Raw genomic sequence first — 57,671 nt, 5'->3', positions numbered from 1 at the left:
CGCTGCAAAATAGCCCGATCAGTCCGACTATGTCATAAGACCATCAATTTTAGAAACCTGTACCCGAAATTCCCCGCGGCCGAAATATAGGCCGAATATTTAGTCCAGGACCAGGCCCCTGCCGCTGCCGCGCTGGAGCAGGACGGGATGGATTTCTCCGAACCCGCGGACTTCCTCGGCCTGCTGCGGCTCGAGGATAAACCGCTCATCGTGTTCCAGCGCCGCGGCCGTCATGGAATCGACCAGGACAGTCCCGGGATCGGCCAGCGCCGTCAGGCGGGCCGCGAGGTTAACGGTCGGACCGTAAATGTCGCCCAGACGCGAGAGTATGCGGCCCCACACCATGGCGACCCTGGCCTGCGGAAGAATCTCGTCCTCGGTGAAGGCATGCGAGAGTGCGAGTGAGATTTCGGCACCGGCCGCCGGTGTCTCGGCAATATAAAGGACTTCATCACCCACCGTTTTCACCAGCCGGCCGCCGCCGACCGAAATAATCTCGGCGCATTTGTTCTCAAATCGCTGCACCAGCTGCGCGAGTGTCTTTTCGTTCATGCGCCGGGAAAGGCTCGTATAGGACACCAGGTCCGCAAAGCCGACGGCCCGCGCGAGGGGCAGCGGGGCATCGTCCTCGTCGCCTTCACGGCCCTCTTCGCTGGCCTGCAGTCCGGCTTCGGCCCGCACCGCAAGGCGCTGGACACCGGCATTCAGCTGCCGTCGCCAGGAGTACGTCAGCATCTCCTCCAGTGCATCCACCAGGGACGGCAGCTGTTTGACCAGCATCTTGCGGGCCACGGCATCCGGCACACCCTTCTGGTGGACCAGGTCCTCCACCAGGGCTTCGATCTGCCAGACCACCATGCGGTCAGTCATTTGGCCGATGGCGCGGGTGACGGAAATGGCCGCCTCTTCGGTGAGCTTCCCCGTACGGACCAGATCCACCACGGTGGACAGCGCTGCCTGGTCACGCTCTGTGAAGGCAACATCCTCGTCGCCCAGGTTGGGAAACCCCAACGCGCGCCAAAGTTTGCGTGCGGACAGCAGCGACAGCCCGGCGCCGGCCGCCACTTCACGGCGGCGCAGCTTGCGTTCACCGCCAAGGAGCCTGGCTTCCAGCGCCTTGGCTGCGAGCCGTTCGGCGGAAAGCGTTCCGGTGGGCGTAGGTTCCACCGACTCGGCGGACCGGCCAGCGTGGGCAGGATCATAGGGCGCGGGGTCATGGGGTATCGGCTGGTGCACTGCCGGCCGCGCACTGGGAGGATCACCTGGCAGGGATGTTCCGAGCACCGGCGCTTCAACCGAGGCGGCATCGAGCGAAGCGGGGCCAACTGATCCGCGGTCCACCAGTGCCGGGACCGACTCCAACGAAATCGGTTCCAGGGTGGCCGTTTCCAGGACCGCGGCTTCGAGTGTGGCGGATTCCACTACGGCATCCGGCGGCGAGGGCAGCTCAGACGGCTCGGCGTTGTTCACGGACCCGGTATTCTCAACGCTCATCTCTTCCACCTTCTCTCGTATCCCACTGCTCCCTGGTGTCCCACGGCTCCCTTATGTTCCACGGCCTGTACGGCGGCGCGTCCCCGTCATTCTCCCGGGCCCGGTCGGCCTCATACATCACACCCACCGGCAGTTCGTCGATCGCATCGAGGACGAAATTTCGAAACTTCGCGGCCTCCGGAACGTCCGGGATCACCGTATCCTCACCATGCCCGGTATCCAACGATATATTCCCTGAACGCAATATGCGTTGCCACAGCGACTGGCTGACCCCGACGTGGCGCACGGACGCGAGCGAGATCTGCACGTCCCTCCTGCGCAACATGCCGTAACGGGCAACTATCCGCCTGCTGGTCAATTCGTACCGGGTAGCGTGCCATCTCAGCAGACGCGGCAGGCAATACCCCAACAGTATCCACGCAACTCCGGCGACGCACACTGCGACAAGCCAAAATGTCCATTCCCCGGTAATGAGCGGGACCAGCCTTGCCGGTTCCCCTTTGACGATCCAAGCACTCGCGAAGGCCCCCAAGGCAGGCACGAGGATAAACAGCAACCCTGGAAAAGCCAGTTTCCGGGGCTGGGGCCGGGTGACAGTGATGACCTGTTCCCCCGGCAGGAGGTCTTTACGCATATCCGCTTTCCGCGGTTCCGTTCTGCGATCCGCCCGGCGCTCCCGGCGGCGTCCATGGCCGGAGGTGAACCACGTCACCGGCAGTCACCACATGCTCGTGCTTGCCTGCGTCCACCACCAGCAGGGAGCCATACTCGTCCAGGCGGGACGCATGGCCGATGATCTCGTGGTCACCCGGCAACTGCGCGCGCACCTGCTTGCCGAGAGTGGACATCACCGCTTCTACCCGCTTGTGCAGCGACGGTCCGCCGACCATCCCGGCAGCGGGGTCGCCGTCGGCGTTGCAGAAGTTGCGGTACAGGGCGGCAAAGCGCGAAAGGTAGCTCTTCAGCAGCGCGGTGCGGTCGACGGTCCGGGCACTCTCAAGCAGTACGGACGTGGCCGTGGGAACGGGGAGCTCCTTAGCGGTCAGCGTGACGTTGAGGCCGGTGCCGAGGATAACGGGCGGAACAGTCCCGTCGCCCATGGGTCCCAGCTGCGCCAGGATGCCGGCGATCTTCCGGCCCCGGACCATGACGTCGTTTGGCCACTTGATCTCGGCAGGAATGCCTGCAGTTTCCAGGAGTGCCTCCCGCAGCGCGAGGGCTGCGAGCAGCGAAAACCAGGAGTAGCTGTGGGTGGGCAGCGGCCGCCCGTCGGCGTTGACCGGCCGGAGGACGATCGAGACGGACACGGAGCTCAGCGGCGGCGCCTCCCAATGGCGGTCGAGCCGGCCGCGGGCCGCGGTCTGGTGCTCAGCGGTCAGCACAGAGAGGTCCGGCCAGGCGTGCGGGTCCACGGTCACTCCCTGCAGGAGGTCCGCGTTCGTGGACCCCGTTGAGTCCACCACAATGAGCTGCGCTATCCCGTTGGCCGCCAGGAAATCCTCGCTGCTCAACTCATTCCTGTTCAGCCCGACCCTGGTCACGGCCTCCGGCAGGGCTGCGGAAGCCACCTCGGGGTTGCTCTCGGAGGAAGGCACATTGCTCGGGTCTTGGCCGTCTGCAGGCTGGGGGGCGTCCATAGTTGAATCCTACCGAGTTGCCGCACCCACGGCGGCGGAGGCTGCGTTCTCAGAGGAAAATGTCAGGGACCAGCCGGCCCTCCGGCGCCCCGAGGCTATACCGGGAAAAATCGGTCACGCCGGCTGCGGCGAGCACCTGCTCATCCGTATAGAAGTTGCCGCTCCGCGAGGCCCCCTGCCCCACTGCGTTACTGCCCGTCAGTACGGCGTGCGCCGCGTCCGCCATGATCTCCGGCCCCCGTGCGGCCTTGACGATGTTTTCGCCTCCGGGCATGTTGCGGATGGCGGCCGTGTCGATCAGGGTGCAGGGCCAGAGCGAGTTGACATCAATGCCGTCGCCCCTGAGCTCCTCGGCCAGTCCGAGCGTGGTGAGGCTCATTCCGTATTTGGCCATGGTGTAGGCGAGGTGCATTCCGGCCCATTTGGGGTCCAGGTTCAGCGGCGGCGAAAGGGTCAGGATATTTGCGGACGCTGAGCGCCGAAGTGCCGGCAGCGAGAGCTTGGAAAGCAGGAACGTGCCGCGGACGTTGATGTCCTGCATGAGGTCATAGCGTTTCATGTCCACGGCGTCGGTCTTGGAAAGGTCGATGGCCGAGGCATTGTTGATCACGATGTCGATGCCGCCGAACCGTTCGACGGCGGCGGTAACCGCCCCGGCGACGTCGTCGTCATTGCGCACGTCGCCTACGAGCGGGAGCGCCTGGCCGCCGGCGGCCTCCAGCTGTTCGGCTGCGCTGTAGACCGTTCCTTCGAGTTTCGCGTGCGGCTGGCCGGTCTTGGCCATCAGCACTATGTTGGCGCCGTCGCGGGCGGCGCGGAGGGCGATGGCCAGCCCGATGCCGCGGCTGCCGCCGGACATCAGGATAGTGCGGCCCTGAAGGGAACCGGCGGCCTGGTACGGCCCTGCGGCGGTGCCCGAAGCATCGTTGCTTGAAGTCATAGGGACACTCTAACCGAACTATGTTACTGATGGGTAACATAGCGGTCAGCGTTACTCCGCGGCGGAAAATTGTAGGGTTTCTACAGCGGTCCGGGCCAATAGCGTCACTAGACTAGCCAACAGGGTCTTGTTTTTGTGCGGAAGCTACTTAAGCATCGACGCGCCACAGGACCAGCGACTATCAGCTAAAGAGCCGGAGACACTTGATGAGCCACGATCTGACAACGACAGCGGGCAAGATTGCAGACTTCCGCGACCGCCAGGCTCGTGCCGAGCAGCCTTCCGGCCCCGAAGCAATCGAGAAGCAGCACGCACGCGGCAAGAACACGGCCCGCGAACGCATCGACCTGCTGTTGGACGAGGGCTCCTTCGTCGAGTTCGACGCCCTGGCAGTGCACCGGTCCACGGCCTTCGGCATGGAAAAGAAGAAGCCCCTCGGGGACGGGCTCGTCTCCGGCTACGGCACGGTGGACGGCCGTCCCGTGGCGGTCTACAGCCAGGACTTCTCGGTCTACGGCGGCTCGCTGAGCCAGGTCAACGGCGAGAAGATCGTCAAGGTGCAGGAGTTCGCACTCCGCAACGGCTGCCCCGTGGTGGGCATCCTCGACGGCGGCGGGGCGCGTATCCAGGAAGGCGTCGCCTCCCTGGCAATGTTCGCGGACATCTTCCGCAACAACGTCCACGCATCCGGCGTCGTCCCGCAGATTTCCCTCATCATGGGCCCCTCCGCCGGCGGCGCGGCCTACTCCCCCGCGCTGACCGACTACGTGGTCATGGTGGACAAGACCTCGCACATGTTCATCACCGGCCCTGATGTGATCAAGACGGTCACCGGCGAGGACGTGGACATGGAGACCCTGGGCGGCGCCCGGCAGCACAACGCCACCACCGGAACCTCCACGTACCTGGCCGCGGACGAGACGGACGCCATCGAGTTCGTCCGCGAACTCCTGGACTTCCTGCCCTCCAACAACCTGGCGGAAGCCCCGGTCCTGGAACATCAGCAGGAACTGGATGTCGACGACGACGACCTCGCCCTGGACGCGCTGATCCCCGATTCCGCCAACCAGCCCTACGACATGCGCAAGGTCGTTGAGCAGATCGTGGACGACGGCCACTTCCTGGAGATGCAGGCCCTCTATGCGCCCAACGTGATGATCGGCTACGGCCGCATCGAAGGCCACACCGTGGGAATAGTGGCCAACCAGCCCATGCAGTTCGCCGGTACCCTCGACATCTCGGCCTCGGAAAAGGCGGCGCGCTTCGTGCGGCACTGCGACGCCTTCAACATCCCCATCATCACGCTGGTGGACGTGCCCGGCTTCCTCCCCGGCAAGGACCAGGAATTCCAAGGCATCATCCGCCGCGGCGCAAAGCTCCTCTATGCCTACGCCGAGGCCACTGTTCCCAAGCTCACCGTGATCACCCGCAAGGCCTACGGCGGGGCTTACATCGTGATGGGGTCCAAGAAGCTCGGCGCCGACCTGAACCTGGCCTGGCCCACGGCACAGATCGGAGTTATGGGCGCCCAGGGCGCCGTCAACATCCTGTACCGCCGTGAACTCGCCTCCGTGGCCGAAAACGGCGGTGACGTCGAGGCAAAGCGCGCGGAGGTCATCCGGCAGTACGAGGAAGAGCTGCTCAACCCGTACCAGGCGGCCCAGCTTGGCTACGTGGACGCCGTCATCGCCCCGTCCGAAACGCGGGTGCAGATCATCAAGGGCCTGCGGGCGCTGCGGGACAAGCGCGCCAGCCTGCCCGCCAAGAAGCATGGGAACATCCCGCTGTGACGCCGGAAGTTGAGCCGGCCGGGGACGCCGCGGGTAAGTCGGCCGGGGACGAAACAGTGCCCGGCGACACGGCCGCCCAGGAGCCGCTGTTCTCCGTGGTCAAGGGCGAGCCCACGGACGTGGAGCTGGCGGCCCTGGCCGCCGTCGTGCTGTCCCTGGGCACCTCCGCGGGCGAGGGTAAATCGAAGCCAAGCGTCCGCCAGTGGGTCCGCCGGCAGCAGTTGCGGCTGGCTCCCACGCCGGGCCCGGGCGCCTGGAAGCGCAGCCGGGGCTAAAAGCCGGCGCCGAAAGGCCGCCGCGGCGGCGGCCGCTGACACTCCGAAAAGTTCAGTGAGTCTTTCATAACCGGGATTGCGCCGTTAGTCTCGTGGGGTGACTACCGAACCCGCAGCCTCCGCGCGCCCCCAAACAGCCATCGACGCCGTCGCCGACGCCTATACGGACACCCTCATCCGGCTCGACCCGAGCCTCGCCACGACCCTCGGGGTGCCGGGCAGCGAGACGGAATTCCAGGACTTCTCACCGGCCGGAATCGAAGAGTTCATCACGGCGGCCAAGGACGCTCTCAGTGCCCTTGACGGGCTGGAGCCGGCAGACGACGTCGACGCCGTCACGCTGGACGCCATGCGCGAACGGCTCGGCCTGCAGCTGGAGATCCACGAATCCGGCTGGGACACGGCCGACCTGAACAACATTTCATCGCCGGCACAGGACATCCGTGCCATCTTTGACCTGATGCCCACCGAGTCCGCGGAACACTGGGAGCACATCGCCGGCCGCGCCCACAGCGTTCCCGGAGCGATCGACGGCTACATCGAATCGCTGCGGTCCGCCAAGGAGCAGGGCAAGGTCTCGGCTGCGCGGCAGGTGTCAATCGTCATCGAACAAGGCACCAAGTACGCTGCCGAGGACGGCTTCTTCGCCAATATGGCCGCCGGTGCAAAGACCACGGAAGGACCGCTCTCCGCGGAACTTCAGGCAAGGCTCGACGACGGAGCTGCCGCGGCCCGCGCCGCCTATACGAAGCTGGCGGACTTCCTTTCGACCGAACTGTTGCCCGTCGCCCCGGCCAAGGATGCCGTGGGCAGGGACCGTTATGCGCTGGCATCGCGGGAGTTCCTGGGTGCGACCGTAGACCTCGATGAGACCTACGCCTGGGGGGTCCAGGAACTTGAACGGCTCATCGCCGAACAGGAACGCGTGGCCGCCGAAATCCGCCCCGGCGCCTCGGTGGAGGAAGCCAAGGAGATCCTGAACAGCGACCCCGCGCGCCAACTCCAGGGCACCGACGCGCTCAAGGCCTGGATGCAGCGCCTCTCAGACAGGGCCGTGGCGGACCTCGCCGGAGTGCACTTCGAGATTCCGGACATCATGAAGACGCTGGAGTGCCTGATCGCCCCCACCGACGAGGGCGGCATCTACTACACCGGACCTTCCGACGACTTCACCCGGCCCGGCCGGATGTGGTGGTCGGTCCCCGCCGGCGAGGACACCTTCACCACGTGGGCCGAGACCACCACGGTGTTCCACGAAGGCGTCCCCGGACACCACCTCCAGATCGCCACCGCCATCTACCGCCGCGAGCTGCTGAACAAGTGGCGCCGCAACGTCTGCTGGACGTCGGGGCACGGCGAAGGCTGGGCACTCTACGCCGAGAAACTGATGCAGGAACTCGGCTACCTGAAGGACCCGGGAGACCACATGGGCATGCTGGACATGCAGCGCATGCGGGCAGCACGGGTCGTCTTTGACATCGGCGTCCACCTGGAGCTGGAGGTTCCGCAACGCTGGGGCAGCGGAACCTGGACGCCGGACAAGGGCTACGACTTCCTGAAGGAGAACCTGGCGATCAGCGAGGGCCAGCTCAACTTCGAGTTCGCCCGCTACCTGGGCTGGCCGGGCCAGGCGCCGTCCTACAAAGTGGGCCAGCGGCTGTGGGAGCAGATCCGCGCCGACCTCGAAGCGCGCCCCGGCTTCGACCTCAAGGAATTCCACACCAAAGCCCTGAACATCGGCTCCGTAGGACTCGACACCCTCAAGCGCGCGTTGCTGACGTAAGCCGTCATGGTTGGCGCAGCCCGGGGTCCGGCCCGTTCTGCGAGACGTTTGCCACACGCTTCCCGGGAATAACTTCATAAAACTGCCCAATGACGCCATTCTTCGGGGATTTTCGAGGCGCACAGCGAATTTATTCCCGTAACATTTCTCAACGTGCGTTCGTGATGGTATGAAACATCCGCCTAGCGTGTTCGGGTGACCACTCAAACCAGCACCCCCTCCCCCGCCGGAAACACCGGCTTCCGGCTGCCCAAATGGGCCGGTTCGTTCGGCTTCCAGATCATCGCAGCACTGATCGTGGGCCTGGGCCTTGGCCTCCTGGCTAAATACACCGGCAGCACCAAGGCGAGCCCCAACGCACTCGGCGCCACCCTGCAGACCATCGGCTCGAGCTACGTCTCGCTGCTGCAGACCGCCGTGGTACCCCTTATTTTCACCGCAGTCGTCAGTTCCATCTCGAACCTGCGGCAGGTATCCAATGCCGCGAAGCTGGCCTGGAACACTCTGCTCTGGTTCGCCATCACGTCGTTGATCGCCGTGCTCATCGGCATCGGCCTGGGAGTGCTGCTGCAGCCCGGCGCCAGCACCGGCATCACCGAGGAAGCCAAGTACACGGGCAAATCCGGTGACTGGTGGGCCTTCCTCGTTGGCCTCTTCCCCAAGAACTTCCTGGGCCTGGGTGCCAGCACCACAGTCACAGAGGGAGTGGCCACCACGGCCGTCAGCTTCAACGTCCTGCAGATTCTGGTGATCGCAATCGCCGTCGGCGTGGCCGCTTTGAAGGTCGGCAAGGCCGCCGAGCCCTTCCTTAACCTCAACGCCTCAGCCCTCGCTGTCATCCAGAAGGTCCTTTGGTGGATCATCCGGATTGCGCCGCTGGGCACGGTGGGCCTCATCGGCAACGCCGTGGCTGTCTACGGCTGGGACACCATCGGTTCCCTGGGCAAGTTCACGTTCGCCATCTACGTCGGCCTGGCCCTGGTCCTGTTCGTGGTCTACCCGGTCCTGGTGCGCACCCACGGGCTGTCGGTCAAGCAGTATTTCTCCGGTGTGTGGCCCGCCGTGCAGCTGGCGTTCGTCTCCCGCTCCTCCGTGGGCACCCTGCCGCTGACCCAGCGCGTGACCGAGCGCAGCCTGGGTGTTCCCCGCGCCTACGCATCCTTCGCCGTGCCGCTGGGCGCCACCACCAAGATGGACGGCTGCGCTGCAATCTACCCGGCCATCTCCGCCATCTTCGTTGCTCAGTTCTTCGGCATCCAGCTGGACTTCAGCCAGTACCTGCTGATCGCCCTCGTCTCGGTGCTGGGCTCCGCCGCGACCGCCGGAACCACCGGCGCCGTCGTGATGCTGACCCTGACCCTCTCCACGCTGGGACTGCCGCTGGCCGGCGTCGGCCTCCTGCTGGCGATCGACCCGATCCTGGACATGGGCCGCACCGCGGTCAACGTGGCCGGACAGGCGCTGGTCCCCACGATTGTCGCAAAGCGCCAGGGCATCCTGGACGAGGCGCTGTACAACGCTCCCCGCAACGGTGACCCGTTCGTGGACGACGACGCCGAGCCCGCCGCAGATCCCTCGGCCGCCGACGCCGGAGCTTCTACGGGTTCGGACGGACGCGAGCTGGCCGGCACCAAGGCTTAGAAACCACCCGCCAGAAAGCGCGAACGTACAGTTGAGGCCCCAAACCCACACGGGTTTGGGGCCTCAACTGTACGTTCGCGCTCGTATGGTGGGACGGGCCTAGTGGCCGCCGCCGATCACGCCTTTCTCGACGGCTTTGGTAACAGCGTCGGCTTCGGCCTGGGTGAGTTTGCCGTCGGCTACGGCCTCGTCCAGCCGGGGACTTCAGGGCAGCTGCACGCTCGGACTGAGCTTCGTTGCGCAACTCCTCAAGCGCAGCAGTGACCTTGGCTTCGTCTACGCCGAGGGACTCCGCCAGGGATTTTGCCAGCGCCGCTTCCATGGCCGCACGGTCAGGCTTCGTCCCTTTCGCAGGGCGTCCGGAGGGCTTATTTGCTTCACGGAATGACTTCAGCGCGTCGGTAACCTTCGCTTCGTCGACACCGAGTTTGGCGGCAAGCTCCGACGCCCGCACGCCCCCTTCGTGCCCGATCCGGCCTCCCTTGTGACCGCGGTCGTGGCCATGGCCGGAATCCGGCGATGCGCTGGCGGACGGCGGAGGTGTCGGCGTCGTGGCGGCCGACGCTATCCCGCTGACGCCGATGCCGGTTCCAAGGACCAGGGCAGCGGCGCCCAGGCCGAGGCCTATCTTCTTTCTGCTTGCCATGGGACGTCTCCTCAAATCCGCCGCAAGTGTACGGCTGTTCCGAAGGTGGATACAGTTCGCCCACCTTCTCCAAGGCTGGGGGATCCGCTTACGGATTAGCTGTCACGAATCTGTCAGGAAGCTGTGAATCGCTCCATAAAAAACTTGCACAGAGTGTAAACATGCACGTAGTGTAAGTGCGTGCCCAAGACCCAGACCGCCAGCGACACCGCTGCAACCCCGGCGCCCTCGCGACGTGAACTCAACAAGGCCGCGACGCGCCAGGCCATCACCGACGCCGCCCGGCAGCTCCTGCGCAGCAAAGGACCCGGTAACTTCACCGTTGAGGACATTGCCGACGCCGCCGCAATCTCCCGCCGGACTTTTTTCAACTACTTCAGCAGCACGGAGGCCGCCTTGGCCTCCATGACCCACGGCTTCCTGGACAACGCCCTGGCGCAGTTCCGGCTGAGGCCCTCCGACGAGCCCATCCTTGAATCGGCGCGGGCTGCCCTGGTGCAGCTGGCCGATCCCATGACGGTGGCGCCCATGGCTGAGCTGTACAGCCTCGCGCAGTCGAATCCGCAACTGAACCGCTCAGAACTGGAAGCCTGGGACCACTGCACCGAGCAGATCATCGAAGCCGCCCGCGAGCGCTTCGCCGGGGCGCCGGGCACGGAACCCGATGAGCTCTACCTTCGCGCGCTGGCCGGTTCAGTAATCTCCTGCGGCAAGGCCGCCATGGACGTCTGGTTCGCCCGGTGCGGCGCAGACCTCTCCGCCGAGTCGCTGTCGACACTCCGCCAGCTCCTGATCGATGCCATGGGCCTGCTTGGCTCAGGTTTCCTGCCCACCGCCACCCCCTCCACAGATCGGCACTGACATGGCCCTCTTCCTGTACCGCCTCGGCAGGTTCTCGTACCGCCGCCGTTGGCTGGTCATTTCGCTCTGGCTGGCCGTGCTTGTCGCCGTTGGCGGATCTGCCGCGGCCTTCCACGGCACCATGTCCAACAACTTCCAGATCCCCGGCACCGAAACCCAGCGGATGGCGGACAAGCTCAAGAAGGAGCTTCCCAACGCCTCCGGCGGGTCGGCCAGCATTGTCTTCGAGGCACGGGACACCCAGTTTAGCCAGGCCGGCAAGGATGCGGTCTCCGCCGCACTGACCAAGCTCAAGACCCTTCCCGACGTCCAGGGAACAGTGGATCCGTTTGCGACGCAGGCGCAGCTCGACCAGGCGGTTGCCGACCTCGCGGCCGGTGAGCAGCAGGCCGCAGCGGGCCAGGCCCGGCTGGATCAGGCTGCCGCCGAGCTCGCTTCGGGCAAGGCCCGGCTTGAAGCCGCAGAACAGCAGATGACGGCCGCCGGCTTGCCTGCCGCGGCGATTGAAGCGCAGCTTGGCCAGCAAAAGGCAGCCCTCGCGGAGGGCCAGGCAAAGCTCGACGCCGGCACCAAGGAGCTGGAGGCGGGCGCCGCCAAGCTTTCGGCCGGCAAGCGCCAGCTGGAGGCGTCCCGGGGAATGCGGTTCGTGTCGGAGGACGGCAAGGCCGCCATCGCCCAGGTGCAATTCAAAACCTCCATCAACGGGCTGACCCCCGAGGCACGGCAGCAGGTCCAGGACATCGCGGCGGAAACGTCCGCCGCCGGCGTCACGGCCCTGGCCAGCAAGGACATTACCGAAGACATCTCCGAGCTCTTCGGCATCTCGGAAATCCTCGGCATCGCCATCGCCGCCCTGGTGCTCATCGTGATGCTGGGTACCCTGATCGCCGCGGGGCTTCCGCTGCTGATGGCTTTGGTGGGCGTGGCTGTTGGCGTGGGCGCCACGTTTGCCCTCAGCGGGGCCGTGGACATGAGCTCCATCTCCCCCATGCTGGCGCTTATGCTCGGCCTCGCCGTAGGCATCGACTACTCGCTGTTCATCGTCAACCGGCACCGCAACCAGCTGCTGACCGGCATGGATGCTGAGGAATCCGTGGCCCTGGCCACCGGAACATCGGGGAACGCCGTGATGTTTGCGGGCCTGACGGTCATCATCGCACTGGCCGCCCTGGTGGTTCCGGGGTTGCCGTTCCTGGCCGTCATGGGCCTGTCCGCCGCCGCAACAGTCGCCGTCGCCGTCGTCGTGGCGCTGACCCTCACCCCGGCGGTGCTCTCGCTGGTTGGCCGGAAACTGATCTCCAAGCGGGCGTGGGCCAAAGCCGAGCGGCACAACGCCGCGCCCGGCCATGAGACAGAGGACCGGGCAAGGGAAGAACACCGCAGCAGCCATGGCTGGGGCGGCCTGGTCACCCGACACCCGGTGATGGCGCTGCTGGCTGGCGTGGCGCTGCTGGGCGTCCTGGCGCTGCCCGCCGGCCAGCTCCGCCTGGCGCTTCCGGACGGCGGTTCTGAGCCGGTGGAGTCCCAGGCCTTCAAGGCCTACGATGTTACCGGCCGCAGCTTCGGCGCAGGCATGACCGGCCCGATCGTGGTGGTGGGCGACTTCCCCGCCGGTCTCACCGAAGAGGAAGCCCAGGCAAAACAGTTCGACGTCGCTGACATCCTCCGCGGGGTGGATAACGTCACCGCGGCCGTCCCGGTCGCCCTCAGCGAAGACCGCCGCACCGCTGTGTTCCAGGTCATTCCGAAGGACGGTCCGGCAAGCGCCAGCACGGTTCAGGTGGTCTCGGAATTGCGGGCCAGGAACGCCGAAATCCGGGACGCCACGGGGGTTAGCATCGGCCTCACCGGCCAGACCGCCGGCAACGTGGACGTCTCCACCAAGCTCGGCGATGCCCTGCCTCCTTACCTGGCAATCGTGGTGGGACTGTCCCTGATTCTGCTGCTGCTGGTTTTCCGTTCCATTGTGGTGCCGCTGCTCGCCACCGGAGGCTTCCTGCTGTCCCTCGCCGCGGCTTTCGGCGCCGTAGTGGCTGTCTACCAGTGGGGCTGGCTGGGGGCGGTGTTCGGCGTCGAAAATCCGGGTGCCGTGCTGAGCTTCCTGCCCATCATCCTGATCGGGGTGCTGTTCGGACTGGCCATGGACTACCAGGTGTTCATTACTTCAGGCATGCGCGAATCGTTCATGCACGGGGAATCAGCCAAGAACGCCGTCCGGAGCGGGTTCAGCCATGCCTCCGCGGTGGTGACCGCGGCTGCCATCATCATGGTCAGCGTGTTCGCCGGCTTCATCTTCTCGCACCTGAATATGGTCCGGCCCCTTGGCTTCGCCATGGCGTTCGGTGTGCTGGTGGACGCCTTCGTGGTGCGCATGACGATCGTCCCGGCCGTGATGTACCTGCTGGGCGGTAAGGCCTGGTGGCTGCCGCGCTGGCTGGACCGCGTCCTGCCCGATGTGGATGTGGAAGGCGCGAAGCTCCGCAAGGCTGCACCCGGCGTCGGATCCCCCGCCGAGGCAGACCCCGAAGATGTCGGCGCACGCTGACAGAACTCTTCGAGTCCGTTGTGAGCCGCCCGCTGATGACTCGATCGGCGGGCGGCTCTGTTTCACCGGCCGTGCTCTCATGGTCCTTGGCTCACTTACGCCGCGACTGATTCGTTCCGCAATGACCGAAGGGTACGCCTTTGAACCTTGGCGTGGTGGCGGAGCTCTTTCCGGTGGCGCTGCTCCTTCTGATGTCGGAATTCTTCCGGGCGGCCGGAGTCCGCGGTCGGGCTACCACGTTGAGTCCCCGGCAGCGGCGGTGCGGTGGATCGGTAGCTGTGGCCCGTGGGAGTAGTCAGTTGGATGGCATGCCTGGTTCCACCGGCGGCGTTTGGTCCGTTTGCCGGGTGCGCCTTCCAGCCCGGCGTTTCCTTGGTGTGGTTGCAGGCCTCGCAGAGCCCGGCGCCGTTTGCCTCTGTTGTAGCGCCGCCACCGTGCCAGGGGACGATATGGTCCAGATGGCGTATGGGGGCGTCGCAGTAGGGGGTGCGGCACGTGTCGTCGCGTGCCTCGATGATGCGGCGGAGTCCCGCAGGGAAAAGCCGGGCCCGGGAATCCATCGCCACCAGCTCACCCGTGGAGGGGGCCGTGTATAGACGGCGGATCCACGTGTTGAAGGCGTGGGCCCCAGCCGCTCCTGATGGCAACGAGCTGGGCACGGATCCAGCCTCCGTGGACGCGCCGGGCAGCGAAGTTGCTGGCGCCGAACGACCCCGGCCAATGATGCTTCTGGCCCAGCCGCCGGGAACCACCCCATAGCCGGGGAGGCGTGCGGGTTCGCCGTCGCCTTGGAAGAGGGTGCGGTCGGTCATGACGAGCTGAATTTCGATGCCGCTGATCCCGCCCGGCGTCCCGGTGACGCGTTCAACCAGATCATCGGCCATGATCTGTCCGCGGGAGCGGCTGTCCCCGGCCGAGCGCAGCGTGTCGGCCTGCCGGGTAAGGGCAGCGTGAATCGCTACTCCGGCCGAGACAGGCAACAGAGCGGTCAGGTAGCACATGGTGTTCGGAGCCGGACGGAGGCTGACATGCCTCGCCGTGGCAGCGTGGGCGGCTCGTTGGGTAACGGAGCGCGGGTCGCGGCGGTAGGCAGCGGAACGGGCGGCGGCCACTAGGCTCCGGTCGCCGATGCCGGATAGGGTTCCCTCGTCGGGCGCGAGTTCCTCATCGACTGAGCATCGGTCGGCCGCGGACAGGCATGCCGTCTCGCGGACCAACAGCGTGGCCCGCCACTCATTCAGCTGCCCAGCCTCCAAGGCAGCAAGTGTGTGCGGCATCTCCATCACCAAGGCCTTGGCCAGGCCCAGCAACCGGCTCCCCTTGGCCGGGGATTCGCGACCGGCTGTCCGTCGCCTTTGACCGACTGCAGCGCCGGCAGCAGTCCGACGCCGGGACGACCGCGGACCAGCTCGGGGCGGGCAGTGCCGCGCAGATTGCCCTCGCCCGTGGGCCTGACGGGCAGCCAAAGCAGACTTCCTGTCTTCCAATGCCCGGATCTCATCAATCAGCCGGGCTCCGCCGTCCGCAGAGGTACCGCCCGCAGAAATGACCTGGGTTCCACCACTTGGAGCCACAGCTGCATCATCCGTTCCTGGCTCCTGGCCGCAGCAGCAACCACAACAGCATTCCGCTGCTGCCGGAAGTGCTTCGGACCCCCAATTCCCATCCACAACTCAAGTGTCCCTCTGGGCTATGACATTAATTGCCCTGGCATTAACTGACCTGATATTAACGGCCAGGAGATTGATCATGGCCCGCCGAAGCCGGTCAGCCGCTTCGGATGCCATCGGGGAGGTCCCGATCCCGGACGTGGCTATGGGCGCATCGCTGGAGCCCCCTTCGGTCCCTGTTTCCCGTCCATGAACCCACTATCCCGCCGACCTCCGACAATAAGACTTGAGCGACAAAGCCCGGGCAACCGGGCCCAGCGACAATGCGACTCAGGGGGAACTAGGCTGGAGCCGTGACCCGCCTCATTCTTGCCTCCCAGTCCCCCGCCCGCACCAAACTGCTGAGCCATGCCGGCATTCGGCACGAGATCCTGGTCTCCGACGTGGACGAAGACGCCGTCCAGGCACGCTACGGCGTGACGGATCCGCACGACACGGCCCTGCTGCTGGCACGCGCCAAGGCGGAGGCCGTCGCCTCGCTGCCCGAGGCGGAAGGGGCCCTGGTGCTCGGCTGCGACTCCGTCTTCGAGTTCGACGGCGAGGCGCACGGCAAGCCGTACACGGCCGAAGTCGCCAGGGAACGGATGCTGCGCATGAGCGGCAGGATGGGCGTGCTGCACACCGGCCACTGGCTGGTGGACTGCCGCGACACGGATCCCGACGGCGACGGCGAAGACGCCGACCCGTCGGAGGACAGCGACGGGTCGGGCGCAGGCTCCGGTGCGACGCTGGGTTCCGTGACCTCCGCGGAGGTTCATTTTATGGAGATGAGCGTCGAGGAGATCGAGGCCTATATCGCCACGGGCGAGCCGCTCCAGTGCGCCGGCTCGTTCACCATAGACGGCTACGGCGGGGCCTTCATCCGAAAGGTCGACGGCGATCCCCACACCGTCGTCGGGCTCTCCATTTCCACCCTTCGCGGGCTGCTGAGCCAGGCGCAGGTGGGCATCACCGAGCTGTGGACCGGCGGCGCCATCGACCCTGCTGAAGTCCGCGCCGAGTGAGTCAATTCGCAACTCTTTGTAGCTTCCCTACAAACGTCGGGAGCTCTACACGCGGAATCCGCAAGTAAAATCGGCGGAACCCTCAAAATCGCGCTAGGCTCCCTGAAGGAAAGAAGGAGACGCCTTGTCAGCAAATACGGAGCAGTCCGCAAGTCCAGAGCAGTCAGCCGCCCCAAGCCACGCAGGTGCCGCCCTGACGAGCTCCAAGCGGCTGAGCAAAGTCCTGATCGCCAATCGCGGTGAAATCGCCGTGCGCATCATCCGCGCCGCCCGCGACGAAGGCATCACCTCGGTGGCTGTCTACGCCGATCCGGACCGCGATGCCCTGCACGTGCGCCTTGCGGACGAGGCCTACGCACTGGGCGGCAACACCGCCGCGGAGTCCTACCTGGTCATGGAAAAACTGATCGAGGTGGCCCACCAGTGCGGCGCGGACGCCATCCACCCCGGCTACGGTTTCCTGGCCGAAAACGCCCAGTTCGCGGCCATGGTTATCGGAGCCGGCATCACCTGGATCGGCCCCTCCCCCGAGGCGATCTCCGCCCTCGGCGACAAGGTCCAGGCCCGCCACATCGCCGAGAAAGTGGGAGCACCGCAGGTCCCCGGCACGGCCGACCCGGTGGAGTCCGCCGAAGAGATCCTCGATTTCGTGGACAAGTTCGGCCTGCCCGTGGCCATCAAGGCTGCCTTCGGCGGCGGCGGCCGCGGCATCAAGGTGGCCCGCACCCGGGAAGAAATCCCCGAGCTCTTCGAATCCGCCGTCCGTGAGGCCGTAGCTGCCTTTGGCCGCGGCGAATGCTTCATCGAGCGCTTCCTGGATGCGCCCCGCCACGTCGAGACCCAGTGCCTGGCGGACGCCTACGGCAACGTCGTGGTGGTTTCCACCCGCGACTGCTCCCTGCAGCGGCGCAACCAGAAGCTCGTGGAGGAGGCACCGGCACCGTTCCTCACCGAGGAGCAGAACCGCCGCCTCTACGAGTCCTCCAAGGCCATCCTCAAGGAGGCGGGCTACCTCGGCGCCGGAACGTGCGAGTTCCTGGTGGGCCAGGACGGCACCATCTCGTTCCTCGAAGTGAACACCCGCCTCCAGGTGGAGCACTGCGTCTCCGAGGAAGTCACCGGAATCGACCTTGTCCGCGAGCAGTTCCGGCTGGCCCGCGGCGAGAAGCTGGGCTACGACGACCCCGAGGTGCGCGGACACTCCATCGAGTTCCGTATCACCGGCGAAGACCCGGGCCGCAACTTCATGCCCGCCCCCGGCACCATCACCGCCCTGAAGAACCCCACCGGACCCGGCATCAGGATCGACTCCGGCGTGGAGCAGGGCGATGTCATCAGCGGCAACTTCGACTCGATGCTCTCCAAGCTGATCGTCACCGGCGCCACCCGTGAGCAGGCACTCCAGCGCTCCCGCCGCGCCCTGGAGGAGATGGTGGTGGAGGGCATCCCCACCGTCATCCCCTTCGACCTTGCCGTCGTTACCAACCCCGACTTCGCCCCGGCCGAGGGGCCGTTCAAGGTCCACACCCGCTGGATCGAGACGGCATTCGTCAACAACATTCCCGCGTGGACCCCCACCGGCACCGACGCTGAGGCGTCCGACGCCGGCGACCGCCAGCGCGTCGTCGTCGAAGTTGGCGGCAAACGCCTTGAAGTGGTACTGCCCGCGTCGCTCGGCTCGTTCGGCACCGGAGGCGGTTCCGCCAAGCCGGCCAAGGCCAAGAAGCGCTCCCGTTCCGGCGGCCCGGCTGCCGCCGCCGGCGGCAACGCGCTCAGCTCCCCCATGCAGGGCACCATCGTGAAGGTGGCCGTCGCTGAAGGCGACGTGGTTGCCGAAGGTGATCTCGTCGTCGTGCTTGAAGCGATGAAGATGGAGCAGCCGCTCACGGCGCACCGGGCGGGCACCATTACGGGCCTGGCCGCCGTCGCCGGTGCGACGGTATCCGCCGGCGCAGTGATCGCCACGATCGAGGACTGATCCCCGCGGCGGATCGCGCGACTCCGCTGCAGGGCATTGCCCGCCGCACAGCATTACCTACCGCCCCCGGCGCGCCCATGGCGCCCGGGGGCGGCTCCATGCAGACTTAGCGTGTGAAGCCATTTCTACTGCTTGCCTCCCGCGCCGAGGACAAGGCCGCCGAGGAAGAATATGAGGCCTACCTGCGCTACGGCGGACTCGAACCCGCCCAGCTCCGGCGCATCCGGATGGAAGCCGGGCCCCTGCCCGAGCTGGACCTCTCCGCGTACTCCGGAGTGATCGTGGGCGGCAGCCCCTTCACGTCCAGCGACCCGGCAGACCACAAAAGCCCGGCCCAGCACCGGGTAGAGCGTGAACTTGCCCTGCTGTTGGACCGCATTGTGCCCGCCGATTTTCCGTTCCTCGGAGCCTGCTATGGGGTCGGCACGCTGGGCCTGCACCAGGGTGCGGTGATCGACCGGACCTACGGCGAGGGCCTGGGCGGCACTACCATCAAGCTGACGGCGGAAGGGCTGCAGGATCCCCTGCTGCGCGGATTGCCGGAAAGCTTCACTGCCTTCACCGGCCACAAGGAAGGCTGCACCGTCCTCCCCTCGCACGCGGTGCTGCTGGCCAGCTCCGCGGACTGTCCGGTGCATATGTTCCGGATCAAAACCAACCTGTACGCCACCCAGTTCCACCCCGAGCTCGACGCGGAGGGACTGATCACGAGGATCGACATCTACCGCCATGCCGGCTATTTCCCGCCGGAGTCGGCCGAATTCCTGATGGAGAGCGCCCGGCAGTTCTCCGCGACGGAACCGATGAAGATCCTGCGCAACTTCGTCGAGCAGTACGCGCGATAGCAGGGATACAACAAATGCCCGGCAGCTCCGTGAAGGAGTGCCGGGCATTTGTTGTGAAAAGCGAAGAGGGTCAGGCTACGTTGTTCTCGTAGTCCAGGTCCCTGGTTTCCTTGCTCAGGAAGAGCGCCACCAGGGTCAGGACCGCCATGGCGGTCAGGTAGATGCCGACCAGCACGGGGCTGCCGTCAGCCTGTTCCCAAAGCGCGACGGCGATGAACGGCGCCACAGCCGCACCCAGGATGCTGGACACGTTGTAGCTGACGGCGGAGCCGGTGTACCGGACATTGGTGGGGAACAGTTCCGGCAGCAACGCGCCCATCGGCCCGAACGTGAGGCCCATCAGGGAGAAGCCGATGATGAGCAGTGACATGGTGCCAATGAAGCCGCCGCCAAACAGCGGGACAAAGAGCAGCCCGAAGACGAAGATTCCGCCGGTCACAGCAAGCAGCATCTTGCGGCGCCCGTACTTCTCGGCCAGCGGACCGGAGACCAGGGTAAAGATGCCGAAGAACACGACGCCGGCGATCAGCATCCAGAGGAAGTCGTTGCGGGTGTAGCCCAGGCCGGGCACGAACGCCGCCGCGGCAGCCTCGGTCATCGGCTTGCCGGCCTTCTCGGCAGCTGCCTTGGCTGCGTCCAAGGTGGCGGGACGGGTGCCATAGGTCAGCGTGAACGTGGTCATCAGGTAGAAGAGCACGTAGGTGGCGAGCATGATGAACGTGCCCAGGATGAGCGGCCGCCAGCTGGTCTTGAAGACCCGGGCAAGCGGCAGCTTGGCAACCTCGTTGGATTCGAGCACCTTGGTAAAGGCCGGCGTTTCAATGAGCTTCAGCCGAACGTAGAGGCCGATGATGACCATGACGGCGCTGAGCAGGAACGGTACGCGCCAGCCCCAGGCTTCGAAGTCGGCCGGGGAAAGGACATAGCTGGCCACCAGGAAGATCACGTTGGCAATGATGAAGCCGATGGGCGCGCCGAGCTGCGGGAACGTCCCATAGATCGCCCGCTTGTTGGCCGGGGCGTTCTCCGTGGCCAGGAGGGCTGCGCCGCTCCATTCGCCGCCGAGCGCCAGGCCCTGGGCGAAGCGCATGACCACAAGGAGGGCAGGAGCCCAGAAGCCCCAGCCCGGGACCAGCGCCGTAGGAAGGCAGCCGATCAGGAAGGTGGCGATGCCCATTGTCAGCAGCGAGGCCACCAGGGTTCCCTTGCGGCCGAACTTGTCGCCGAAGTGGCCGAAAACGATGGATCCCAGCGGACGGGCGATAAACGCAACGCCAAACACTGCGAAGGAGCTCAGCAGCTGGGTGGTTTCATTCTGGCCGGGGAAGAACAGCCTGGGGAACACCAGTACGGCGGCCGTGGCGTAGACGTAGAAGTCGTAGAACTCCACGGTGGTGCCGATCAGGCTGGCGACAATCACGCGCCCGCGCGAGTTAACCTGCTTGGCTGACCCCGGCTGCGGTGAGGTGGCAGTGGATGACATGTAGTAGCACTTTCGTGAGAACCGGGCGTTCACCCCCAATTGGCTGCCCGGCTAAGGGATACATAGGTCTCAATAATAGTTCCGGTGGTCCATCGACTGGACTAAGCGTCCATCATGCGGACTTTTGAAATTGTCTCACTAACTGCGCCTCACGCCGTCACAAAGGTCACGATAGGCAAACTTCACAGCACGTTAACAAACGGCGACGCTTCACGAAACGCGCCGTCTCTACCTTGGAAGGACAACAAACCCCCAAAGGAGGTACACCGTGACTGTTGACCGCAACGCAGATGCCGGAGCCGGCAATTCCCCCGAGACTGGCTCCGAGCCGTGGCACGGAAGTGTTGCCACTTCATCCAGCGCACAGCCCGGAACTACCCGCACCGCTGACGCCCCCGCCCTTGAAGTCCGCCCCGGCCGCTGGATCGCCAACTGGGATGCAGAGAACAAGGAGCAGTGGGAATCCCAGGGCCGTACCATCGCCCGGCGCAACCTGAACTGGTCCATTTTCGCCGAATTCCTCGGCTTTGTCGTCTGGCAGCTGTGGTCCATTGTGGTGGTCCAGCTTCCCGCGGCAGGCTTCACGTTTTCCACCTCGGAAATCTTCTGGCTGATCTCCATGCCCAGCCTGGTGGGTGCCACGCTCCGCATCCCCTACACTTTCATGATCCCGAAGTTCGGCGGCCGCAACTGGACCATCGTTTCGGCACTGCTGCTCCTGATCCCCTCCATCGGACTGGCAATGTGCGTCTCCAACCCGGAGACACCGTTCGGCATCATGCTGCTGGTGGCAGCACTTGCCGGATTCGGCGGCGGAAACTTTGCCAGCTCCATGGCCAACATCACGTTCTTCTACCCCGCCCGCGAAAAGGGCTGGGCCCTGGGCCTGAACGCCGCCGGTGGCAACATGGGTGCCGCCGTGGCCCAGCTCGCAGTCCCCGTCGCCATCACGCTCCTGGCCGCAGGCACGGTCAACCTGCCCGTCGCCGGCCTCATGTGGGTCCCGCTGATCCTGCTCGCCGCCTTCGGTGCTTACAAGTACATGGACAACCTCACCAGCGCCAAGGGTGACGTGGCAGGCTCGATCGCAGCACTCAAGGAACCGCACCTGTGGATCATGGCGCTGCTGTACATCGGCACCTTCGGGTCATTCATCGGCTTCGCCGGCGTATTTCCCAAGCTCATCAAGGACTACTTCCCCGCCTTCTCCTCCATCGGAGTGGGCACGGCGGCCCTGTCCCTGGCCTTCCTTGGCCCGCTGGTCGGCTCGCTGGCCCGTCCCTACGGCGGACGCATGGCGGACCGGATGGGCGGCGCCCGCATGACCGTTTCCGCTTTCGCCTCCATGGCAATCATTACGCTCACCATGATCTGGACCCTGCCGCTGAAGAACTTCTGGCTCTTCCTGGTCCTGTTCCTGATGCTCTTCACCGCCAGCGGCTTCGGAAACGGTGCCACGTACAGGATGATCCCGGTCATCTTCGCCACCAACAGCCGGGCAGCCCGCAAGGGGGCCAGCTCAGTGCAAACCCAGAGGCTCGCGTCCTCGGCCCTCGGCCTGATCTCGGCCATCGGCGCCTACGGCGGATTCGTTATCCCGCAGGTTCTGAACGCCTCCAACACGGCCAGCGGTTCCTACACCCCCGCTTTCTACGGCTTCGTCGGGGCATACGTCCTGATGCTGGTGGTCTGCTGGGCCTGCTACATCCGCAACGCCAACCGAAATGCGATGGGACACGTCTAACATGACCAAAAGCGCCGATACGCACTGCCCCTACTGCGCCTTGCAGTGCGCCATGACGCTGAAGTCTCCAGCGGCTCTGACCCCGGCTGTCCAGCCGGGGTCAGACCCCGTGCCGGCTCCACCCGCTCCGAACCTGCCCGCCGCAGCTGTTGCTGCCGACGGCACGGCAGCTGCGCCCGTCCTGGAAGTTTCCGGGCGTGACTTCCCCACCAACCGCGGCGGCCTGTGCCGTAAGGGCTGGACGTCGGCCTCGCTGCTGAGCCACCCCGGACGCGTCACCGAGCCCATGCTGAAGGGCTCCGACGGCGTCCACCGTCCCGTCAGCTGGGATGACGCCCTGAAGCTCATCACTGCCGCGGTCAAGGACACCCGTGCCCGTTACGGCGCGGATGCCGTCGGCGTCTTCGGCGGCGGCGGCCTGACCAACGAGAAGGCCTACCAGCTGGGCAAGTTCGCCCGCCTGGCACTGGGCACCTCCCGGATCGACTACAACGGCCGGTTCTGCATGTCCTCCGCAGCCGCCGCCGGCATGCGGGCCTTCGGCGTTGACCGCGGCCTCCCGTTCCCGCTGGAAGACCTCGACGGCGCCAGCACCATCCTGATGCTCGGCTCCAACGTCGCCGAGACCATGCCGCCCTTCGTGCAGCACCTCCAGGGAGCGCGCGACGCCGGCGGGCTGATTGTGGTGGATCCCCGCCGTTCCGCCACGGCTGCGTTCACGTCCGACGGCGGCGGCCTCCACCTGCAGCCCCTGCCGGGCACCGACCTCACCCTCCTCCTGGGCCTGTCGCACGTGGTCATCCACGAAGGCCTGGCGGACACCGAATTCATCCAGGCGCGCACCAGCGGCTTCGAAGCCCTGACCCGCAGCGTCAACGCTTTCTGGCCCGAACGCGTCCAGTCCCTCACCGGTGTGCCCGCCGACCTGATCCGCGAGACCGCCCGCCGGCTTGCCCAGGGCGCCACCAAGGGCGGCAGCTACATCCTGACCGGGCGCGGTGTGGAGCAGCACGTGGACGGAACGGACACTGCCACCGCCGCCATCAACCTGAGTCTCCTGCTCGGCCTGCCGGGTTCCGCCCGCAGCGGCTACGGTACGCTCACCGGCCAGGGCAACGGCCAGGGCGGCCGCGAGCATGGCCAGAAGGCCGATCAGCTCCCCGGCTACCGCAAGATCACCGATCCCGCCGCCCGCGCGCACATGGCAAAGGTGTGGGGCGTGCCGGAATCCCTGATTCCCGGCCCCGGCCTCCCCGCGGTCCAGCTCCTGAAGTCCCTGGGACAGCCCGACGGCGTCCGCTGCCTCTTTGTGCACGCCTCCAACATCGCGGTGGCCTCCCCCGATGCCAACGCCGTCATTGCGGGACTCCGCAGGCTGGACTTCCTGGTTGTCTGCGATTTCTTCGTGTCCGAGACGGCCGCCGAAGCCGACCTCATCCTGCCCGTGCTCCAGTGGGCTGAAGAGGAAGGCACGCTGACCAACCTCGAGGGACGTGTCCTGCGCCGCCGCCGCGCACTGCAGCCGCCTGCAGGCGCCCGCAGCGAACTCTGGATCATGGCGCGGCTCGCCGAGGCGCTCGAAGCACCGTCCACCTACAGCGAGGATCCCGAGACGGTCTTCGAGGAACTGCGCCTGGCGTCCGCCGGCGGCCTCGCCGACTACTCCGGTATCGACTACGCCATGCTGGACCGCGGCGAAGCGGCCTACTGGCCGTACCCCGCGGGCAGTACCGGCACGCCGCGGCTCTTCCTCGAGGGCTTCGCCCACGCCGACGGCAAGGCGGTGATGACGCCGGTGGCGCCGCGCCGCCGTCGTGCTCCTGCTGCGCCCCCCGGCCGGGACATAGCAGGCAGGGATAGCGCAGCCCAGGACGCGAAGGCGATGACTCTCATCACCGGCCGCCTCCTGGAGCACTACCAGTCCGGGTCCCAGACCCGCCGCGTGTCCGAGCTGCTGGCTTCCCAGCCGGAGGCGAAGATGCAGATCCATCCCGCGGCCGCGGCGTCCATGGGCATCGCCGACGGTTCGTTCGTCTCAGTGGCCAACGAGCGCGGCGAGGTGGTCTGCCGGGCCGAACTCAGCACGGCGATCCGGCCCGAGACAGTCTTCCTGCCATTCCATTTCCCGGAACTCGAGAGCGCCAACCGCCTGACGGAGGCTGCCACCGACCCCATTTCCGGAATGCCCGAGTTCAAATTCAACAAGGTGTGGGTCCGGGTGGCCGCAAACGGACTACAGCACAGCGTTCTTCAGACATCGGAGGCCTCATGAGTGAGCAGATTGTAATTGTTGGCTTTGGCCCGGTCGCCGCGCGGCTGATCGATGAGCTGCTGCCCGCAGTGCGCAGCGGACTCGCCCGCCTGACAGTGATTGGCGAGGAAGCCGACGCCGCGTACAACCGCGTGCTGGTGGCCGACCTCGGCGTGGGGCGCACCACTGCCGGGGCGCTGGCGCTGTCCGACGCCGCCGCGCTGATCGCCGACGGAGTGGACGTCCGCCTCGGCGTCCGCGTCCGCCGCGTGGACCGCGCCCGCCAGCAGGTGGTCCTCACCGACGGCACCACACCGCATTATGACCGGCTGGTCTTCGCCACCGGTTCCCGTCCCGTGATCCCCAACCTGACCGGCCTCAACCCGGACCCGGCCCACCCCGTGCTGCCCGCCGGTGTGACCGCTTTGCGTGACCTGCGCGATGCCGAAGTTCTTCGCCAGGCCGTCGCCGGCGGCAAGCGCGTGGTGGTGCTGGGCGGCGGCGTCCTTGGACTCGAGACGGCCCTGGCCGCTGCCGAGGAAGGCGCTACCGTGACGGTGGTCCACAACGGGCCGCATCCGCTGGGCCGGAACATCGACCGGGGCGGCGGCGCGGTGCTCGCCGCCAGCATGCGCAACTGCGGTGTCCGTATGGCCGGCAACGCCCGCTCCACGGGAGTCGAACACAACGCTCCCGACGGCGCTTTCTCCGCCTTGCTGCTCGATGACGGATCGGCGATCGACGGCGACCTGCTGGTGCTGTCCTGCGGCGTCCGTCCGCGTGTGGAGCTTGCTGAGGGCTGCGGGCTTTCGACAGCCACAGGCATCCTGGTGGACCACAAGTTGCGGGCCCACCACGAGCCGCACATCTTCGCGATCGGCGACTGCGCCGAAGTCCGCTGCCCCGACCCGTCCTGCAGCGACTGCCGCGCCGCACGCGGCCCCTCCGGCCTGGTGGGCCCCGGGTGGCGCCAGGCGGAGTGGCTGGCGGAATACCTGACGCTCCTGGCGGAGGGAACCGGCGAAGGGTCCGCTGACGGCGGTGCGGTGGACGCGGCCGAGTCCCTGCCTGAGCTGCCTACCGAGAAGCCGGGCGTCATTGTCCTCAAGGCCCGCGGCATGAACATGGCCGTGGCCGGCGACAACGCCGCTGAACCGTGGGATGAAGAAGTGCTCACCGCCGGAGCGGTCAACGGCCGGCCGCGGCTCCAGATTGCCCAGTGGGCTGATCCGGAGCACGGCCGCTACGTCAAAATGACCACGCGGGGCGGCGTGCTGGAAGGCCTCGTGGCCGTGGGCATGCCGCGTACGGCTGCGGAGCTCGTCTCCTTGTTCGAACGCGGCGACGAACTGCCTGCCGACAGGTCACTGCTGCTGCGCCTGGACGGACCGGACCAACTGGCTGCCTCGGGCAACACCGACCCCGCGCGCACTGTGTGCCGCTGCGCCGGCGTCACCGGCACCAAGATCCAGGACGCCGTTGTTGACGGCTGCTCCACGGTGGCCGAGGTTTCCGGAGCCACCCGCGCCGGCACCGGCTGCGGCGGCTGCCACTCCGACATCAAGGACATCATCGAAAAACACTTCCAGGCGGCAGCAGCCGCCTGACGTGATGTAACGGCCCGCCGCTCAGCCGGCCGCCGGCCTGGCCATCGGCGGGTGGATGTGCCGTTCCGTTGCCGTGAAAAGCGCGGCAGGCGCCCCTGCGGCGGCTTTGGACTTCCGTCCGGTGTCATGCACGTGGGGCAGCATCTTGCGGGTGAAATTTCCTGCCGGCAGGCGCGTGTTCCAGGTGGCCTCATAGACGGTGCGAAGCTGGGTCATGGTGAACTCCTCCGGGACGAGCCGGGCGGCCACGGTGGTGTACTCCATCTTCCCCGAAAGCCGTTCCACTCCATCGCGGAGGATGGAGGCATGGTCAAATGCCATTGGGCTTTCCAATACCGCGTGGACGGGGTGCCACCCGGCAGCCTCGGCATCGGACCCTGCCGACAACGCCGGCAGGTCCTGGCCGTCCGTCGCCAGGAGGACCAGGTGTGCCACCGACACTACCCTCATGCGCGGGTCGCGGTCCGGATCGCTGTAGGTAGCCAGCTGCTCGACGTGCACAGGTAACCGGCCCAGGTCCAGGCCTGTTTCCTCTTCCAGCTCACGGAAGGCTGCCCGCTCCGCCGACTCCCGGGGACCAACGAAGCCGCCGGGCAGGGCGAGGCCGCCCATGAAGGGGTGGACACCACGGCGGACCAGGGCCGAGTGCAGCACTCCCCCCGCCACCGCGAGAACCACCAGGTCCACCGTGAGGGCAACGGACGGGTAATCCTCCGGCGTGTAGGCGTTGAGGAACTGCTGCTCGCCGTTCGGGGTACTCAAACCGGTGCTCCTTCCAGGACGGTGCGGGTGGCCCACGGCGGCGAGGCGAAGCCGTGCCGCCGGGCCAGGATCGCATCAATGACTTCAACCGCGGTGCGCATCCGCCGATCCGGATCGCCCGTGAGCAGGATCCACGAGTGTCCGTCCTCTGTGAGGGTCTCCTTGAACCATTCGGTCATTTCGGCCCGGCGGTGTTCGCCCTCCCGCCACCCGTCGTCCTCAAAATCAACGCCCTCATGATCGGTGACCAGGTAAAGGTCGCGACGGGGCAGGCGGGCGGCGGCATCGAACGAGCCATAGCTGCGTTCGCCCAGATAGAACCGTTCCCAGAGCGTGGTGGCCAGGGCGTCGGTATCGGCAATGACCAACGGACAGGAGTCGGCCGCGGCGTTCTCCATCCCGTTCTGCCGGGCACCGATGAGCCCGAAATCGGCTGCGGTCCAGACCATCTCCTCCAGTTTGGCATCCGGTTGGTCGGCGCGCAGGGCATCGAACTTCTCGTAGGTATACTGCCTGCCGAATTCGGGTACCTCGGCGATGTGCGGGAAACGCGGCCGGTAGTAGTCCGTGAGCGCCCGCGCCAGCGTTGTTGTGCCGGTTGATTCGGCCCCGACGACGATGATGCGGGTGCACATCTGAAGCCGGGCAGGGGCGATGATGCTGGACCAGGCGGCGTTCAGGTCGTCACGGCACAACGTTCCGCTGACCGGGTAGGCGTTCCGCGCCGGGTCCACCAGGACGTGATCCGCATCGAAGGCGGCGGCCAGGCGGGACCCGTAGTCCTCGGAGCTGAAGACCGCGTCAATGGCGGCTACGCCGTGGGTCTTCAGGGCAAGGCGCATCAGCTCGCCCTGGGCTTTCCAGATCTCGTCGGACCCGTAGTCCTCCGGGCAATCGTTGCGCATGCCGATGACCTGTACCCCGGCGTGGCCGGAGAATTCTTCCTCGAGCCACTGCGTGCGCTCCTTGACGTCCACGGATTCGAACCGGCTGCCGAGGACCAGGACCGAAACCCGCTCCGCCCGCGCAGCTGCCGTCGCGATGAGGTGGGCGTGTCCGGCATGGGGCGGGTAGAACTTTCCGATGACCATGGCGTTCTTGTACATGTCAGGCTCCTGCGGTGACGGTTGCCGGGGAGGATTCGGGCGCTTCGGCTGTGCGCGTTCGCTTCCAGTCGATGAGCCCGTAGATGCAAAGGAACAGGAATCCAACGTACAGGATGGCGGTCAGCGTCAGGCCGCGGCTGAAGTACAGCGGAATGGAGACAACATCGATGAGGATCCATACGTACCAGTGTTGGAAAATCTTCCTGGCCTGCCCGTAGGTTGCCGCCAGGGATGCAGTCAGGACGAAGGCGTCCGGCCAGGGCACCTGGGAGTCGGTGCCGTGTGTGAGGACCATGGCGACGACGGCCGTGCCTACGGCAGTAGTGCCGAGGCCGAGGAGGGTCTCTTTCCGCGTGGCGTCCCGGATGGGAAGGTCGTTCTTTTCCGCAGTCCCGGCGTTACCGCGGAGCCAGTTGTACCAGCCGTAAAAAGCAACGGCCGCGAAAATCAGCTGGAGAACTGTTTCACCGTAGAGGCCTGCCCCCAGGAACAGGATGATGAAGCAAACGTTGTTCAGGATACCAATGGGCCAGTTCCAGAGTTTCTGCCGGGCGACCCCGTAGACGCAGGCTGCGCCGGTCACGAAGCCGATGACTTCGACCCAGCTGACGGGCGCATCAAAGAGTGTAAAGGCTGCCGAATTCATCCAGGCGATCAGGTCGTTCATGTCGCTCCCCTTTATTATCAAGTTGATAATAAAGAAGATAGCACCATTTTTATCACTCTGACAATAAGTGTGGGTTGTTTCCGCGGGACTTTGGCCCCTTGCCCGGCCAGACGGGCCGGGGTGTCATGGAAATTACGGTCCGTGGAATCCGGAGGAGGGGCCGCAATGTTTGCTGTCACCATATTCCTGGCCGCGGCCGCCCTCATCCTGGCTGCCGGGGTGATGGGCATCGTTTCCTTGCGGCAGCCGGACCGCTTCCTCCGGGCCCGCGCCCTCGTCTGGACCGCAGCGGCGATCATGGCGGCCTTCACCGTCCTCGCCGGGATGTTCATCAGCGGCTATGCCCTGGCTGATCCCGGCGGCACGGAAGGCCTCATGCTGATTGTGTCCTGGGCCCTGCCGATGGCCGCACTCGCCGCGCTTGCGTGGCTTCGTCCCGCCTGGGCCGCCCCTGCGCTGACTGTACTAACGGCTTTGCTCATCTCGGCGGGCATCTGGTTCGCCGTCGATTCACCGTCGTGGCGTGCGTTTGAGAACGCCAATGGGCCGGTCCGGGCCGTGGCCGTCCTGGCCCTCGCCTTCCCGGCAGCCGTCCTGGGCCTGAAACGGACCCCCGCAGCGGGCTGGCTACTGCTGGCCCTCGGCGTGGGACCTATCGCGTTCTCGGCGCTGGGGAGCCTCGCCGGAGTGGTGGCCCTCTCCGCCATCAGCGTGGTTCCACTGATCACGGGACTGCTGTACCTCGTGGCCGCCAGGGTGGCCCATGGCGCGGTGCCGACCGAAAACATGCCGACGGCGGCGGCCTGACGTGACGGGCGGCCTGACGTTACATATGCACGTGCAGGCGCCTGGCCGCCTCGGAGATGGAGCCGCTGAGTGACGGGTACACCGTAAAGGTGCTGGCGACGTCGTCGACATGAAGCTTTTGGGTGACGGCGATGGAGATCGCGAAAATCAGCTCGGACGCGTTGGGACCCACCACAACGCCGCCGATCACGGTACCGGAACCCTTGCGGGCGAAGATCTTGACGAACCCGTCCCGGTGGTTGCGCATCTTGGCACGGGCGTTGCTGCGCAGCGACAGCTTGACCACGTCGCCCTGGTATTTGCCCGAATCAATCTCCGCTTCGGACACGCCCACGGAGGCGATCTCCGGCGAGGTGAAGATGTTGGAGGCCACCTGGTGCAGCTTGATCGGCGTGACAGCGTCGCCCAGGAAGTGGGCCACGGCGATGCGGCCCTGCATGGCCGCCACCGATGCGAGGGCAAGCACTCCGGTGCAGTCGCCGGCGGCGTAGATGTTGGGAGCGCTGGTGCGGGAGACGCCGTCCACCTTGATGTGGCCGCTTTCGGTGACCGCGACGCCGGCTTCTTCCAGGCCGATGCCGGCAGTGTTGGGGATGGAGCCCACGCAGACCAGGCAGTGGCTGCCGGTCACCTTGGAGCCGTCACCCAAGGTGACAACGACGCCGTCGTCCGTCCGCTCCACCGTTTCGGCACGCGAGCGCGAGAGTACTTTGACGCCTCGGCGTTCGAAGACGCCTTCCAGCACCTCGGCGGCGTCGGTGTCCGAGCCCGGCAGCACGCGGTCACGGCTGGAAATCAGGGTGACCTTGGAGCCCAGGCCGTTGTAGGCGGAGGCAAATTCCGCGCCGGTAACGCCCGAGCCCACCACAATGAGCTCTTCGGGAAGCTCGTCCATGTTGTAGATCTGGGCCCAGTTCAGGATCCGGTCGCCATCCGGCCGCGCGGTGGGAAGTTCGCGGGGATGGGCGCCCACTGCGAGCAGGATGGTGTCCGCTTCCACCGTCTCTGTGCCGTCAACGGTGAGGACTTCGATGGTGTGGTTGTCCAGCAGCCTGCCGGAGCCGATCAGGATGCGCACGCCCTGCTGCTCCAGTCCGCCCTGGATGTCTTCGGATTGCTTCCGCGCCAGGCCGAGCAGGCGGTCGTTGATGTGCTTCAGGTCCGCGCGCATCACCGGGGCGAAGTCGCCGCCGTCGACGTCGAACTTCACTCCCAGCTCCCCCGCCTCACCGACGCGGGTCATCAGGTCCGCCGTCGCGATCAGGGTCTTGGAAGGTACGACGTCGGTCAGCACCGCGGAGCCGCCGAGGCCCGCCCGTTCGATGACGGTGACTTGCGCCCCCAGGGAGGCGGCCACCATGGCGGCTTCATAGCCACCGGGCCCTCCGCCAAGAATTGCGATGCGAGGGGAGCTGAAATCCGGATGCGTAGTCACAAAGAACCATTCTCTACCCATCCGCCGCCGCACACCAATAAAAGGGAGCTGCGCCACTGCTGGGCAGGGCACCGCAGGCGCGATAGCTTGTACCAGTGAGTAATACAGAATTCCTGAACACGGACCCTTTTGACGCCGCCCGCGCAGCAGCCGATTACATCGCCCAGGAGACAGGCGTGGACAGCCACGACGTCGCGCTGGTGCTCGGCTCGGGCTGGGGCGACGCCGCGGACCTGATCGGCGAAACCACCGCCACCCTGTCCGCTGACGAGGTCCCCGGCTTCTCCGCACCGGCGGTGGAAGGCCACGTCGGCACCATCCGCTCCGTCCTGACCAAGGAGGGCAAGCGCGCGCTGGTGCTTGGCGCCCGGACGCACTACTACGAGGGCAAAGGTGTCCGCGCCGTAGTGCACGGGGTCCGCACGGCCGCGGCTGCGGGTTGTAAGACCCTGGTGGTCACGAACGGCTGCGGCGGGCTCAACGAAAGCTGGACCCCGGGCACTCCCGTGCTCATCAAAGATCACATCAACCTCACCGCCACGTCTCCGCTGGAGGGCGCAACGTTCGTTGACCTGACAGATCTGTACTCCGCCAGGATCCGGGGACTGGCCCGTGAAGTCGACCCCTCCCTCGACGAGGGTGTCTACGCGCAGTTCACCGGACCGCACTACGAGACGCCGGCGGAAGTGCAGTACGCCAAACGGATCGGAGCCGACCTGGTAGGCATGTCCACCGCGCTCGAGGCCATCGCCGCACGCCACGCAGGTATGGAGGTCTTCGGCATCTCACTGGTGACCAACCTCGCGGCCGGCATCAGCCCTGTGCCGTTGAGCCATGAGGAAGTGCTGGAGGCCGGGCAGTCCGCCGGTCCGCGGATCTCCAAGCTGCTCGCGGAAATCATCGCCAAGCTCTGACGGCAGGTTCAGTCGCTGCGTTGCCCGCCGGATAGGCCCGGGACCTGGCACGCCCAGGACCGGGCAAGCCTAGGTTCTGGCGGGCATCAGCCGGCGGAGCGTGTCTTTGCGGGATGCGGGAAACTTGCGCTCAACGGAGGCGGCAATGCCGGCGATCGTCTGGCGGGACAGCGTCTGCCGCCAGGCAAGCTCGGCCTGGCGCATGGTCTGCGACACCAGGCAGCTGCGGAGGTAGTCCTCGGCCGGATCCGCGCCCGGTGCGTTCGCAAGGATGGACTCGCAGCGAAAGGCCGGGTCCTGCCCCTCAATGGCCAGGACAACGTCCAGCACGGTGATCTTTTCCGCAGGCTGCGCCAACTGGAAGCCGCCACGGGGTCCGGACACGGAAGACAGGATGCCGGCCCGGACCAGTGCCTGCAGTTGCTTGTTCAGGTAGGCCGCCGGCAGTTGGTACAGCTCCGCCAGCCGGGCGCTGTTCACGGCTTCTCCGGCGGGCGCCCAGGACATGTTGACGCAGCAGTGCAGCGCCCACTCGACCCCCTGGCCCATCTTCATTTTTCAGACATTACATATCCAGAAAATTTTCTGTCAAGGATTCTCTCCGGTGCTTGTCGGGCAGCGGATACCGGCAGTAAGGCGATAGCTTGTTCCTATGACGTCTTCCGATGCCGAATTTCCGCAGCTCCTGAGCGACGCCCGCGACTGGGCCGCCCAGGACCCGGATCCCGCCACTGCCGCCGCTCTGACAGAACTCATCCAGCGCTCCCAGGACGGGGTTCCCTCTGCCCGCCAGGAGCTCGAGGACAGCTTCAGCGGCACGCTGCAGTTCGGCACCGCCGGCCTCCGTGCGGAACTCGGCCCCGGGCCCAACCGGATGAACCGCGTTGTGGTGCGGCGCGCAGCCGCCGGTTTCGCCGCCTTCCTGACCGCCGCTGTCGCGGAGGCGTCGCCGGGCACCAAGCCCCGCGCCGTCGTCGGCTTTGACGCCCGCTACAACTCCGATATCTTCGCCGAGGAGACAGCCGCAATCCTTACGGCAGCGGGGATCGAAACCTTCCTGATGCCGCAGGCGCTCCCGACGCCGCTGATCGCCTACGCCGTCCGGGCGCTGGAGTGCGACGGCGGCGTGATGGTGACGGCCAGCCACAACCCGCCGCAGGACAACGGCTACAAGGTGTACCTCGGCCGGCACGCAGTAGAGGAAAGCGGGCGGGGTGCGCAGATCGTGGCACCCTACGACGCCCGGATCGCCGCCGAAATCGACCGGGTCGGTGGGCTGGAAACCATCGGCCTTGCGGCTGCGGGCTGGACCGTCCTGGAGCCGTCCATCACCGCCGGTTACCAAGCCGCGGTGGCCGCCCTTGCGCTTCCCGCTCAGTTCCCGGCCCGCGACCTGAAGATTGTCCTGACCCCCATGCACGGTGTGGGCGGCGACACCGCGGTTGCCGTGCTGAACGCTGCAGGCTTTGCCGACGTCACCCTGGTCTCCGAACAGGCCCTCCCGGACCCGGACTTCCCCACGGTGAATTTCCCCAACCCGGAGGAGCCCGGCGCACTGGACCTGGCACTGGAAACAGCCGCCGGCGTCGGCGCCGACATTGTGCTCGCCAACGACCCCGACGCCGACCGCGCCGCCGTTGCGGCCAAGGATCCGGACACGGGTGCCTGGCGGATGCTGCGCGGCGACGAAGTGGGCGCCTTGCTGGGTGCACACATCGTCGCCCGGCTTGCCGCCGGCGGCGACAGCCCCGCCCGGGGTGTTTTCGCGAACTCGATTGTTTCCTCGCGCCTGCTGGCACGGATCGCCGCCGCGGCCGGGTACTCCCATGAGGAGACGCTGACCGGATTCAAATGGATTTCCCGCGTTCCCGGCCTGCTCTACGGCTACGAGGAAGCGCTGGGATACTGTGTGGCCCCGGAACTGGTCCGGGACAAGGACGGTATTTCCGCCGCCGTGCTCATCGCGGAACTGGCGGCCGCGGCCAAGGCGGACGGCAAGACGATTTTCGATACGCTCGACGAGCTGTACCTGGTACACGGGCTGCACGCCAGCGACCAGCTCAGCATCCGTGTTGCGGACCTGGGCCTGCTGGACGCAATGATGAACCGGCTCCGCGTCAGCCCACCGGAATCCTTCGGCGGCTCGGCCGTCGAAACATCCCGGGACCTGGCCGAAGGCAGTGAAAACCTGCCGCCGACGGACGGCCTGCTCTACCTCACGAAGGACCTCAGCAGGGTGATCATCCGCCCGAGCGGCACCGAACCGAAGCTCAAGTGCTACCTCGAAGTCATCCGGAGCGTGGGCTCGGCGGCGGAGCTGCCCGAGGCGCGGCAGGCGGCCCGGGCAGCGCTCGACGGCGTGCTGGGAGACGTGCGGGAGGCACTGGGGCTTTAGCCCGGGGGCTTTCCTGGGCTTCCCCCTCTGGGGGGCTTTAGCCTAGAGCTCAACCTCGACGAACCCGTCAACCACCCGGGTGCGGAACGTGGGGAGGCGGAGTTCTGCGGTGCCAAAGCACTCACCGGTTTCCAGGTCGTAGACCTCCTTGTGCAGCGGCGAGGCAATGGTCGGGCGGGCTCCGCGCGAGCCGACGATGCCGCGGGCCATCACGTGGGCACCGGTGGCCGGATCCTCCTGAGCGACGGCGAACACCTCGGCGGGGCCGGTGCGGAACAACGCGACCTGGCGGCCCGCGATCAGTGCAGCCTCGCCCCATGCCAGTTCCAGTTCCTCCACGGCACAGACGCGGTTCCAGCCCGTCGCAAATCCGGTGGTCTGGTCATCAAGTTCAAGTATTGCGGTCATTTCCGGCCCCTCTCGCATTGCCTGCGGCCCGGCGCTCTTTAGAACGGCTGCCGGGCCCGGACCGCCGACGCGGCCACATATCCAAGCTAGGGCGGCGGTGTTTCAGCAGCGTGCAGTGAATGTGTCCGGGACGTAAAAGGCAACTCACCTGTCCGGAAATCCATTCGTGATGCAGAAGTTAAGTTCACGAAACATAAGGGAAACTGAAGCGAAACTGCGGATACCTAGTCTGGATGTACACCTCGTCAGAGAAGGTCGCAGAGAACCGTCTGCGGCCCATGCGAAAGGCCCACAGTGACCGAACAGACTTCAAGCACAGAGACTCCGCGCCGCATCGTCGTCGCCGGCGGCGGCCCAGCGGCCCACCGTTTTGCGGACGCAATGCACGCCCGTGGCCTCGAAGGCTGGCATGTCACGGTCCTCACTGAGGAAGCCCACCTCCCCTACGACCGCGTGGCGCTCTCCAAGGCCCTCACCGAAATGGACTACGACCTCACCCTCGGCGAGGCGAGCATGTGGGACCACGAGGCCATGTCGCTGAAGACCGGCGAGCGTGTCGTCAAAATCAACCACGAAGCCAAGTCCGTGGAGACCGCGGCCGGCAACGTCTTCGAATACGACGAACTCGTGGTGGCCACCGGTTCGAATGCGGCCCGCCTGCCGATTCCCGGCGCCGAGCACACGCACGTCTACCGCACGCTCGAGGACGTCTGGGCAATCAACAAGGCCATTGCCGAACTCACCGAGAAGCTCGGCCGCAAGGTCAACGCAGTCACCATCGGCGGTGGCCTCCTGGGCCTCGAATCTGCAGCAGGCACTGAGCAGTTGGGCGCCAACCCGATCGTCATCGACGGTTCGCAGTGGCTGATGGCCACACAGCTGGATGAGGGAGCGGGCCAGGCAATGGGCCGGCTCATCAAGGGGAAGGGCTTCGAAGTCCACGGCGGAGTCTTCCCCTCGGAAGTGCTGTCCGACGACGACGGACAGGTCACCGGTGTCCTCATGGCTGACGGCCGCGTCATCGACGCGGACCTGGTGATCGTCGCGATCGGCGTCCGTCCGCGCGACGAACTCTTCCGTGCAGCCGAAGGCGAAGAGCAGATCTTCTCGCTGGGCCAGCGCGGCGGTGTAGTCATCAACGACTACTGCGCCACCGAGATCGACGGAATCTGGGCCATCGGTGAAGTGGCCAACTTCGGCGGGATGTGCCTGGGCCTGGTTGCCCCGGCCAACACCATGGCGGAGATCGTCGCTGACCGCCTCCACGGCGGACAGGCCACCTTCCCCGGCTTCGACACCGCCACGAAGCTCAAGCTCTCCGGTGTGGACGTCGCCAGCTTCGGTGACGCGTTCGCCAAGACCGAACACGCCCTTGAAATCGTCTACGCCGACCCGGCCCGCGGCGTCTACCAGAAGATCGTTACCACCGACGATGCCAAGACCCTCCTGGGCGGTATCTTCGTAGGCGACGCAACCCCCTACACCAGCTTGCGCCCGCTCCTTGGCCGCGAACTCAGCGCCGAGCCCGGCGCGTACCTCTCGGCAGCCGGCGGCGGCGACGCCCCGGACACCGAACTTCCGGACGACGCCATCCTGTGCTCCTGCAACAACGTCTCCGCCGGAACCATCCGCGACACCGTCAACGGCTGCGGCGCCTGCGACGGCAACGCTCCGGTCCAGGAACTCGGCGAGCTGAAGGGCTGCACCCGCGCCGGAACCAGCTGTGGTTCCTGTGTCCCCATGCTCAAGAAGCTCCTGGAAACCGAGCTCACCAAGTCCGGCGTCGAAGTTTCCAAGGCACTGTGCGAGCACATCGAGCTCTCCCGCCAGGAACTCTTCGAGACCATCCGCGTCCTGGAACTGACGTCCTTCGAGGAGGTCATGGCCAAGTACGGCACCGGCGCCGGCTGCGACATCTGCAAGCCGACCATCGCCAACATCCTGGCCAGCCAGAACAGCGCCTACGTCCTGGACGCCGGCCGCGGCACCCTGCAGGACACCAACGACCGCGCCCTCGCCAACATGCAGAAGGACGGCACCTACTCGGTGGTCCCCCGCATCGCCGGCGGTGAAATCACCCCGAAGAAGCTCGGCGTCATCGCCGCCGTGGCCGAGAAGTACAACCTGTACACCAAGATCACCGGCGGCCAGCGCATCGACATGTTCGGCGCGCGCCTCGAGGAGCTTCCGGAAATCTGGAAGGAACTGGTGGACGCCGGCTTCGAATCCGGCCAGGCCTACGGCAAGAGCCTGCGCACGGTGAAGTCCTGTGTCGGTTCCACCTGGTGCCGCTTCGGCGTCCAGGACTCGGTGGCCATGGCCATCCAGCTCGAGCTCCGGTACCGCGGCCTTCGCAGCCCGCACAAGCTCAAGATGGGCGTCTCCGGCTGTGCCCGCGAATGCGCCGAAGCCCGCGGCAAGGATGTTGGCGTGATCGCCACCGCCGACGGCTGGAACCTCTACGTGGGCGGCAACGGCGGTGCCACCCCGGCGCACGCCCAGCTCCTGGCCAAGGACCTCGACGACGAGACGCTGATCAAGTACATCGACCGCTACTTCATGTACTACATCCGCACCGCTGACCGCCTGCAGCGCACGGCGCGCTGGCAGGAAGAGCTCGACGGCGGCATCAAGCACGTTGAGGACGTGGTGGTGAAGGACACCCTGGGCATCGCCGAGGACCTTGAGGCTGCCATGGCCAAGCACGTCGATACCTACGTCGACGAGTGGGCCGACACTCTGAAGGACCCCGAGCGCCTGCGCCGGTTCCGCTCCTTCGTCAACGCTCCCGACCAGAAGGACGACTCCATCACCTTTGTTTCGGACGAGCGTGGCCAGATGCGCCCCGCAACCCCGGAGGAAAAGGGCAAGGTCCTGATCGGCGCTTCCATCCCCATGAGGCCCCGCGACGAGAACGAGGTATAGGCATGCAGCTCAGCATTGATCTCACCGGACGTGAAGTCCTGGTCACCGGCTCGGACCACGCCGCACGCCAGGCGGTCCGCCGCTACCAGGCCGCCGGCGCCGTCGTCTACCGCCTCAGCACCCCGCAGGGTGCCGGGCATGACGGCCCGCTGCCCGAGCGTCCTTTCCTCGTCGCAGCGGTCGACGACGGCCAGCCCGGCTGGGACGCGCTGCTGGAACGGTGCCGCGAAACCGGCATCCCCGTTTCGGCGGAACCGGCGGCCGGAGCAGTGGGCCATGTGACCCTGGTGGGCGGCGGCCCCGGCGTCAGTGAGCTGCTCACCGTAGCGGCCGTGAAGGCCCTGCGCGATGCTGATGTTGTCTTCTACGACCGGCTGGCTCCGTACCAGGAGCTGCCGTCCCTGACCTCGGCCGAGCTGGTGGATGTGGGCAAGCAGCCCGGCCACCACAAGGTCAGCCAGGGCGACATCGAGAAGCTCATGGTCGCTTCCGCATTGGAAGGGAACAACGTGGTGCGCCTCAAGGGCGGCGACCCCTACGTGTTCGGCCGCGGCGGCGAAGAAGTGGCAGCCTGCGTGGCAGCCGGTGTACCTGTCAAGGTCATTTCCGGCGTCACCAGCGCCATCTCCGTCCCGGCGGCGGCAGGCATCCCGGTCACTCACCGCGAGGTCAGCCACATGTTCACCGTGGTGTCCGGCCACGCCCCGCTGACCGAGAAGGAGCTCACCCACCTCGCCGGGCTCGGCGGCACCATTGTGGTCCTCATGGGCATCGGGACCCTGCACCACCTGGCGGCCGGCCTCCGCCGCGCCGGCATGAAGGCAGACATGCCGATGGCCGTCGTCGAACGCGGCTACCGCCCCGGCCAGCGCACCACCATCGCCGAACTGGGTACGATTGTCACAGCGGCCGCCGATTGCACTAATCCGGCAGTGCTGGTCATCGGCGAGGTGGTGCGGGTGGCTGAAGCCAACCGCGGGCACGCTGAGGCGGCGGCCGATCTCAACCGCCTCGCAGCGTCACTGATGGGATCGTGAAAGTAACACCATGAGCGCCATAAACACTATTGCCGCCGCATCCGGCCCGCAGGACGCCCCTGCTGCCGACGCCCCCGAGTCGCCCCTGGAGGGGTTCCGGATCGGTGTGACGTCGCACCGGCGTTCCCGGGACCTGATCGAGGCCCTGGAACGGCGCGGAGCCGAGGTGCTGCACGCGCCGGCGCTCAAGATCGCGCCCGTGCAGGAGGACATGCGGCTCATCGACGACACCAAGGCCATCATCGCCGCCAAGCCCGATCTCTGCATCGCCACCACCGCCTACGGCATGCGCCGCTGGTGCGAGGCTGCCGACGCGTCCGGCATCGGAGATGAACTGCTGGAGACCCTCGCGGCGTGCCGGATGTTCGTCCGCGGGCCGAAAGCCCGCGGTGCCGTCCGCGCCGCCGGACTCGCCGACGTCGGAATCAGCAGCGATGAAACCACCGCCACGCTGGTGGACATGCTGCTGAAGGAAGGCGTCCGCGGCAAGACCGTAGCCGTCCAGCTGCACGGCTACACGGACGTCCGCCAGCTGGAGCGCCTCAAGATGTCCGGCGCCACCGTCCTCACCGTTACGCCCTACCGCTGGGTCAAGCCCGACGGCGAGGACAAGCTGCCGCGGCTGATCGAGGCCGCCTGCAGCGGGAACCTGGACGTCCTGACGTTCACCAGTGCGCCGGCCGTCGATGCGATGTGGAGCACCGCCCACGAGATGGGCCTGTACAAGCAGCTTGTCGAAGCCCTCAAGACGACTGTCACCACCGCCGTCGTCGGCCCGATCACGGCGCAGCCGCTGCTCGACGCCGGGCTGTCACCTCTCGTTCCGGAACGCTTCCGGATGGGTGCCCTCATCCGGCTGGTCTGCGAGCACCTTGCCCTGAACCACGTCCGCCGCCTGGACACGCGGTCCGGCAACGTGGAGCTTCGCGGACGATCACTGCGTATTGACGGCGAACCCGTCGAGATGGCCCCGGCACCGCTCCTGCTGCTGCGGGCCCTGCTGGGTGCCGAAGGTGCCGTGCTGTCCCGGGAATCGCTCTCCGACCTGCTGGAACTGCGCGGCTCGGTGCACGCGCTGGACATGACCGTCAGCCGGCTGCGGTCTTCCCTGCCGGACGGCCGGATGGTGGAAACCGTGGTCAAGCGCGGGTACCGGATCCGCGTCTAACTGTTCCGTGCCGGCGCAGCAGCCCCGGAGTCCGTGGACAGACCCGGTCCGCAGTGGGAACATGTCGCTATGGTTTGCGTCTGACCGCCCCGCGGCTATGTCCGCACCCAACAGGTGCGCGGCCGCAGGGGCGTTCTGCGAGTCAGCTCTTCCGAAAGGAATTGCGTGGAACCGGTGGTGCAGGACGACGATGCTCCCGCGGAGTCTGTGGACGCCGTGGTGGTGGGCTCCGGCTTTGGCGGATCGGTAGCGTGCTACCGCTTGGCGGCGGCCGGCCAGTCCGTGGTCCTGATGGAGCGTGGCAGGGCATACCCGCCGGGAAGCTTCGCAAGGACCCCGTCCGAGATGGGGATGAATTTCTGGGACCCGGACAAAGGACTTTACGGGCTGTTTGACGCCTGGACGTTCCGTGGCCTGGAAGGGATCGTCTCCAGCGGCCTGGGCGGCGGTTCCCTCATCTACGCCAACGTGCTGCTGCGCAAGGACGAAAACTGGTTCGTCCAGGACTCCCCCGTCCCCGGCGGAGGCTACGAAAGCTGGCCGTTCAGCCGGCAGGACCTCGATCCCTTCTATGACGCGGCCGAGGCCATGCTCCGCCCGGTGGCCTATCCCTACCAGGACACCCCGAAGACCCTGGCCATGGAAACCGCCGCCCGCGCGCTCGGACTCAGCATCACGCGGCCGCCCATCGCCGTCACCTTCTCCCGAACCCCCGGCTCCGCCCCTGGCAGGAACCAGGCGCTGGAGCCCGCGCCCTACGGAAGCGTCCATGGGGACGGCGCCGTGCGCACCACCTGCACGCTCTCCGGAGAGTGCGATATCGGCTGCAACACCGGCGCCAAGAACACGCTTGACCACAACTACCTTTCCGCGGCCAAGGCCACCGGCGCGGACATCCGGACCTTTCACGACGTCCGCGGCATCAGGCCCCTGCAGGGAGGCGGCTACGAGGTCCGCTACGTCATCCACAATCCCGAAGACGCCGCACCCGGGCTCCTGCAGGAACGGGTGATCCGTTGCCGCCGCCTCGTCCTCGCCGCAGGAACCTTCGGCACCACTTTCCTGCTGCTGCGCAACCGTGCGTCGCTGCCCGGGCTCAGCGCGGCGCTGGGCACGCGGTTCAGTGGCAACGGCGACCTGCTGGGTTTTGTCCTCGACGCAAAGGATCACGACGGCGCCACCCGCACCCTCTCGGGCAGCAGCGGCCCGGTGATCACCACCGCCATTCGCACCGCCGATTCAACCGACGGTGGCGAGGGACGCGGCTACTACATCGAAGACGCCGGCTACCCCTCGTTCATGAACTGGCTCCTGGAGACGGGACAGTTCCGCCAGGTGGCGAAGCGCGCCGGCAAAGTGATGGTCCAGCTCCTCAAGGACAGGCTATTCCAGGCCCAGCGCTCCAACATCTCCGCCGATCTTGCCGCCGCCCTGGGCGACGGCCGGCTCTCGGCGTCGTCCGTACCCCTGCTCGGCATGGGCCGTGACATTCCGGACGGCGTCATGACCCTCCAGGGCGGCCGGCTGGCCATCAACTGGACCCTCGCCACGTCCGCGGCATACTTCGGCCGGATGCAGGCCACGATGCAGGCGATCGCGAAAGAACTGGGCGGCAGCTTCAAACAGAATCCGCTCTGGTGGAGCAAGCGGGTCATCACGGTACATCCGCTGGGGGGTGCCCCGGCCGGCGGGAACATCAGCGAGGGCGTGTGCGATCAGTACGGTGAGGTCTTTGGGTACCCGGGACTGCATGTGATGGATGGCGCGGCGATGCCCGGGCCTGTGGGGGCCAACCCCGCCCTGACCATTGCCGCCTTTGCCGAGCGGGCCTGCCACCGGATCCTGCAGGGAACCGGCGGGGAAAGCACTGAGGGGAAACGGGAGCGGGGCGGGCTGGACGCTGCCGGCTACGCTGCTTCCGACTACGGTCCTGGGCCGCTCCGCGCCCTGGTGCCGGACGCCACCAAAGGTGCCAAGGCGCCGGAGGAAGAACGGACGTATGCCCCGAGCGTCGCCAGCCGCGGGCTCGGGCTGCCGGGGGCCGCGGTGTCCACCGCTAGTGAGGCCCTGCAGGAAGCGGAAATTGAGGAGGAAGCCGAGGCGGCGGCAACCGGGCCAACGTCCGTCAGCTTCACCGAACAGATGCACGGGTGGTTCACCGCCGGAGCGGCAGACCCCGTGACCGGCGGCAGGCTGGGCCGTGACCGCAGCCGCCGGATGATGTTCGAGCTCACCATAGTTGCCGCGGATATTGAGGCTTTTGTCCGGGATCCGCTTCATCCGGCGGCCGCTGAGGGTTATGTCCTGGCCGACCAGTTCGGCGGCCGTCTTCCGGTGGAACGCGGCTGGTTCAACCTCTTCGTCAGGAGCGATGCCGGCCCCGACGGCACGGAAACACACGGCCGAAGGATGCTCTACCGCCTGTGGTTACGCGATCCCGGCGGAACCCCGCTGACGTTCGTGGGCCATAAGGACGTCAGCAACGACCCTGGCTTCGACGTCTGGGCGGACACCACCACGCTGTACGTCACCGTCCTGCGGGGCCACGTTCCCCCCGGCGGTAACCACGTGGACAAAAACCCGTCCGGGGCGGACGTTGCCGGGGCGGGGATGCTGTACATCCGGCCGTGGGATTTCGCCCGCCAGCTGACCACCTTCCGTGCGGCGGGCCCGGCTCCTGCGAGCGCCCTTGCTGCGTTCGGCAGGCTGTTCCTGGGTGAGCTTTGGCAGGTTTATGTCCGTCAGATGAGCCGCCGATCGGCGGGCCGTGTCCCGTCGCCGCTGCGGGCCGGGCTGCGTTCCTCCGGCAAAGTCCCCGGCCGGCGATGAACGGCCACCGGGCATGAAGCGTAGTGAGCTGGCGCAGCACAGCAACGGGCTCGGCTTCACTCCCCGGGACGCCGTGCGCTGGCTGGCACCGGCCCAGCTTGGCAGGACCGCGGTCAGGGTTGTCCTGGCATCCGTCTTTGCCGACTTCGGCGACAAACGCGAACTCGAGGGCGGCTTTCCCCGCTACGAGCTCGACCTGGACCGGCTGCCGGTGGCCGGCCAGCCCGCACAGCCCGTGGTCAGGGACCTTGGACGGCCAGGGCCTCCGGCAGCAGCATCTCCCGAGGACCCGCACGGCCGGGAATCCGGTCAACGCACGGCTGCCGGGGAGGCGGGGACCGCAGCCCTGTGGCTCGATTTCACCGCCGACCTCGGCGACGGCTTTGATCCCACCTACACGCTGGCGTCGCTGTTGGCCGAACCATCGCTCGTCGTCGAGGGGCACGAACTCCAGCGCGGCAAGGTGCTGGTCCTCGGCGGTGACGAGGTGTACCCGGTGGCATCGCCCGCCGCGTACGAGGACCGCATGGTGGGTCCCTACCGCACGGCGCTGCCGGGCGGCCGCTCCCCCGGCAGCGCCGGCGTCATGCTTGCCCTACCCGGCAACCACGACTGGTACGACGGCCTGACATCCTTCATTCGGCTGTTCACCAGGCAACGGAACATCGGCGGCTGGCGAACCATCCAGACGCGAAGCTACTTTGCGCTCCGGCTCACTGGCGGTGAGGATGCACCCGGCTGGTGGCTCGTGGGCCTGGACAGCCAGCTGGGCCAGTACATCGATGAGCCGCAGCTGGACTACTTCTACAACACAGTGACCGCACGGCTGCTGCCAGGCGACGCCATCATCCTGTGCGTGGCGGCCCCGTACTGGGTGCAGGGCGCCGAAGACGCCGATGCGTTCCGCCAGGTGCATTTCTTCGAGCAGGACTACCTCCGCCGCCGCTTCAACAGGCGTGCCGGGACCTTCGAGGCAACCGGGGCGGCTGTGCGGCTGTGGCTAACCGGGGACCTGCACCACTACTCGCGCTATGAGGAAACGACGCCCGGGGCAGAGAGTGAAGGGGGCCAGGGGGCCGCCGACCCGCGCAGGAGCCAGCTCATCACCTGCGGCCTGGGCGGCGCTTTCCTGGCGGACGCGCAAGGGCTCCCCGGTGAGCTGACGCTTCCCGCCCCAGCACAGTCCTCAGCCGCGGTGCCGGACACGGGTACGGCGCCGGACCCGGGTTTCGCGGGGCCGGGAAGGCGCTTCGTCCTGTCGCCCGGGACGTTTCCCGGCCGGGCCGAGTCCCGGCGCCTCCGCGGACGCTTGGCCAATCCCCTCTCGCCGTTCTGGCTCCCCGCACGGAACCCGGGGTTCGGCTCGGCGATCGGCACGGTGCACGTGGTGGCTGCACTTACGCTCTGGACCGTCTTCAGTGCGTTCCGCGGCCTGTCCTTCGTGGAGAGCCTGCTCAGCCTCAGGGCAGGCAATACGGTTCTCCTCGTGCTGACCGTCGTGGCAGTCCCCCTGGTGTTGCTTTTGCTGCTGTCCACGGTCGGTACCGCACTCGGCCTCGCACGGGATCCGCGGGAAACCGGCGCGGGGTTCACCGTTGCCCGCGGCGCGCTCTGGCAGCTTTCGGCACTCGCGGCGGGGATCGCCGTCGTACTCCTGATCCCCTGGCCCGGGGACTGGCCGCCTTTCCTGACGTTGGGGCTGGTGCTCAGCATCATCTATCTTGCTGGTTTCACGGCAGGCAGCGAGGCCTTCGCCTTCTTCATCCTGGGCACGCCCGGCGGGGAAGTGGCCGCGTGGGCAATGTCCGGCCAGGCAATAGAGGACCACAAAGGCTTCCTGCGGATCCGGATTGCCGCCGACGGCACGCTGACGGTCTACCCGGTGGCAGTGGACCGCATCTGCCGGGAATGGGACCTGGCACCCACCGGCGACGGCGGACTCCGCCCGGTGCCGGCGGACGGGCTCCCGCCGCTCCGGCTTTTCGAGCCGCCGGTGACCATCGGCAGAGAGGGATTCCCGCAATGAACCGCCCCCGCGCCATCACCCGGGCGGACCACATCACCGACGTGATCCCGTTCGCGGCCGGTGACGGGACGCCGCTGACCCTGGTCCATGTCACCTCCGCCGTGCCGCCTGACGCCGGAGCCCCGGACAAAGGGCCGGTGCTGCTGGTCCACGGTGCCGGAGTCCGGGCCGAGCTGTTCCGCCCGCCGCTGCCCCGGACGCTCGTGGATGCCCTGCTGGAGGACGGCTGGGACGTCTGGCTCCTGAACTGGCGGGCGTCCATCGACTTTGAGCCGCTCTCCTGGACACTCGCGGACGCGGCGGTATACGACCACCCCGCCGCCGTCGACCACGTCCTGAAACTGACCGGCGCCGAAAGCCTGAAGGCGGTCATCCACTGCCAGGGCTCGGTTTCCTTCACCATGGCGGCCGCGGCCGGCCTCCTCCCCCGGGTGGACACGGTGGTCTCCAACGCAGTGTCCCTGCATCCCGTGATTCCGCTGTGGTCGGTCGTGAAAATCACATATCTGGCGGAACTGCTGAAGCCGTTCACCCCGTACCTCTCCCCGGCGTGGGGCTACAAGTCCAACGGGTACTTCTCCCGGGTCCTCAGGTCCATGGTCAAGGCCACCCACCATGAATGCGACAACCTGGTCTGCCGGCTGGTGAGCTTCACCTACGGCAGCGGGCGGCCCGCGCTGTGGTCGCACGAGAACTTGGACGAGGCCACACACAACTGGCTCAGCGGGGAGTTTGCCGAGGTCCCGTTCACGTTCCTGTCCGAGATGGGCCACAGCGTGCTGGCCAGGCGCATTGTGGCTGCCGGGAACCACCCTCAACTGCCGGCGAACTTCCTGGCCGACGCCCCGCAGACGGACGCCAGGTTCTCGTTCCTGGCGGGGCGGAACAACCGGTGCTTCCTGCCCGAAAGCCAGGAGCGGACCTTCAGCTTCTTCCAAGGCCACCGTCCCGGCAAGGACTCGCTGCATCTGTTGTCCGGCTACGGGCATCTGGACGTCTTCTTCGGCGCCCGCGCCTGGGCGGACACCTATCCCATCATCATCAAGGAGCTGAACAGATGAACAGACTCATCGCGCTGGCTGCGTCCTTACTGAGGCTGGTGCCCTCCCCGGTGCCGCGCCGCCAGGAGCGCCTGCGCGGACAGCATGCCACGGTGGACGGCATCAAGTACTCCATGCCGGTCAATTCCGATGACTCCCCGGTGCTGATGGCCGCGTTCCCCATCAACAAGCGGGCCGCGGCGGCCGTCCTGCCGGGCACGGAACTGCGGCCGTTCAGCCTCGGCGGCAAGGGGCTGCTGGTAGTCACCGTGGTGAACTACAGGTCCACGGATATCGGCAAGTACATCGAATACTCCCTGGCGATCGCCGTGACGCACGGGTCCCGGGCCGTACCTCCGCTCCTGCCGCTCGTCTTCCAGAAGACCTTCGGGCTGGGCCAGTACGTGGTGGACCTGCCCGTTAGCACCGAGGTCTCCGTCAAAGGCGGCAAGGGCATCTGGGGCATGCCCAAGCACCAGGCCAACCTGGATTTTGTGGTCACCGACAACGCGGTATCCGCGCAGTACGACGACGGCGGCACGCTGGGCTGTTTCATCGAGATCGAGCGCCCCAGGCCGATGGGCCTCCCGCTCAAACTCGCCGCCTCCAACTACTGCGCCTTCCGCGGGATGCTGATGAAATCGGACATCTACTTCGAAGCCACCGGGGACATTGCGCTGGGAAGCGACGCAAAGGCCCGGCTGGTACTCGGTGACGCCCCGGGCGTGGCCGCCCTGAAGTCCCTCCAGCCGGCCGCCAAACCGGTGTTCACCGCGTACCTCCCCGAAGCCCACGGAGTCCTGGACGACCATTTCGAGGCGTGGTTCCTGACCGCCGCAACCCCCGAGGATGCCGCCCGGATCCCGGGCGGTGACCCGCTGGATTCGGTGGTGGGGCTGGGCCAGGGCCAGGAATGGCTGCCCGCACCGGACCGGAGCGAGACGGCCCGCGGGCAAGGCAGCACCCGCAGCGGGGGCGCGCCGTGAACTGGCTCCTGCTGCTGAACGCCCTGTATTTCCTGTTCGGCGCCACCATGTATGTGGGCACCATGTGGGTCCTGAAATTCTTTCTCTACCCCACGTGGGAATCCCTGGACCGCGGCAACGTGGACATGCACTTCGGCATCCCCACCCGCCAGGCCACCAAGTTCTTCACCGTGGTGGTGCCGCCCATGTTCATCTCCGGCATCATCCTGGCCTGGACGGAATGGGGCACTGTCCGGCTTATCCCGGCGGCGCTCTGCCTCGTCGGGATCATCGTCCTTACGGTGGTGGGCCAGGCCATGATCATTCCCGTCAATATCAGGATCCGCGGCGGAGACTTCGCCGACGACGCCGAACTGCGTTCCCTGCTTCGCCGGTGGATGCTACTCAACGACATCCGCTTCTACGTCTCCACGCTAACCTGGCTGGCCATCGTCTGGCTGCTGGTGGACCGGGGCCGGCTGTGGGAGGCGTTCGCATGAGCCAGGCGAAGCATAAGCGGGGCGCAGCATGAGCGGCCAAGCCCGTCCGTCCGGGACACACGTCCCCGGCATCGGTACTTGGATCGCGGCTGATCCGCTCCGCGCGCTCCTGGCCGCGATCGCCGTTGTCACTGTCTTTTCCGGCGCCGTGCAGATACCGTTCGGCGGCACCGTCCTGGCGCTGCTCGGAGCGGAGCCGACGACGGCGGCGCGCCAGCTGTTCGCGACAGTGGGCATGTTCATGGTGGTGGTGGGCGGGCTCCTGCTGCATACACTGCTGCGCCCCAAGCCGGCCCCGGAGGTGGTCCTGTGGTCCGGCATTCAGAAGGCGGGGGCCTGCGCAGCCGTCGCGGTCGGTGTCCTGAACGGCGTGTTCGCGGCGGTGGCGCTGGCGGTGGCGGCCTTTGACCTGGCGACGGCGGCACTCTGTCTGATCTACCTGCGCCGCATCTACTGGGAAAACGGCGCCCGTGACCACGGGACCGGAACTGCGACCGGAGCGGGGACGCGACCATGAAGCGCTCCCTGGTCCTGGCCGGCGGCGGAATGCGCGTCGCCTGGCAGGCCGGAGTGGTGCGGGCGCTGGCTGAAGAGGGGCTGCACTTTGACCACGTGGACGGCACGTCCGGCGGCATCCTGACCGCGGGAATGCTGCTCTCCGGGGTCTCGCCGGAGGAGATGTGCCGCAACTGGTCCGGAGTCAACGTCAAAGACTTCGGCTCGGCGCTGCCGCCGGGCGATTATATGAAAGGGCCGTGGTCACTTCCGGCAATCGGCGACGCCGACGGCCTGCTCGGCAAGGTGTTCCCTGCCCTCGGGATCGACGACGGCGAGGTCCGGCGCCGCGCCGCCCTGCCGGGCGCCGTCGAAGGCACCTTCAACGTGGTGGAGTTCACCGAGAAGCGCTGCCATGCCATCGACGCGCGTGACGTGGATGCCGAACTCATGGCGGCGGGCATGTCGCTGCCCATCTTCCTCACCCCGCTGCGGCGCGACGGGAAAATCTGGACGGATGCAGTCTGGGTCCGGGACGCCAACGTGGTCGAGGCCCTCCGCCGCGGGGCCGATGAGGTGTGGCTGGTCTGGTGCATCGGAAACACCGGATACTGGGGCGACGGTCCGCTGGAGCAATACGTCCATATGATCGAGATGAGCGCCATGGGCGCCCTCCTGTCCGATTTCGAAGCCGCGCAGGCGGCGGGCCGGGACTTCACCCTCCACGTGGTCAGGCCGGAGAACCCGCTGCCGCTGGATCCGGAGTTTTACCTGAATCGGATCGATGCGGACACCCTGATCGCCATGGGCTACCGGGACGCCCGCGGCTACCTCAAGGGGATGACCGCTGAAGGCCTCCCCCACGACGCCTCCTGCACGGCCATGGCGGAGCCGCCCGCGGGGATCCGGTTCACCGAGCGGTTCAGCGGCGGGGACGTTCGCCTCACCGTCACGGTGGCCCTGCCCCTCGACCCCTCAGCAGCGCCGCCCACGCTCACCGGTTTCCTTGACCACGCTCCTTTCGGACCGAGGGTTTTCCTGGCGGGCGGACGCGTGGATATCCGGGGCGGGTCGGTGAATTACCGGGCTTCCGTCCGTGCGGGAGGCGCATGGCACCGCCTGTCCCTGGCCAGGGTCTTCCACAACGGTCCGGGGCCGGATGCCTGGGAGGACACCAGGCAGGCCAGGCTCACTGTGGGTTCGCTGCTGGACATTCCCGTCGCCATGGGCCTGGCGGACGCGGCGGCCCTTATAGCCTCCGTGGAGCCAGCGGGCGTCCACGGCCCCGGCGACCGGGCAGCGGTTGTGGCGAAAGTGGCCGCGGGAGGACTCCGGGAGGCGTTCCGCCGCTACGGCTGATGCTGTTGGCCAGGGGTACGGCGGACCGCGGAAGGTTAATGTGAGGCGGGACACATGAGATGAATACGTTTGTTGCTGGCTGGTAAACAGCAGCGAACATACAGGGATATTCCGGCAACAGCCGGGAAACACCCGCGAAAAACCGCAAGCCTACGCTGGATTCCACTACCAACACCAGGCCAAACCAGGGCCTCACCAGCGAAAGGGCCTTCACATGTCCGCTTCGGCACCGTCCATCTCCTCCTCCGGCACGTTCCAGTCGTCGTCCCCCCTGCCCCGGGTGGTCATCGCCGGCGCCGGGCCGGCCGCCCGTGCCCTGGTGAGCCAGCTGGACCGGTCCCGCTTCGCCGGCAGCATCACCGTCCTCAGCAACCGCGACGACGCCCCGTCCGAACTCCTGGAGCTCGCGGCGCTGCCGCAGGTTTCCATCCGATTCGGCCAGCCGGCCAGCTTCATCGATGCGGACCACCGGATGGTGGCCACCGCTGACGGCATGGAATTCAGTTACGACCAGCTGGTAATTGCCACCGGCTCTGCCCCCGCCCTGGCTCCGGTGGACGGCGCCGGCCGCTGCCTCAGCTACTCCACCATCGACGACGCCGCCCGGATCGGTGACGCCGTCAAGGAAGTCACCCGGGTCCTTGGCCGGAGGCCGTTGGGGATCCTGGTGGGAACCGGCCTCGAGGCGGGTCAGGCGGAAGCGGTGCTCCGGGCACGCGGTGTACGCCCCATCCGCACCACGCTCCGTCCGGCCGGGATAGTCCCGACGCTGGCCGGTTCCGTCCTTCCCGCCGCCGGGATTGTCTTCGACGACGGCAGCAGCATGAACGGCGACCTGGTGGTCCTCGCCGAGGGCAGGGTGGCACGGAACGGACTGGCAGCCAGCGCGGGGCTTGAGACCGCAGAGAACGGCGGGATTGCCATCGGCCAGGACTTCCGGACATCCGTTCCGGGCATCTGGGCCATCGGCGATGCTGCCTCCTTCGACGGCGTCCGCCTCGGGCTCCTGGTGGCGTCCGGCTCGGCGGCGGGCGCCTGCGCGGCCCAGCTCATGCAGGCCACCGTGCAGGAAGCCGTCCCCGCTGCCGCCTAGCGCCGTTGTGGCAAGATGGTCACCTGAGAAGCCACGCAGAACACGGAGCCTGTTGCCCACGAGGCCCCGCAGGCCCACCAGGAAGGACCACCATGAGCAACGAAGCCACCGCGGCCGGCATGCCTGACGCCGCCGCAGCCGGGACCACCGCACCGGCAGAAATAGCCTCCTTCATCGACCACACGCTACTGAAGCCGGAGGCCAGTGAAGCGGAGATCCTCAAGGTCTGTTCCGAAGCCGCCGAGTACCATTTCAAATCCGTCTGCGTGAACCCGGTGTGGGTCAAGACCGTCACCACCGCCCTTAAGGGCTCAGGCGTCCTGACGTGCTCGGTGGTGGGCTTCCCGCTGGGTGCCACTCCCACCGACGTCAAGGCTTTCGAAGCCCGGGGCGCCGTGCTGGACGGCGCCGACGAGGTGGACATGGTGATCAACATTGCGGCGGCCCGCGCCGACGACAAGGGCGCCCTGGTGGACGACATCCGGGCCGTCGCCGAGGCTGTCCACGGCGGAGAGGCCATCCTGAAAGTGATCATCGAAACCGCGCTGCTCAGCGATTCCCAGAAGGTCCTTGCCTGCGAAGCGGCCGTGGAAGCCGGAGCGGACTTCGTGAAGACCTCCACGGGATTCAACGGCGGCGGCGCCACGGTTGAGGACGTGGCCCTCATGCGCCGTACGGTGGGTCCGGATGTCGGCGTCAAGGCCTCCGGCGGCGTGCGTTCGCTGGCCGACGCTCAGGCTATGATTGCTGCAGGTGCAACACGTATTGGCGCCAGCTCCGGCATCGCGATCGTCAAGGGCGAACAGGGTTCGTCCGCGTACTGACAGATCCGGCAGCGCCACAGTTTTTGAGCCCTTCGGGGCGTTTTGAGCCCTGCGGGGCCGAGGAGGAATGAATGTCCAAGACCGTTGATAGCCCCAAGACCCCTCAGAACGAGAACAGCCTTGCAGCCAGCATCGTCATTTTCGTCATTATGATGGCCCTGTTCCTCGGCTCCATCTACTCGCTGTCGTTCCTCACGCTGGGCAACCCGTGGCCGATGGCTGTGTGCCTGGGCCTCTTCGCCGCAGCGTTCTGGATCCCGCAGACCGTCCTGGGCCGTTCGGATTCGGCCGGCGAGCACTAGGACCCACGCGTTAAACGGCTGAAGCCCCCGGATTCCGAGGGCTTCAGCCGTTTAACCGGCCAGCCGTTGCAGCGCTGGCAAGGCCCGCAGCTAACCTGCGCCGAACAGGCCGCTCACCAGGGTGCTGCCGAACGCAAGGGCCGCCGGGTAGTGCGACTTGGCCAGCGCCCAGGCCGCCACGCACATTCCCACCATGGCGTAGGCGCTCACCGGGATCAGCACGAGCCATTCCCGCTTGGAGCCGGCTCGCCCCAGCAGCGGAAGGGAAAATGCGCCGTTCGCCTTCCAGATGTCGTTGAGCACCGGCAGCTTCCGGAGGAATTTGGGCGGCTTGATCACGATCGGCCACAGCAGCGGCACTCCCCCGGTGGTGATCATGTCTCCCACGATGTGGACCACCACGCCGGTCAGCATCGAGATGGGCAGCCACGTCCACTGGTCCGGGGCGAACCAGGTCACCAGTCCGGCCATGACCAGGGCAAAGAGCCAGTTACTGATGAAGCCGGCCTTCGGGAACAGCTTGAGCGCCTTCGCGGCGATATTGATCATGAACATGCAGAGCAGGCCCGCGCCCACCGACAGCAGCCCCCAATCCGTCTGCAGCTGGATCTGCCCGGCGAGGGTGGCCAGCAACACGAAAAAAGCCGCCCCGAGCACCGAGTGCGTGCCCTGCCGGTGCCCGCCGCTGGCGTTTTCAATGCCCACGGCAATGACGTTGGACAGCGGCGGCAGCGAGTTGGCCACCGTGCTGTGGCGGTGGTCCCAGTCGCACACAAGCGCCGTTCCCGCCGTCGCCATGCCGCCGATCAGTATTCCGGTGGCGTCCAGCGGGTACCAGCCCAGGGTGTACGGCCCCGTGGATGCAATAGCTACCCACGCCGCGGCTCCCGACGCGGCGTGATGTCCTCCCATCATTCGTTTAGCTCCCCGTCTGCGAGACAGAGAGCGGCGCGTCGGAGAAGATGTTCCGGATCACGCCGTTGGCCCATTCCAGGATCTCGGCGTCCTGCAGGTCCCGGCCGCCGATTTTGGCGGTCTTCGGCTTGGGAATGAGCACCGCGTCGAGGGCAGGCTTGGACTGCGCGCCGGGGTACATGCGGTTGAGCCGCATGGTCTTCGATTCGGGCAGCTGCGCGGGCGAGAACCTGATGAAGTTTCCCTGCAGGGCGACGTCGGACAGCCCGGCTTCGCGGGCTCCCACCCGGAAGCGGGCGACGGCGATCAGGTTCTGGGCGGGCAGCGGCGGCTCGCCGTAACGGTCCACGAGTTCGGCCAACACCTCGTCGATGGCCTCGTTCGTGAGGGCGGCAGCCAGTTTGCGGTAGGCCTCGAGGCGCAGGCGCTCGCCGGGCACGTAGTCGTGCGGCAGGTGGGCGTTGACGGGCAGTTCGATCTTCATCTCCGCGGCCTTCTCCTCGGCCTCGCCGCGGAAGTCCGCCACCGCCTCACCAACGAGGCGGATGTAGAGGTCGAAGCCCACACCCTGGATATGGCCGGACTGTTCGCCGCCGAGCAGGTTGCCGGCGCCGCGGATTTCAAGGTCTTTCATGGCCAGCTGCATGCCGGCACCGAGCTCGTTGTGCGTGGCCACAGCCTTGAGCCGTTCCAGGGCCACCTCACCCAGGGGCTTCTCCGACGGGTACAGGAAGTACGCGTAGGCGCGTTCGCGGCCGCGGCCCACGCGTCCGCGCAGCTGGTGGAGCTGGGACAGGCCGTACTTGTCCGCGCCGTCCACGATCAGGGTGTTGGCATTGGAAATGTCCAGGCCGGTTTCGATGATGGTGGTGCACACCAGGACGTCGAAGCGCTTCTCCCAGAAGTCCACGATGATCTGCTCGAGGCGGCTTTCGGACATCTGGCCGTGGGCCACCTCCACGCGGGCCTCCGGGACCAGTTCCCGGATCTTCGCTGCCGTGCGGTCGATGGTGGACACCCGGTTGTGGACGAAGAACACCTGGCCTTCGCGCATCAGCTCGCGTCGGATCGCCGCGGAGGTCTGCTTGTCCGTGTAGGGGCCCACGTACGTCAGCACAGGGTGCCGTTCCTCGGGCGGAGTGGCCAGCGTGGAGGTCTCGCGGATCCCGGTCAGCGACATTTCCAGGGTGCGCGGAATCGGGGTGGCGCTCATGGCCAGGACGTCCACGTTGGTGCGCATCTTCTTGAGCGCCTCCTTGTGTTCGACGCCGAAGCGCTGCTCCTCATCCACGATCACCAGGCCGAGGTCCTTGAAGCCGAAGTCCTTGGACAGCAGCCGGTGCGTGCCGATTACGACGTCCACGGATCCGCTCTTGACGCCGTCAGCGGTTTCCTTGGCCTCCTTGCCGCTCTGGAAGCGGGACAGCGGCCTGACGACCAGCGGGAAACCGGAGAACCGTTCGGTGAAAGTCTCGTAGTGCTGCTGGGCGAGCAGCGTCGTGGGTACCAGCACGGCCACCTGTTTGCCGTCCTGCACGGCCTTGAACGCTGCGCGGACCGCGATCTCGGTCTTGCCGTAGCCGACGTCGCCGGAGATCAGCCGGTCCATCGGGATCTCACGCTCCATGTCGGCCTTGACCTCGTTGATTGTGGTCAGCTGATCCGGAGTCTCCACGTACGGGAAGGCCTCCTCCAGTTCCCGCTGCCACGGGGTGTCCGGGCCGAAAGCGTAGCCGCGGGAGGCCATCCGGGCCGAGTAGAGCCGGATCAGCTCGCCGGCAATCTCCTTGACCGCCTTGCGGGCCTTGGACTTGGTACTCGCCCAGTCCGCGCCGCCCATCTTGCTCAGCGCCGGAGTATCGCCGCCCACGTAGCGGGTGACCTGGTCCAGCTGGTCGGTGGGAACAAAGAGCCGGTCGCCGGGAGCCCCGCGTTTGGACGGCGCGTACTCCAGGACCAGGTACTCGCGGACGCCGTCGCCGCCTCCCGCCACCTTGCGCTGGATCAGCTCCACGAACCGGCCGATGCCGTGCTGTTCGTGCACCACAGAGTCCCCGGCAACGAGCTGCAGCGGGTCCACGGCATTCCGCCGTTTGGACGGCATGCGCCGCATGTCCTTTGTCGAACCCGCGGACGTGCGTCCCAGCAGGTCCGCCTCCGTCAGCAGGCCCAGTTTGAGCCCGTCCAGGACAAAACCGCGTCCGACGGCGGCGGTGGTCACCTCGATGAGGCCCGCCTGCGGTTCGTCATTCAGCGAGTCCACCCGGGCACACGGGATGTCGGCGTCGTGGAAAAGTTCGGCCAGCCGCTGGGCCGGCCCGGGGCCTTCCGTGGCAACCACGATGCGCCACTGGTCCCGGACATGCGAGCCGATGAACTCCATCATCTCCGCCACGTCGCCCTGGTAGCCGCGGGGCTCGCGGGCGTGCAGGTTGAGCACGTTGATGTCCGGCGTCAGCTCTTCGTCGGTGGCCAGCGAGGTGATGGACCACCACGAGACTTCCTGGCCAAGGGCGGAGCTCCGGGTGTCCGTCAGGGAGCGGAAGCTGGCCGAATGCAGGGCAGCCGAGGCCTGCGAGCTCAGATCCAGAGGTGCCGTGCCGCCGTCCGACGCCGTGGACCATGCCGCTTCCAGGAATTCCTCGTTGGTCGCGGCGAGGTCGTGGGCGCGGGTGCGGACCTTTTCCGGCTCGATCACCACCGAGATGGACCCGGCGGGCAGCTGTTCCACGAAGGGCACCATGGCATCCACCAGGACGGGAGCCAGCGATTCCATGCCCTCCACCGCGATGCCGCCGGCGATCTTCTCCAGCATGTCCGCAGCGGCGGGCAGCTGTGCCTTCAGTGTCGCGGCCCGGGACATGACGGACGGGGTGATCAGGATTTCGCGGCACGGCGGGGCATTCAGTTCCGTGGGGTGGTGCAGGCCGGGCGAGGACAGCGAGCGCTGGTCGGCAACGGCGAACCAGCGCATCTGGTCCACCTCGTCGCCGAAGAACTCCACCCGGATAGGGTGGTCCTCGGTGGGCGGGAAGACGTCCAGCATGCCGCCGCGGACGGCGAATTCGCCGCGGCGGGAAACCATGTCCACGCGGGCGTAGGCGGCGTCGGCCAGGCTCTTGACGACGCTGCTGAAGGGAGCTTCCTGGCCCACCTTCAGTGTTACGGGCATCAGATCGCCCAAGCCGGCCACGATCGGCTGCACCACGGCGCGGACCGGAGCCACCACCACTCGGATCGGCCCTCCCGAGGCCGTCTTGGGGTGCGCCAGCCTGCGCAGCACGGACAGGCGGCGGCCCACGGTGTCCGAGCGCGGGGACAGCCGCTCATGGGGAAGGGTCTCCCAGCTCGGGAATTCAACCACCGAGTCGGTCGGCAGGTAGGCCCGCAGGGCTGCGGTGAGGTCTTCCGCTTCCCGTCCGGTGGCGGTGACGGCCAGCACCAGGGGCGCTCCGCCGTCGTCGTTGATTCCCTCAGAGGCCGCGCGCTGGACGGTGAGCGCCGCCAGGCCGTCGGACATTTCCGCCAGCAGTGCCGCGCGCAGGCCGGCCGGTGCGCTGATCTGGTAGTCCTCGCTGCGGGATCCAAAGCTCCTGGAGGCTTCGGCCTGCACCCGGGCGAAGGTCTTGTCTCCGGCGAGCGCGCGGCGCAGGCCTGTGAGTGACGGGCCGTTGAGGCTCATGGCGGAAGCTCCTGAATGATCACGGGAATGCAGGCAACACGAAGACCCGAAATTCGCGAGAATCCCGGGTCTTCCCAGCCTACCGCGAGCGCGGAGCGGTGAGTACGTCAGTGAGCCGTGCGTGCGTCAGACAGCGGCGCGGGCCCTTTGGAGGAAGGAGTCCACGATGCGCCCGGCGTGCTCGCGGGTAAGCCCGCCTGCGGACCGGGACGGCTGCCGGCGTCCGCTCAGGGTCTCCCCCAGGTACAGCAGCGCGGCCATGACTTCCGAAAGTTCCACATCCGCCTCCGCGTGCTGGCGCAGGAGCCTCAGGTGCGCAGCCTGCAGCGCCGGCCCCGGAGCGCAGCCGAGGTCACGGTCAAAGATCCGCCGGCAGCGGGCGTACGCGGACAATCCTTCGGCCGGCAGCCCGGCCAGTTCGTAGGCCGTAACCAGCACTGTCCATGCCCGCTCGTTGAGGGGATCGGATGCCACGGCTGTCTGCGCCAGGCGGACTGATTCCGTAGGCCTGTTCAGCAGGGCGGCCGTTTCCGCGGCATGGATCTGGGCAGCCACCCTCTCGGCCAGATGCCGGGTCCTCGCCTCATCGGCCCAGTCCGCGGCCAGTTCTGAACCCAGCAGCGGAGCGGCGGACAGGTCCAGCGCCTCGGTCAGCAGGGGGTAAGCCTCCTCGGGAGAAGCGTGGGCGGCATTTCCGATCAGGCGCCGGAATGTGAACAGGTCCAGGTCAACCAGCTCCGGATCCAGGACGTAGCCTCCGTTGGCTGTGCGGAGCGGGCCGTTCTTGGTGTTGCCCGGCTGGATCGCGCGGCGGATACCGCTGACATAGCTTTCCAGTGTTGCGACGGTTCCACCCCCTGCGCCGGAGCCCCAAAGAATTTCGATGATCCGGCTCTTGGAGACGGGACTGCCCAAGTTCAGCAGCAGTATCTCGAGAATGTGCCGCGGCTTGCATCCGCCCATATCGACGGCAGACAATGGCGCACCGTTGCGCCGGACCTCGAACATGCCAAACAGTCGAACAGATATGCACTTTGATGGTTCAGGAGTATTCCCCACGATTTTCTCCATTATTTCCCCTGGCCAGCGAAGCTGGCCGATGCCTCCCGGTCGGATGAACCAGCGGTGCGATGCTGTTCGTTCCGGCTTTCCAAAACCACCGTGACACGGGTGGAGGGGCCCACAAAGCGATCCGCCTACCTGTCTTTGCGTAGGGGAAAAGACACGTACACCTGTCCTTACCGGCGGGTAGGGTGGCCGCGGCCGGGTGAGTACGCGGAACCGCCAACCAAGTAATGGCTGAGCCAGGAGTGACACACGAGCAAGTACTGCACAGATGGCGTATAAAGCGATGAATTACACACAAAGACAGGCCCCGGCTACCCGGGGCCTGTCTTTGCTATACGAGCAGCGAGGGTGTCAGCCGGCCGTCGGGTTGCTCATCCGGTAAAGGAAAGCCGCCATCTGGTCGCGGTTGATCTTCTCGCCGGCACGGTAGGTTGCCGTGTTGTCCGGGCCCGGCCAGCCGGCGGAGATGCCCTGGTCAGCCAGCCACGCGATTTCCTTGTAGAAGGTGTGGCTGGTGGGGACATCCGTGAACGGCGAGACCGCAGGTGCCGTGTAATCGGTGGTGCCGCTCATCCGGTAAAGGAAGGCTGCCATCTGGTCCCGGTTGATGGATTCCGCGGGCCGGAAGGTTGCCGTGTTGTTGGCACCGGGCCAGCCGTTGGAGATGCCCTGGTCAGCCAGCCACGCGATTTCCTTGTAGAAGGTGTGGCTGGTGGGGACATCCGTGAACGGCGAGACCGCAGGTGCCGTGTAAT

General features: G+C 66.8%; 44 protein-coding genes and 1 pseudogene. 28 read left to right on the top strand and 17 right to left on the bottom strand.

Annotation, left to right across the window (positions count from 1 at the left end; translation table 11 throughout):
* Positions 1-99 precede the first annotated feature (99 nt).
* Genes J2805_RS15260 through J2805_RS15245 form a run of 4 tightly spaced genes read right to left on the bottom strand, consistent with a single transcriptional unit; the run spans position 100 to position 4,071 of the window.
* Positions 100-1,494: an adenylate/guanylate cyclase domain-containing protein gene (locus J2805_RS15260; RefSeq protein ID WP_309977669.1), complete on the bottom strand. Its 1,395-nt coding sequence runs from the start codon at positions 1,492-1,494 to the stop codon at positions 100-102.
* On the bottom strand, positions 1,484-2,128 hold the full coding sequence (locus J2805_RS15255) for a PH domain-containing protein (protein WP_309977667.1): 645 nt from the start codon (positions 2,126-2,128) through the stop codon (positions 1,484-1,486). The genes J2805_RS15260 and J2805_RS15255 overlap by 11 nt, the downstream gene beginning before the upstream one ends.
* Entirely contained in the window at positions 2,121-3,131 is a 1,011-nt protein-coding gene (locus J2805_RS15250) for a biotin--[acetyl-CoA-carboxylase] ligase (protein WP_309977664.1), read from the bottom strand. Before J2805_RS15250 ends, J2805_RS15255 begins: the two co-directional genes overlap by 8 nt.
* Positions 3,132-3,180: 49 nt before the next feature.
* On the bottom strand, positions 3,181-4,071 hold the full coding sequence (locus J2805_RS15245) for an SDR family oxidoreductase (protein ID WP_309977662.1): 891 nt from the start codon (positions 4,069-4,071) through the stop codon (positions 3,181-3,183).
* A gap of 206 nt (positions 4,072-4,277) precedes the next feature.
* Between J2805_RS15245 and J2805_RS15240 the strand changes: the two genes are divergently transcribed.
* From J2805_RS15240 to J2805_RS15225, 4 genes are all read left to right on the top strand, one after another.
* Positions 4,278-5,861 (top strand): acyl-CoA carboxylase subunit beta, encoded by a 1,584-nt coding sequence (locus tag J2805_RS15240; RefSeq protein WP_309977660.1) that lies wholly within the window; start codon positions 4,278-4,280, stop codon positions 5,859-5,861.
* A 56-nt stretch (positions 5,862-5,917) separates the two neighbouring features.
* Complete coding sequence (locus J2805_RS15235; RefSeq protein WP_309978025.1) at positions 5,918-6,136, top strand: acyl-CoA carboxylase subunit epsilon; 219 nt, start codon at positions 5,918-5,920, stop codon at positions 6,134-6,136.
* A 97-nt stretch (positions 6,137-6,233) separates the two neighbouring features.
* Positions 6,234-7,919: a DUF885 domain-containing protein gene (locus tag J2805_RS15230; RefSeq protein ID WP_309977657.1), complete on the top strand. Its 1,686-nt coding sequence runs from the start codon at positions 6,234-6,236 to the stop codon at positions 7,917-7,919.
* A gap of 195 nt (positions 7,920-8,114) precedes the next feature.
* Positions 8,115-9,560, top strand: a complete 1,446-nt coding sequence (locus J2805_RS15225; RefSeq protein ID WP_309977655.1) for a dicarboxylate/amino acid:cation symporter — start codon at positions 8,115-8,117, stop codon at positions 9,558-9,560.
* 99 nt (positions 9,561-9,659) lie between these two features.
* On the opposite strand, the pseudogene J2805_RS15220 reads toward J2805_RS15225, so the two are convergent.
* Positions 9,660-10,206 (bottom strand): annotated as a pseudogene (locus J2805_RS15220) (hypothetical protein).
* Positions 10,207-10,386: 180 nt separating this feature from the next.
* On the opposite strand from J2805_RS15220, the gene J2805_RS15215 reads away from it, so the two are divergent.
* Together J2805_RS15215 and J2805_RS15210 are read left to right on the top strand one after the other, a co-directional pair.
* Positions 10,387-11,067 carry a TetR/AcrR family transcriptional regulator gene (locus tag J2805_RS15215; RefSeq protein WP_309977653.1) on the top strand — a complete coding sequence of 227 codons (681 nt, stop codon included), beginning with the start codon at positions 10,387-10,389 and terminating at the stop codon, positions 11,065-11,067.
* A 1-nt stretch (position 11,068) separates the two neighbouring features.
* Positions 11,069-13,612, top strand: coding sequence for an MMPL family transporter (locus J2805_RS15210; RefSeq protein ID WP_309977651.1), 2,544 nt, complete (start codon positions 11,069-11,071; stop codon positions 13,610-13,612).
* A gap of 95 nt (positions 13,613-13,707) precedes the next feature.
* Here J2805_RS15210 and J2805_RS15205 read toward each other — a convergent pair whose 3' ends face one another.
* A complete protein-coding gene (locus J2805_RS15205; protein WP_396134371.1) occupies positions 13,708-15,186 on the bottom strand; it encodes an HNH endonuclease in 1,479 nt (492 codons plus the stop codon).
* Positions 15,187-15,575: 389 nt separating this feature from the next.
* On the opposite strand from J2805_RS15205, the gene J2805_RS15200 reads away from it, so the two are divergent.
* From J2805_RS15200 to J2805_RS15190, 3 genes are all read left to right on the top strand, one after another.
* The gene (locus J2805_RS15200; RefSeq protein WP_309977650.1) at positions 15,576-16,286 is read left to right on the top strand and encodes a Maf family protein; all 711 of its coding nucleotides are present in this window, start codon (positions 15,576-15,578) and stop codon (positions 16,284-16,286) included.
* Between the two features lie 124 nt (positions 16,287-16,410).
* Positions 16,411-18,264, top strand: coding sequence for an acetyl/propionyl/methylcrotonyl-CoA carboxylase subunit alpha (locus J2805_RS15195; RefSeq protein WP_396134370.1), 1,854 nt, complete (start codon positions 16,411-16,413; stop codon positions 18,262-18,264).
* A gap of 113 nt (positions 18,265-18,377) precedes the next feature.
* Positions 18,378-19,109, top strand: a complete 732-nt coding sequence (locus J2805_RS15190; protein WP_309977649.1) for a glutamine amidotransferase — start codon at positions 18,378-18,380, stop codon at positions 19,107-19,109.
* Between the two features lie 70 nt (positions 19,110-19,179).
* On the opposite strand, the gene J2805_RS15185 is transcribed toward J2805_RS15190, so the two are convergent.
* Complete coding sequence (locus tag J2805_RS15185; RefSeq protein ID WP_309977647.1) at positions 19,180-20,592, bottom strand: MFS transporter; 1,413 nt, start codon at positions 20,590-20,592, stop codon at positions 19,180-19,182.
* 268 nt (positions 20,593-20,860) lie between these two features.
* Here J2805_RS15185 and J2805_RS15180 point away from each other — a divergent pair, with 268 nt between their 5' ends.
* From J2805_RS15180 to J2805_RS15170, 3 genes are read left to right on the top strand one after another with little or no spacing between them, the layout of a single operon-like run.
* Positions 20,861-22,336, top strand: a complete 1,476-nt coding sequence (locus tag J2805_RS15180; RefSeq protein ID WP_309977645.1) for an MFS transporter — start codon at positions 20,861-20,863, stop codon at positions 22,334-22,336.
* A 1-nt stretch (position 22,337) separates the two neighbouring features.
* Positions 22,338-24,608, top strand: coding sequence for a molybdopterin oxidoreductase family protein (locus tag J2805_RS15175; protein WP_309977643.1), 2,271 nt, complete (start codon positions 22,338-22,340; stop codon positions 24,606-24,608).
* Complete coding sequence (locus J2805_RS15170) at positions 24,605-26,194, top strand: FAD-dependent oxidoreductase (RefSeq protein WP_309977641.1); 1,590 nt, start codon at positions 24,605-24,607, stop codon at positions 26,192-26,194. The genes J2805_RS15175 and J2805_RS15170 overlap by 4 nt, the downstream gene beginning before the upstream one ends.
* Positions 26,195-26,215: 21 nt before the next feature.
* Here J2805_RS15170 and J2805_RS15165 read toward each other — a convergent pair whose 3' ends face one another.
* Genes J2805_RS15165 through pnuC form a run of 3 tightly spaced genes read right to left on the bottom strand, consistent with a single transcriptional unit; the run spans position 26,216 to position 28,729 of the window.
* Complete coding sequence (locus J2805_RS15165) at positions 26,216-26,956, bottom strand: NUDIX hydrolase (RefSeq protein ID WP_309977639.1); 741 nt, start codon at positions 26,954-26,956, stop codon at positions 26,216-26,218.
* Positions 26,953-28,062 (bottom strand): AAA family ATPase, encoded by a 1,110-nt coding sequence (locus J2805_RS15160; RefSeq protein ID WP_309977637.1) that lies wholly within the window; start codon positions 28,060-28,062, stop codon positions 26,953-26,955. Before J2805_RS15160 ends, J2805_RS15165 begins: the two co-directional genes overlap by 4 nt.
* 1 nt (position 28,063) lies before the next feature.
* Positions 28,064-28,729: a nicotinamide riboside transporter PnuC gene (gene pnuC, locus J2805_RS15155; RefSeq protein WP_309977635.1), complete on the bottom strand. Its 666-nt coding sequence runs from the start codon at positions 28,727-28,729 to the stop codon at positions 28,064-28,066.
* Positions 28,730-28,894: 165 nt separating this feature from the next.
* On the opposite strand from pnuC, the gene J2805_RS15150 reads away from it, so the two are divergent.
* Entirely contained in the window at positions 28,895-29,536 is a 642-nt protein-coding gene (locus J2805_RS15150) for a hypothetical protein (protein WP_309977633.1), read from the top strand.
* 19 nt (positions 29,537-29,555) lie between these two features.
* On the opposite strand, the gene J2805_RS15145 is transcribed toward J2805_RS15150, so the two are convergent.
* Complete coding sequence (locus J2805_RS15145) at positions 29,556-30,971, bottom strand: NAD(P)H-quinone dehydrogenase (RefSeq protein WP_309977632.1); 1,416 nt, start codon at positions 30,969-30,971, stop codon at positions 29,556-29,558.
* A 95-nt stretch (positions 30,972-31,066) separates the two neighbouring features.
* Between J2805_RS15145 and J2805_RS15140 the strand changes: the two genes are divergently transcribed.
* Positions 31,067-31,885 (top strand): purine-nucleoside phosphorylase, encoded by an 819-nt coding sequence (locus J2805_RS15140; protein WP_309977630.1) that lies wholly within the window; start codon positions 31,067-31,069, stop codon positions 31,883-31,885.
* A 69-nt stretch (positions 31,886-31,954) separates the two neighbouring features.
* On the opposite strand, the gene J2805_RS15135 is transcribed toward J2805_RS15140, so the two are convergent.
* Positions 31,955-32,440: an RrF2 family transcriptional regulator gene (locus J2805_RS15135; RefSeq protein ID WP_309977628.1), complete on the bottom strand. Its 486-nt coding sequence runs from the start codon at positions 32,438-32,440 to the stop codon at positions 31,955-31,957.
* A 97-nt stretch (positions 32,441-32,537) separates the two neighbouring features.
* On the opposite strand from J2805_RS15135, the gene J2805_RS15130 reads away from it, so the two are divergent.
* Positions 32,538-34,280 carry a phospho-sugar mutase gene (locus J2805_RS15130; RefSeq protein ID WP_309977626.1) on the top strand — a complete coding sequence of 581 codons (1,743 nt, stop codon included), beginning with the start codon at positions 32,538-32,540 and terminating at the stop codon, positions 34,278-34,280.
* Between the two features lie 42 nt (positions 34,281-34,322).
* Here J2805_RS15130 and nirD read toward each other — a convergent pair whose 3' ends face one another.
* A complete protein-coding gene (nirD, locus tag J2805_RS15125; protein ID WP_309977624.1) occupies positions 34,323-34,688 on the bottom strand; it encodes a nitrite reductase small subunit NirD in 366 nt (121 codons plus the stop codon).
* Between the two features lie 294 nt (positions 34,689-34,982).
* Here nirD and nirB point away from each other — a divergent pair, with 294 nt between their 5' ends.
* The 13 genes from nirB (at position 34,983) to J2805_RS15060 (ending at position 51,251) form a co-directional block, all read left to right on the top strand.
* Positions 34,983-37,613 carry a nitrite reductase large subunit NirB gene (gene nirB / locus J2805_RS15120; RefSeq protein ID WP_309977622.1) on the top strand — a complete coding sequence of 877 codons (2,631 nt, stop codon included), beginning with the start codon at positions 34,983-34,985 and terminating at the stop codon, positions 37,611-37,613.
* A gap of 2 nt (positions 37,614-37,615) precedes the next feature.
* The gene (cobA, locus tag J2805_RS15115) at positions 37,616-38,650 is read left to right on the top strand and encodes a uroporphyrinogen-III C-methyltransferase (RefSeq protein WP_309977620.1); all 1,035 of its coding nucleotides are present in this window, start codon (positions 37,616-37,618) and stop codon (positions 38,648-38,650) included.
* Positions 38,651-38,660: 10 nt separating this feature from the next.
* Positions 38,661-39,818, top strand: a complete 1,158-nt coding sequence (locus tag J2805_RS15110; protein WP_309977617.1) for a uroporphyrinogen-III synthase — start codon at positions 38,661-38,663, stop codon at positions 39,816-39,818.
* 165 nt (positions 39,819-39,983) lie between these two features.
* A complete protein-coding gene (locus J2805_RS15105; RefSeq protein WP_309977615.1) occupies positions 39,984-42,647 on the top strand; it encodes a GMC oxidoreductase in 2,664 nt (887 codons plus the stop codon).
* Positions 42,648-42,660: 13 nt separating this feature from the next.
* On the top strand, positions 42,661-44,673 hold the full coding sequence (locus tag J2805_RS15100; protein ID WP_309977614.1) for a hypothetical protein: 2,013 nt from the start codon (positions 42,661-42,663) through the stop codon (positions 44,671-44,673).
* Positions 44,670-45,734, top strand: a complete 1,065-nt coding sequence (locus J2805_RS15095; RefSeq protein ID WP_309977612.1) for an esterase/lipase family protein — start codon at positions 44,670-44,672, stop codon at positions 45,732-45,734. The genes J2805_RS15100 and J2805_RS15095 overlap by 4 nt, the downstream gene beginning before the upstream one ends.
* Positions 45,731-46,699 carry an acetoacetate decarboxylase family protein gene (locus J2805_RS15090; protein WP_309977610.1) on the top strand — a complete coding sequence of 323 codons (969 nt, stop codon included), beginning with the start codon at positions 45,731-45,733 and terminating at the stop codon, positions 46,697-46,699. The genes J2805_RS15095 and J2805_RS15090 overlap by 4 nt, the downstream gene beginning before the upstream one ends.
* Positions 46,696-47,178 (top strand): hypothetical protein, encoded by a 483-nt coding sequence (locus J2805_RS15085; RefSeq protein ID WP_309977609.1) that lies wholly within the window; start codon positions 46,696-46,698, stop codon positions 47,176-47,178. The genes J2805_RS15090 and J2805_RS15085 overlap by 4 nt, the downstream gene beginning before the upstream one ends.
* 28 nt (positions 47,179-47,206) lie before the next feature.
* Positions 47,207-47,695: a hypothetical protein gene (locus J2805_RS15080; protein WP_309977607.1), complete on the top strand. Its 489-nt coding sequence runs from the start codon at positions 47,207-47,209 to the stop codon at positions 47,693-47,695.
* Positions 47,692-49,032 carry a patatin-like phospholipase family protein gene (locus J2805_RS15075; RefSeq protein ID WP_309977606.1) on the top strand — a complete coding sequence of 447 codons (1,341 nt, stop codon included), beginning with the start codon at positions 47,692-47,694 and terminating at the stop codon, positions 49,030-49,032. The genes J2805_RS15080 and J2805_RS15075 overlap by 4 nt, the downstream gene beginning before the upstream one ends.
* 214 nt (positions 49,033-49,246) lie before the next feature.
* Complete coding sequence (locus J2805_RS15070) at positions 49,247-50,125, top strand: FAD-dependent oxidoreductase (RefSeq protein WP_309977604.1); 879 nt, start codon at positions 49,247-49,249, stop codon at positions 50,123-50,125.
* Positions 50,126-50,217: 92 nt separating this feature from the next.
* Positions 50,218-50,949 carry a deoxyribose-phosphate aldolase gene (gene deoC / locus J2805_RS15065; RefSeq protein WP_309977602.1) on the top strand — a complete coding sequence of 244 codons (732 nt, stop codon included), beginning with the start codon at positions 50,218-50,220 and terminating at the stop codon, positions 50,947-50,949.
* A gap of 71 nt (positions 50,950-51,020) precedes the next feature.
* Positions 51,021-51,251 (top strand): hypothetical protein, encoded by a 231-nt coding sequence (locus tag J2805_RS15060; protein ID WP_309977600.1) that lies wholly within the window; start codon positions 51,021-51,023, stop codon positions 51,249-51,251.
* Between the two features lie 90 nt (positions 51,252-51,341).
* On the opposite strand, the gene J2805_RS15055 is transcribed toward J2805_RS15060, so the two are convergent.
* The 4 genes from J2805_RS15055 to J2805_RS15040 all read right to left on the bottom strand — a co-directional run.
* The gene (locus J2805_RS15055; RefSeq protein WP_309977598.1) at positions 51,342-52,166 is read right to left on the bottom strand and encodes a metal-dependent hydrolase; all 825 of its coding nucleotides are present in this window, start codon (positions 52,164-52,166) and stop codon (positions 51,342-51,344) included.
* A 4-nt stretch (positions 52,167-52,170) separates the two neighbouring features.
* A complete protein-coding gene (gene mfd, locus J2805_RS15050; RefSeq protein WP_309977597.1) occupies positions 52,171-55,848 on the bottom strand; it encodes a transcription-repair coupling factor in 3,678 nt (1,225 codons plus the stop codon).
* 126 nt (positions 55,849-55,974) lie between these two features.
* Positions 55,975-56,856: an AfsR/SARP family transcriptional regulator gene (locus J2805_RS15045; protein ID WP_309977595.1), complete on the bottom strand. Its 882-nt coding sequence runs from the start codon at positions 56,854-56,856 to the stop codon at positions 55,975-55,977.
* 411 nt (positions 56,857-57,267) lie between these two features.
* The coding region (locus J2805_RS15040) for an S-layer homology domain-containing protein (RefSeq protein ID WP_309977594.1) at positions 57,268-57,671 on the bottom strand (404 nt) is incomplete at its 5' end.

The organism is Arthrobacter oryzae (assembly GCF_031454875.1).
GTDB lineage: Bacteria > Actinomycetota > Actinomycetes > Actinomycetales > Micrococcaceae > Arthrobacter > Arthrobacter oryzae_D.
The sequence above is the reverse complement of the archived record's forward strand: the minus strand, read 5'-3'. Positions and strand labels throughout refer to the sequence as shown.

What these genes read in the sequence shown, in the direction of transcription:
- J2805_RS15260 (WP_309977669.1), bottom strand. Translation starts at nt 1,494, where the DNA reads ATGAGCGTTGAGAATACCGGGTCCGTGAACAACGCCGAGCCGTCTGAG.
- J2805_RS15255 (WP_309977667.1), bottom strand. Translation starts at nt 2,128, where the DNA reads ATGCGTAAAGACCTCCTGCCGGGGGAACAGGTCATCACTGTCACCCGG.
- J2805_RS15250 (WP_309977664.1), bottom strand. Translation starts at nt 3,131, where the DNA reads ATGGACGCCCCCCAGCCTGCAGACGGCCAAGACCCGAGCAATGTGCCT.
- J2805_RS15245 (WP_309977662.1), bottom strand. Translation starts at nt 4,071, where the DNA reads ATGACTTCAAGCAACGATGCTTCGGGCACCGCCGCAGGGCCGTACCAG.
- J2805_RS15240 (WP_309977660.1), top strand. Translation starts at nt 4,278, where the DNA reads ATGAGCCACGATCTGACAACGACAGCGGGCAAGATTGCAGACTTCCGC.
- J2805_RS15210 (WP_309977651.1), top strand. Translation starts at nt 11,069, where the DNA reads ATGGCCCTCTTCCTGTACCGCCTCGGCAGGTTCTCGTACCGCCGCCGT.
- J2805_RS15185 (WP_309977647.1), bottom strand. Translation starts at nt 20,592, where the DNA reads ATGTCATCCACTGCCACCTCACCGCAGCCGGGGTCAGCCAAGCAGGTT.
- J2805_RS15175 (WP_309977643.1), top strand. Translation starts at nt 22,338, where the DNA reads ATGACCAAAAGCGCCGATACGCACTGCCCCTACTGCGCCTTGCAGTGC.
- J2805_RS15170 (WP_309977641.1), top strand. Translation starts at nt 24,605, where the DNA reads ATGAGTGAGCAGATTGTAATTGTTGGCTTTGGCCCGGTCGCCGCGCGG.
- J2805_RS15160 (WP_309977637.1), bottom strand. Translation starts at nt 28,062, where the DNA reads ATGTACAAGAACGCCATGGTCATCGGAAAGTTCTACCCGCCCCATGCC.
- pnuC (WP_309977635.1), bottom strand. Translation starts at nt 28,729, where the DNA reads ATGAACGACCTGATCGCCTGGATGAATTCGGCAGCCTTTACACTCTTT.
- J2805_RS15150 (WP_309977633.1), top strand. Translation starts at nt 28,895, where the DNA reads ATGTTTGCTGTCACCATATTCCTGGCCGCGGCCGCCCTCATCCTGGCT.
- J2805_RS15135 (WP_309977628.1), bottom strand. Translation starts at nt 32,440, where the DNA reads ATGAAGATGGGCCAGGGGGTCGAGTGGGCGCTGCACTGCTGCGTCAAC.
- J2805_RS15130 (WP_309977626.1), top strand. Translation starts at nt 32,538, where the DNA reads ATGACGTCTTCCGATGCCGAATTTCCGCAGCTCCTGAGCGACGCCCGC.
- nirD (WP_309977624.1), bottom strand. Translation starts at nt 34,688, where the DNA reads ATGACCGCAATACTTGAACTTGATGACCAGACCACCGGATTTGCGACG.
- cobA (WP_309977620.1), top strand. Translation starts at nt 37,616, where the DNA reads ATGCAGCTCAGCATTGATCTCACCGGACGTGAAGTCCTGGTCACCGGC.
- J2805_RS15110 (WP_309977617.1), top strand. Translation starts at nt 38,661, where the DNA reads ATGAGCGCCATAAACACTATTGCCGCCGCATCCGGCCCGCAGGACGCC.
- J2805_RS15100 (WP_309977614.1), top strand. Translation starts at nt 42,661, where the DNA reads ATGAAGCGTAGTGAGCTGGCGCAGCACAGCAACGGGCTCGGCTTCACT.
- J2805_RS15095 (WP_309977612.1), top strand. Translation starts at nt 44,670, where the DNA reads ATGAACCGCCCCCGCGCCATCACCCGGGCGGACCACATCACCGACGTG.
- J2805_RS15090 (WP_309977610.1), top strand. Translation starts at nt 45,731, where the DNA reads ATGAACAGACTCATCGCGCTGGCTGCGTCCTTACTGAGGCTGGTGCCC.
- J2805_RS15080 (WP_309977607.1), top strand. Translation starts at nt 47,207, where the DNA reads ATGAGCGGCCAAGCCCGTCCGTCCGGGACACACGTCCCCGGCATCGGT.
- J2805_RS15075 (WP_309977606.1), top strand. Translation starts at nt 47,692, where the DNA reads ATGAAGCGCTCCCTGGTCCTGGCCGGCGGCGGAATGCGCGTCGCCTGG.
- J2805_RS15070 (WP_309977604.1), top strand. Translation starts at nt 49,247, where the DNA reads ATGTCCGCTTCGGCACCGTCCATCTCCTCCTCCGGCACGTTCCAGTCG.
- deoC (WP_309977602.1), top strand. Translation starts at nt 50,218, where the DNA reads ATGAGCAACGAAGCCACCGCGGCCGGCATGCCTGACGCCGCCGCAGCC.
- J2805_RS15060 (WP_309977600.1), top strand. Translation starts at nt 51,021, where the DNA reads ATGTCCAAGACCGTTGATAGCCCCAAGACCCCTCAGAACGAGAACAGC.
- J2805_RS15055 (WP_309977598.1), bottom strand. Translation starts at nt 52,166, where the DNA reads ATGATGGGAGGACATCACGCCGCGTCGGGAGCCGCGGCGTGGGTAGCT.
- mfd (WP_309977597.1), bottom strand. Translation starts at nt 55,848, where the DNA reads ATGAGCCTCAACGGCCCGTCACTCACAGGCCTGCGCCGCGCGCTCGCC.
- J2805_RS15045 (WP_309977595.1), bottom strand. Translation starts at nt 56,856, where the DNA reads ATGTTCGAGGTCCGGCGCAACGGTGCGCCATTGTCTGCCGTCGATATG.